Source organism: Jidongwangia harbinensis (genome assembly GCF_020216025.1).
Taxonomy (GTDB): domain Bacteria; phylum Actinomycetota; class Actinomycetes; order Mycobacteriales; family Micromonosporaceae; genus Actinoplanes; species Actinoplanes harbinensis.
On sequence record NZ_JAIWNC010000004.1, the window covers coordinates 286,660 to 343,275 of the forward strand.

The 56,616-nt window shown below is 72.1% G+C and carries 52 protein-coding genes (2 of these 52 cut by a window edge); 24 read left to right on the forward strand and 28 right to left on the reverse strand.

Annotated features, from left to right (window positions below):
• Both dcd and LDL48_RS08075 read left to right on the forward strand, forming a co-directional pair.
• Positions 1 to 530: the 3' portion of a dCTP deaminase gene (gene dcd, locus LDL48_RS08070; protein WP_225254383.1), read on the forward strand. It extends 49 nt beyond the left edge of the window; only the last 530 of its 579 coding nucleotides appear in the window; its start codon lies off the left edge, out of view; its stop codon occupies positions 528 to 530.
• Positions 531 to 698: 168 nt separating this feature from the next.
• On the forward strand, positions 699 to 1,418 hold the full coding sequence (locus LDL48_RS08075) for a hypothetical protein (protein ID WP_225254384.1): 720 nt from the start codon (positions 699 to 701) through the stop codon (positions 1,416 to 1,418).
• On the opposite strand, the gene LDL48_RS08080 is transcribed toward LDL48_RS08075, so the two are convergent.
• Entirely contained in the window at positions 1,403 to 1,813 is a 411-nt protein-coding gene (locus LDL48_RS08080) for a VOC family protein (RefSeq protein WP_225254385.1), read from the reverse strand. The two genes, LDL48_RS08075 and LDL48_RS08080, sit on opposite strands and share 16 nt — an antisense overlap.
• A gap of 101 nt (positions 1,814 to 1,914) precedes the next feature.
• Between LDL48_RS08080 and LDL48_RS08085 the strand changes: the two genes are divergently transcribed.
• Entirely contained in the window at positions 1,915 to 2,196 is a 282-nt protein-coding gene (locus tag LDL48_RS08085; protein WP_225254386.1) for a YciI family protein, read from the forward strand.
• Positions 2,197 to 2,241: 45 nt separating this feature from the next.
• Here the strand turns inward: LDL48_RS08085 and LDL48_RS08090 are convergent, their stop codons facing one another.
• Positions 2,242 to 2,673 carry an SCO4225 family membrane protein gene (locus LDL48_RS08090; protein WP_225254387.1) on the reverse strand — a complete coding sequence of 144 codons (432 nt, stop codon included), beginning with the start codon at positions 2,671 to 2,673 and terminating at the stop codon, positions 2,242 to 2,244.
• A gap of 35 nt (positions 2,674 to 2,708) precedes the next feature.
• Positions 2,709 to 3,266 carry a phosphoribosyltransferase family protein gene (locus LDL48_RS08095; protein WP_225254388.1) on the reverse strand — a complete coding sequence of 186 codons (558 nt, stop codon included), beginning with the start codon at positions 3,264 to 3,266 and terminating at the stop codon, positions 2,709 to 2,711.
• 124 nt (positions 3,267 to 3,390) lie between these two features.
• Here LDL48_RS08095 and LDL48_RS08100 point away from each other — a divergent pair, with 124 nt between their 5' ends.
• Positions 3,391 to 4,518 carry a PP2C family protein-serine/threonine phosphatase gene (locus LDL48_RS08100; protein WP_225254389.1) on the forward strand — a complete coding sequence of 376 codons (1,128 nt, stop codon included), beginning with the start codon at positions 3,391 to 3,393 and terminating at the stop codon, positions 4,516 to 4,518.
• On the opposite strand, the gene LDL48_RS08105 is transcribed toward LDL48_RS08100, so the two are convergent.
• The 3 genes from LDL48_RS08105 to LDL48_RS08115 all read right to left on the reverse strand — a co-directional run bounded on the left by LDL48_RS08105 (position 4,515) and on the right by LDL48_RS08115 (position 5,594).
• Positions 4,515 to 4,736, reverse strand: coding sequence for a hypothetical protein (locus tag LDL48_RS08105; RefSeq protein ID WP_225254390.1), 222 nt, complete (start codon positions 4,734 to 4,736; stop codon positions 4,515 to 4,517). The two genes, LDL48_RS08100 and LDL48_RS08105, sit on opposite strands and share 4 nt — an antisense overlap.
• A gap of 278 nt (positions 4,737 to 5,014) precedes the next feature.
• Complete coding sequence (locus tag LDL48_RS08110) at positions 5,015 to 5,380, reverse strand: hypothetical protein (protein WP_225254391.1); 366 nt, start codon at positions 5,378 to 5,380, stop codon at positions 5,015 to 5,017.
• 7 nt (positions 5,381 to 5,387) lie between these two features.
• Positions 5,388 to 5,594: a hypothetical protein gene (locus LDL48_RS08115; protein ID WP_225254392.1), complete on the reverse strand. Its 207-nt coding sequence runs from the start codon at positions 5,592 to 5,594 to the stop codon at positions 5,388 to 5,390.
• Positions 5,595 to 5,754: 160 nt separating this feature from the next.
• On the opposite strand from LDL48_RS08115, the gene LDL48_RS08120 reads away from it, so the two are divergent.
• Positions 5,755 to 7,611 (forward strand): acyl-CoA dehydrogenase, encoded by a 1,857-nt coding sequence (locus LDL48_RS08120; RefSeq protein WP_225254393.1) that lies wholly within the window; start codon positions 5,755 to 5,757, stop codon positions 7,609 to 7,611.
• Positions 7,612 to 7,639: 28 nt separating this feature from the next.
• Here LDL48_RS08120 and LDL48_RS08125 read toward each other — a convergent pair whose 3' ends face one another.
• On the reverse strand, positions 7,640 to 8,155 hold the full coding sequence (locus LDL48_RS08125; RefSeq protein WP_225254395.1) for a SixA phosphatase family protein: 516 nt from the start codon (positions 8,153 to 8,155) through the stop codon (positions 7,640 to 7,642).
• A 108-nt stretch (positions 8,156 to 8,263) separates the two neighbouring features.
• On the opposite strand from LDL48_RS08125, the gene LDL48_RS08130 reads away from it, so the two are divergent.
• Positions 8,264 to 8,539: a DUF6458 family protein gene (locus tag LDL48_RS08130; protein WP_225254396.1), complete on the forward strand. Its 276-nt coding sequence runs from the start codon at positions 8,264 to 8,266 to the stop codon at positions 8,537 to 8,539.
• 63 nt (positions 8,540 to 8,602) lie between these two features.
• Here the strand turns inward: LDL48_RS08130 and trhA are convergent, their stop codons facing one another.
• The 10 genes from trhA to LDL48_RS08180 form a co-directional block, all read right to left on the reverse strand.
• Positions 8,603 to 9,280 carry a PAQR family membrane homeostasis protein TrhA gene (gene trhA / locus LDL48_RS08135; RefSeq protein WP_225254397.1) on the reverse strand — a complete coding sequence of 226 codons (678 nt, stop codon included), beginning with the start codon at positions 9,278 to 9,280 and terminating at the stop codon, positions 8,603 to 8,605.
• Between the two features lie 58 nt (positions 9,281 to 9,338).
• Positions 9,339 to 11,153 carry an NHL domain-containing thioredoxin family protein gene (locus tag LDL48_RS08140; RefSeq protein ID WP_225254398.1) on the reverse strand — a complete coding sequence of 605 codons (1,815 nt, stop codon included), beginning with the start codon at positions 11,151 to 11,153 and terminating at the stop codon, positions 9,339 to 9,341.
• Positions 11,153 to 14,866 carry a hypothetical protein gene (locus LDL48_RS08145; RefSeq protein ID WP_225254399.1) on the reverse strand — a complete coding sequence of 1,238 codons (3,714 nt, stop codon included), beginning with the start codon at positions 14,864 to 14,866 and terminating at the stop codon, positions 11,153 to 11,155. Before LDL48_RS08145 ends, LDL48_RS08140 begins: the two co-directional genes overlap by 1 nt.
• Before the next feature lie 421 nt (positions 14,867 to 15,287).
• Positions 15,288 to 15,425: a hypothetical protein gene (locus LDL48_RS08150; protein WP_225254400.1), complete on the reverse strand. Its 138-nt coding sequence runs from the start codon at positions 15,423 to 15,425 to the stop codon at positions 15,288 to 15,290.
• Positions 15,426 to 15,601: 176 nt separating this feature from the next.
• Positions 15,602 to 17,089: a dihydrolipoamide acetyltransferase family protein gene (locus LDL48_RS08155; protein ID WP_225254401.1), complete on the reverse strand. Its 1,488-nt coding sequence runs from the start codon at positions 17,087 to 17,089 to the stop codon at positions 15,602 to 15,604.
• A 5-nt stretch (positions 17,090 to 17,094) separates the two neighbouring features.
• Positions 17,095 to 18,078 carry an alpha-ketoacid dehydrogenase subunit beta gene (locus LDL48_RS08160; protein WP_225254494.1) on the reverse strand — a complete coding sequence of 328 codons (984 nt, stop codon included), beginning with the start codon at positions 18,076 to 18,078 and terminating at the stop codon, positions 17,095 to 17,097.
• Positions 18,075 to 19,214: a pyruvate dehydrogenase (acetyl-transferring) E1 component subunit alpha gene (gene pdhA / locus LDL48_RS08165; protein ID WP_225254402.1), complete on the reverse strand. Its 1,140-nt coding sequence runs from the start codon at positions 19,212 to 19,214 to the stop codon at positions 18,075 to 18,077. The genes LDL48_RS08160 and pdhA overlap by 4 nt, the downstream gene beginning before the upstream one ends.
• A gap of 2,291 nt (positions 19,215 to 21,505) precedes the next feature.
• Positions 21,506 to 22,738 carry a hypothetical protein gene (locus tag LDL48_RS08170; protein ID WP_225254404.1) on the reverse strand — a complete coding sequence of 411 codons (1,233 nt, stop codon included), beginning with the start codon at positions 22,736 to 22,738 and terminating at the stop codon, positions 21,506 to 21,508.
• Positions 22,739 to 22,772: 34 nt separating this feature from the next.
• A complete protein-coding gene (locus tag LDL48_RS08175; protein ID WP_225254405.1) occupies positions 22,773 to 24,458 on the reverse strand; it encodes a GTPase family protein in 1,686 nt (561 codons plus the stop codon).
• On the reverse strand, positions 24,455 to 26,191 hold the full coding sequence (locus LDL48_RS08180; protein ID WP_372472074.1) for an ABC transporter: 1,737 nt from the start codon (positions 26,189 to 26,191) through the stop codon (positions 24,455 to 24,457). Before LDL48_RS08180 ends, LDL48_RS08175 begins: the two co-directional genes overlap by 4 nt.
• A gap of 1,074 nt (positions 26,192 to 27,265) precedes the next feature.
• On the opposite strand from LDL48_RS08180, the gene dnaK reads away from it, so the two are divergent.
• From dnaK to LDL48_RS08200, 4 genes are all read left to right on the forward strand, one after another.
• Positions 27,266 to 29,161, forward strand: a complete 1,896-nt coding sequence (gene dnaK / locus LDL48_RS08185; protein WP_225254406.1) for a molecular chaperone DnaK — start codon at positions 27,266 to 27,268, stop codon at positions 29,159 to 29,161.
• On the forward strand, positions 29,158 to 29,796 hold the full coding sequence (grpE, locus tag LDL48_RS08190) for a nucleotide exchange factor GrpE (RefSeq protein WP_225254407.1): 639 nt from the start codon (positions 29,158 to 29,160) through the stop codon (positions 29,794 to 29,796). Before dnaK ends, grpE begins: the two co-directional genes overlap by 4 nt.
• A gap of 67 nt (positions 29,797 to 29,863) precedes the next feature.
• Positions 29,864 to 31,057 (forward strand): molecular chaperone DnaJ, encoded by a 1,194-nt coding sequence (gene dnaJ, locus LDL48_RS08195; RefSeq protein ID WP_225254408.1) that lies wholly within the window; start codon positions 29,864 to 29,866, stop codon positions 31,055 to 31,057.
• A 22-nt stretch (positions 31,058 to 31,079) separates the two neighbouring features.
• Complete coding sequence (locus LDL48_RS08200; protein ID WP_225254409.1) at positions 31,080 to 31,520, forward strand: heat shock protein transcriptional repressor HspR; 441 nt, start codon at positions 31,080 to 31,082, stop codon at positions 31,518 to 31,520.
• A gap of 51 nt (positions 31,521 to 31,571) precedes the next feature.
• On the opposite strand, the gene LDL48_RS08205 is transcribed toward LDL48_RS08200, so the two are convergent.
• From LDL48_RS08205 to LDL48_RS08220, 4 genes are all read right to left on the reverse strand, one after another.
• Positions 31,572 to 32,018 (reverse strand): hypothetical protein, encoded by a 447-nt coding sequence (locus LDL48_RS08205; RefSeq protein ID WP_225254410.1) that lies wholly within the window; start codon positions 32,016 to 32,018, stop codon positions 31,572 to 31,574.
• Positions 32,019 to 32,151: 133 nt separating this feature from the next.
• On the reverse strand, positions 32,152 to 33,357 hold the full coding sequence (locus tag LDL48_RS08210; RefSeq protein WP_225254411.1) for a cation:proton antiporter: 1,206 nt from the start codon (positions 33,355 to 33,357) through the stop codon (positions 32,152 to 32,154).
• 16 nt (positions 33,358 to 33,373) lie between these two features.
• Positions 33,374 to 33,871 carry a cation:proton antiporter regulatory subunit gene (locus LDL48_RS08215; protein ID WP_225254412.1) on the reverse strand — a complete coding sequence of 166 codons (498 nt, stop codon included), beginning with the start codon at positions 33,869 to 33,871 and terminating at the stop codon, positions 33,374 to 33,376.
• 10 nt (positions 33,872 to 33,881) lie between these two features.
• Positions 33,882 to 35,093: an MFS transporter gene (locus LDL48_RS08220; RefSeq protein WP_225254413.1), complete on the reverse strand. Its 1,212-nt coding sequence runs from the start codon at positions 35,091 to 35,093 to the stop codon at positions 33,882 to 33,884.
• Positions 35,094 to 35,203: 110 nt separating this feature from the next.
• On the opposite strand from LDL48_RS08220, the gene clpB reads away from it, so the two are divergent.
• Positions 35,204 to 37,792: an ATP-dependent chaperone ClpB gene (gene clpB / locus LDL48_RS08225; RefSeq protein ID WP_225254414.1), complete on the forward strand. Its 2,589-nt coding sequence runs from the start codon at positions 35,204 to 35,206 to the stop codon at positions 37,790 to 37,792.
• A gap of 42 nt (positions 37,793 to 37,834) precedes the next feature.
• On the opposite strand, the gene LDL48_RS08230 is transcribed toward clpB, so the two are convergent.
• The gene (locus LDL48_RS08230) at positions 37,835 to 38,011 is read right to left on the reverse strand and encodes a hypothetical protein (protein WP_225254415.1); all 177 of its coding nucleotides are present in this window, start codon (positions 38,009 to 38,011) and stop codon (positions 37,835 to 37,837) included.
• A gap of 344 nt (positions 38,012 to 38,355) precedes the next feature.
• Between LDL48_RS08230 and LDL48_RS08235 the strand changes: the two genes are divergently transcribed.
• The 6 genes from LDL48_RS08235 (at position 38,356) to LDL48_RS08260 (ending at position 43,293) form a co-directional block, all read left to right on the forward strand.
• The gene (locus LDL48_RS08235) at positions 38,356 to 39,300 is read left to right on the forward strand and encodes a hypothetical protein (protein ID WP_225254416.1); all 945 of its coding nucleotides are present in this window, start codon (positions 38,356 to 38,358) and stop codon (positions 39,298 to 39,300) included.
• 141 nt (positions 39,301 to 39,441) lie between these two features.
• A complete protein-coding gene (locus LDL48_RS08240) occupies positions 39,442 to 40,419 on the forward strand; it encodes a hypothetical protein (RefSeq protein WP_225254418.1) in 978 nt (325 codons plus the stop codon).
• Positions 40,420 to 40,817: 398 nt separating this feature from the next.
• Positions 40,818 to 41,210: a hypothetical protein gene (locus LDL48_RS08245; RefSeq protein WP_225254419.1), complete on the forward strand. Its 393-nt coding sequence runs from the start codon at positions 40,818 to 40,820 to the stop codon at positions 41,208 to 41,210.
• Between the two features lie 57 nt (positions 41,211 to 41,267).
• Complete coding sequence (locus tag LDL48_RS08250; RefSeq protein ID WP_014440216.1) at positions 41,268 to 41,645, forward strand: ArsR/SmtB family transcription factor; 378 nt, start codon at positions 41,268 to 41,270, stop codon at positions 41,643 to 41,645.
• A gap of 96 nt (positions 41,646 to 41,741) precedes the next feature.
• Positions 41,742 to 42,416: a class II aldolase/adducin family protein gene (locus tag LDL48_RS08255; protein ID WP_225254420.1), complete on the forward strand. Its 675-nt coding sequence runs from the start codon at positions 41,742 to 41,744 to the stop codon at positions 42,414 to 42,416.
• 106 nt (positions 42,417 to 42,522) lie between these two features.
• On the forward strand, positions 42,523 to 43,293 hold the full coding sequence (locus LDL48_RS08260; RefSeq protein WP_225254421.1) for a DedA family protein: 771 nt from the start codon (positions 42,523 to 42,525) through the stop codon (positions 43,291 to 43,293).
• Positions 43,294 to 43,308: 15 nt separating this feature from the next.
• On the opposite strand, the gene LDL48_RS08265 is transcribed toward LDL48_RS08260, so the two are convergent.
• Positions 43,309 to 43,488, reverse strand: a complete 180-nt coding sequence (locus LDL48_RS08265; RefSeq protein WP_225254422.1) for an Rv3202a family protein — start codon at positions 43,486 to 43,488, stop codon at positions 43,309 to 43,311.
• A gap of 192 nt (positions 43,489 to 43,680) precedes the next feature.
• Here LDL48_RS08265 and fbaA point away from each other — a divergent pair, with 192 nt between their 5' ends.
• From fbaA to LDL48_RS08280, 3 genes are all read left to right on the forward strand, one after another.
• Positions 43,681 to 44,706, forward strand: a complete 1,026-nt coding sequence (gene fbaA / locus LDL48_RS08270) for a class II fructose-bisphosphate aldolase (protein WP_225254423.1) — start codon at positions 43,681 to 43,683, stop codon at positions 44,704 to 44,706.
• A 108-nt stretch (positions 44,707 to 44,814) separates the two neighbouring features.
• Positions 44,815 to 45,330: a hypothetical protein gene (locus tag LDL48_RS08275; protein WP_225254424.1), complete on the forward strand. Its 516-nt coding sequence runs from the start codon at positions 44,815 to 44,817 to the stop codon at positions 45,328 to 45,330.
• Positions 45,331 to 45,406: 76 nt separating this feature from the next.
• A complete protein-coding gene (locus LDL48_RS08280) occupies positions 45,407 to 46,612 on the forward strand; it encodes an alpha/beta hydrolase family protein (protein WP_225254425.1) in 1,206 nt (401 codons plus the stop codon).
• On the opposite strand, the gene LDL48_RS08285 is transcribed toward LDL48_RS08280, so the two are convergent.
• Positions 46,598 to 47,794 (reverse strand): LOG family protein, encoded by a 1,197-nt coding sequence (locus LDL48_RS08285; RefSeq protein WP_225254426.1) that lies wholly within the window; start codon positions 47,792 to 47,794, stop codon positions 46,598 to 46,600. The genes LDL48_RS08280 and LDL48_RS08285 overlap by 15 nt on opposite strands.
• 18 nt (positions 47,795 to 47,812) lie before the next feature.
• On the opposite strand from LDL48_RS08285, the gene LDL48_RS08290 reads away from it, so the two are divergent.
• Positions 47,813 to 48,802: an ADP-ribosylglycohydrolase family protein gene (locus LDL48_RS08290; protein WP_225254427.1), complete on the forward strand. Its 990-nt coding sequence runs from the start codon at positions 47,813 to 47,815 to the stop codon at positions 48,800 to 48,802.
• Positions 48,803 to 48,812: 10 nt separating this feature from the next.
• Positions 48,813 to 49,238: a DUF3151 domain-containing protein gene (locus tag LDL48_RS08295; protein WP_225254428.1), complete on the forward strand. Its 426-nt coding sequence runs from the start codon at positions 48,813 to 48,815 to the stop codon at positions 49,236 to 49,238.
• On the opposite strand, the gene LDL48_RS45370 is transcribed toward LDL48_RS08295, so the two are convergent.
• The 3 genes from LDL48_RS45370 to LDL48_RS08310 form a co-directional block, all read right to left on the reverse strand.
• Positions 49,235 to 51,283, reverse strand: a complete 2,049-nt coding sequence (locus tag LDL48_RS45370; RefSeq protein WP_225254429.1) for a MinD/ParA family ATP-binding protein — start codon at positions 51,281 to 51,283, stop codon at positions 49,235 to 49,237. The genes LDL48_RS08295 and LDL48_RS45370 overlap by 4 nt on opposite strands.
• A gap of 930 nt (positions 51,284 to 52,213) precedes the next feature.
• Positions 52,214 to 53,152 (reverse strand): diacylglycerol kinase family protein, encoded by a 939-nt coding sequence (locus LDL48_RS08305; RefSeq protein WP_372472067.1) that lies wholly within the window; start codon positions 53,150 to 53,152, stop codon positions 52,214 to 52,216.
• 4 nt (positions 53,153 to 53,156) lie between these two features.
• Positions 53,157 to 54,449, reverse strand: a complete 1,293-nt coding sequence (locus tag LDL48_RS08310) for an adenylosuccinate synthase (protein ID WP_225254430.1) — start codon at positions 54,447 to 54,449, stop codon at positions 53,157 to 53,159.
• 119 nt (positions 54,450 to 54,568) lie between these two features.
• Here LDL48_RS08310 and purD point away from each other — a divergent pair, with 119 nt between their 5' ends.
• Positions 54,569 to 55,810: a phosphoribosylamine--glycine ligase gene (purD, locus tag LDL48_RS08315; RefSeq protein WP_225254431.1), complete on the forward strand. Its 1,242-nt coding sequence runs from the start codon at positions 54,569 to 54,571 to the stop codon at positions 55,808 to 55,810.
• Between the two features lie 96 nt (positions 55,811 to 55,906).
• On the opposite strand, the gene LDL48_RS08320 is transcribed toward purD, so the two are convergent.
• Positions 55,907 to 56,359 carry an SCP2 sterol-binding domain-containing protein gene (locus tag LDL48_RS08320; RefSeq protein WP_225254433.1) on the reverse strand — a complete coding sequence of 151 codons (453 nt, stop codon included), beginning with the start codon at positions 56,357 to 56,359 and terminating at the stop codon, positions 55,907 to 55,909.
• Between the two features lie 129 nt (positions 56,360 to 56,488).
• Between LDL48_RS08320 and LDL48_RS08325 the strand changes: the two genes are divergently transcribed.
• Positions 56,489 to 56,616: the 5' portion of an ArsR/SmtB family transcription factor gene (locus tag LDL48_RS08325; protein ID WP_225254434.1), read on the forward strand. 409 nt of this gene lie beyond the right edge of the window; only the first 128 of its 537 coding nucleotides appear in the window; its start codon is at positions 56,489 to 56,491; its stop codon lies off the right edge, out of view.

The following is a 56,616-nucleotide window of genomic DNA, read 5'->3' on the forward strand; positions in this document are numbered from 1 at the left end:
TCGGGCTCGAGCCGTTCGAGCCGGAGCTGATGCAGCCGTCCAGCATCGACGTGCGGCTGGACCGCTTCTTCCGGGTGTTCAACAACCATCTGTACACCCACATCGACCCGGCCGCGCAGCAGGACGACCTGACCGCGATGGTCGAGGTCGCCGACGGGCAGCCGTTCGTCCTGCACCCGGGTGAGTTCGTGCTGGCCTCGACGCTCGAGGTGATCACGCTGGGCGACCAGCTGGCCGGCCGGCTGGAGGGCAAGAGCAGCCTCGGCCGTCTCGGTCTGCTGACCCACTCGACCGCGGGCTTCATCGACCCGGGCTTCTCCGGGCACGTCACGCTGGAGTTGTCCAACGTGGCGAACCTGCCGATCAAGCTGTGGCCCGGGATGAAGATCGGCCAGCTCTGCATCTTCCGGCTGTCCTCGCCGGCCGAGCATCCGTACGGCTCCGCGGTGTACGGCTCCCGGTACCAGGGCCAGCGCGGCCCGACGCCCAGTCGCTCGTCGCGCAACTGGCGTACCTGGCCGACCGCCTGACCCGGGGGCGCGACCACCGTCCGGTGTCAACCGTGCGCCGGAGTGGCGCTGGCTGAACGCACGACATGCACCGGCTGATCCGGCATTTCCTACATCAGGCCGCCGCTTCCCGTGTCCGTTTTGCGGTATGTATACCGTAAAGCGAACAAACGGGCAGTAAGGACATTGATGAAGCGCCTCCTCCAGCTGATGCTGATCCCTCTCGTCGCCGTGCTCGGCGCGACCACCCTGGCCGCGCCCGCGCAGGCCGCGCCGTGGACGTCGTCGATCAGCTTCAACGCGTCCCCCGAACCGCTCGCGGCCGGTGGCCAGGTCACCCTCTCCGGCAAGGCCGGGTACACGAAGAGCGGCAACGCCGGCATCGTGCGGTTCTACTTCCGCCGGACGAACGCCACCGCGTTCACCTACATCACCTGGGGCCGGACCTCGGCCTCCGGCGCCTTCCTGGTGCGGACGCGGCAGACCACTTCCGGCTACTGGAAGGCCGTCTACGGCGGCAACGCGATCCGCAAGCCGGCCACGTCCGGCGCCGACCACGTCGAGGCCAAGGCCTGGCGGTACGTGACCGCGGTGCGGTTCCGTCACACCGACACCGGCGACTACACCGGTCCCGTCGTGAACTGGTCCACCGACCGCTCGGCCACGGTGACCGCCCGGGTCAACTGCCCCGCCGGCTCGATCAACAACTTCTTCTACGTGTACTGGACCGGGAAGCCGGCCTGGGGCACCTCGTCGGTGGAACTGCCGTTCAAGGGCACGGTGGCGGCGGCCGGCACACGGTACCTGTATCCGGACGAGAAGACCGGCTACATCGAGATCGCCACCCAGGACAACTGCACCTGGACCGTCACGATCACCCAGCGGGTGCGCGCCTACGTCGCGGTCTGATCCGGCTCGACCGGCGGGGAGCCGACGCAGAACAGGTTGCCCTCCGGGTCGGCGAGCGTGGCCCAGTCCACCGTGGGCACTTCGCCGGTGATGTCGTACTGACGGGTGGCGCCGAGCGCGATCAGTCGCTGCACCTCGGCCTCGCGGGCGCCCACGGGCGTCCCGAGGTCGAGGTGCACGCTGTTGCGGGCTGGGCGTTCCTGCGGCACCCGCTGGAAATACAGCGTCACGCCGCCGGTCTGCGGGGGCGACACGATGACGAAGCCGCCCGCGTCATAGGTCACCTCGCCGCCGAGGGCGGCGGCCCAGAAGGACCCGAGGCGGGTCGGGTCGGCACAGTCGAAGTTCACGGCTTCCACCTTCAGCCGCGCGGTGGTGGTCGGAGCTGTGGTCATGGGGCGACGGTAGGGGCGGGGTACGACAGTTTCCGGCGGTGGCGACGGGACGGTGGGGTGACGGGCCGGGCGGTGCCTGCGAGGATCGTCTGGTGTATTTGATGATCTCCACTTACTCCGCCCCGCTGGAGCAGGTCGACGAGGCCCGCGCCGATCACCTGCGCTTCATCGACGGCCTGGACGAACGCGGTCTGGTCGTCTCCGCCGGCCGCCAGGAGCCACCGGCCGGCGGCGTGGTGCTGCTGGACGTGGACTCGGCGGCGGAGGCCCGTGCGCTGATGGCCGAGGACCCGTATGTGGTGCGGGGCCTCGCCGCCTACGAGGCGATCGGCTGGCAGCCCACCCGCGGCGTGCTCGCCGACTGGGCACGGGACCGAACCTAGCGAACCGATCCGTCGGCCAGGGACAGCCCCGGCCCTGCCCAGCGGTCAGCGGACGCCGGCGGGCACCCGGGCCTGCCGCTGCCACCGGGCGGACGGCTGGGCGCCCCCGGCCGGGGCGTGACGTGGCCCGGATCCGCCCGGTCCGCGGTGGTGCGGCACGCCGGCATGCGGCCCGGCGTCCCGTGCCCGGGACCGCGCGGCGATCGGCCGGGGTGCGGCCACGATCCAGTTGATCAGCACCAGGTTGAGCAGGTAGCCGGCCAGCACGCTGAGCACCAGCATCGGGGTGGTCATCCAGCCGTCGCCGAGGAGGAAGATCGGCGCGAAGATGATGGAGACCGGCGAGGTGAGGGCGATCAGCAGGATGATCGCGTACGACGGGCCCGACGCGGCCGTGCCGCCGGCTGCGGCGAGGACCGCGAGCAGGTAGAGGCGGGCGGCCCAGGTTCCGAAGAAGATGTTCACCATGCGGACCATCGTGGTCAGGATGGATCTCCGGCCCATGAGTAGCGCTACTCAGTACCCGCCGGTCCGGGACTCAGATCCGCACGGGTGAGCAGGCCCCGCACGTTCCCGGCGGGCGGGCCCTCGTGCACGATCACCGCGGTGCCGACCGGTTCGGCACCGAGCGTGCTGATCACGGTGTGCAGGGCACGCGCCTGTGCTCCGGTGCCGGCCCAGTCGTCCACCACCAGGACCCGGTCGCCGGGCCCGATCAGATGGGTACGCACCCCCAGGCGCTGTGGCTCACCGCGGTGGTCGGCGGGCACGTCGGCCCAGGTCATCGGCTCCGCGATGGGTCGCCGGGCACCGGCCCGGTACGCCTCCACGAAACCCACCCCGAGCGCTCGCGCCACCAGGGGCCCGAGCAGGAACCCGGTCACCTCGGGCGCGACCACCACGGTGGGCGACCGGTCGGTGAACAACCCGGCCAGGGCCGGGCCGATCGCGTCCAGGATGTACGGGTCCCGCCACCACCCGGAGCGGTCGCTGACCAGCACGTCGCTGTCCGGGCCGGGGTCGGTCCACCGGAACTGGGAGATCAGACGGTCACGCAGGTCGGATGCCACGTCGACATCCTGTCACCGGGGCTCGGGGGGTAGGCACGACGACTGAATGACGCCGATATGCCGGGTGGCCAGAACCTCATCAGACTAGGGGTCAAGGTGATGCCTTAGGCCGCGTGCATCAGGCATGCTGTTCGGCGTACCCATGCCTATTCTTCCGGCGGGCCGCGGCCCGCTCAGCACAGGATCCCGCGCCGGCCTCGGCGCGGCCCTCGTGCTGCTCGCGGTCGTGGCCGCGGTGGAACTGGCGGACGGCCGCCAGGCCAGCCACGTCGGGCTGCTGGCGGCGGTGCCGTTCCTGACCGCGGTGTTCGCGTTCTGGCGCACCGTGCTCGGGGTCGGCGCGCTGGCCACGGTGGTCGGCATCGTGTTCGCCTGGGTGGACGGCCGGATGACCATGTCCGAGCTGGTGAATGTGCTCGGCATCGTGCTGGCCACCGGGATCGCGGCGGCCGTGGCGACGATCCGGCAGCGTCAGGCCAGCCGGATCGCCGAACTGCTCAAGCTCGCGGCGGTGGCCCAGCAGGCGGTGCTGCGCCCGCTCGGCCCGCAGGTGGGGTCGCTGGCGGTGGCGGGACGGTACATCTCGGCGACCGCGGCGGCGGACATCGGCGGAGACCTCTACGAGGCCCTGGACACGCCGTACGGAGTACGGATCATCATCGGCGACGTCCGCGGCAAGGGCCTCGACGCGGTCCGCCTGGCCAGCATCGTGCTGGGTTCCTACCGGCACGTCGCCTATGAGCGGGCCGACCTGCGGGCGATCGTGGCCGACCTGGACCGGGCGGTGGCACGCAGCGTCGGCGACGAGGACTTCGTCACCGCGGCTCTGGTCGAGGAGCGCGGCGGCACGCTGACCATCGTCAACTGTGGACATCCGGCACCGCTGCTGCTGCGCCAGGGCGAGGTGATCGCGCTGGATCCGCCGTCGCCCGCGCCGCCGCTGGGTTTCATGCCGGTGGCCCAGCTCCGGGTGGAACGGCTGGAGCCGGGGGACCGCCTGCTGCTGTTCACCGACGGCCTCGGCGAAGCCCGGCGGGAGGGCGAGTTCTTCCCGACCGCCGACCGGGCCTGGCGGCTGCTCGGGCACGGCACGGTCGGCGACGGGCTGGCCTCGCTGGAGACCGCACTGGTCGACTGGGTGCACGGCCGCCTGGACGACGACATCGCGCTGGTCCTGCTGGAGTACGCCGGTCCGGGTGACGACGCGTCGGTGCCCATGCCGAGCTGGGAAGTCGGCGCGGCCGGCAGCTAGATCGCGGCCGGCTGGTTCTCCTCGGCGGTGGGCGCGGGCGGCGCCGGCTCGGGCATCGGTTCCGCCTGGCGATGCTTCCCGACGTACCGCCGGGGCTGCTCGGCCTGTCGCGGCTCCGGAATCAAGCTCTTGATCGTCGCGAACATGGTGACCTCCCGGGTCTTGCGTCCGCCGCCCTCAGGCGGATCCGGCGCGCTTGAAGGATGCGTCGCGTCCATTTCAAGCAACGAAGCAGGACGGTCCTCGATACGTGATCACGGCTCGGCGCCCGGCAAATGTCCGAACGGTTGTCCTGATTCCCACCCGATCGGGGCGTTTGGCGTGCGGATCGAGGTACGCCCACCGTGTACGGAGGACCGGTGCCCCCCAGTCGTGGTCCTCGGGCGTGGTTGCGGCGGCGGCGGCGGCGGCGGGTCAGTCCTCGGCGGCGATGTCGATGCGCAGGGCGACCGGGAGGCCGGCGGCATCGACGTCCAGATGCACGGGAAAGTGGCCGTCACCGACCTCCTCGTCGGAGGGCTCTCACCAGACCCATGACCTGCCAGTGATGCGAGTGTGGCCGGAAGTCGAACGCGAATTTCGGTCCGCCGGGTTCGTCGCGCCGCGCCTCGATGGCCAGCCCTCGCTGGTAGGCCTCCTTGGCCGGCAGATCCACCCACCCGTACTCGACGTCGGCGGAGTCACCGAGCCGGGGCGCGCCGAACTCCGCCGCGACCTGGTCCTGGTCGCGGCCCCAGAGGACCAGGTCGGCCAGCCCGTCGATCGGCTCGTCGTGTTCCCAGGAACTCAAGGCGTCCGCGTCGGCGAAGACGAACCGGGCGTTGTCGACACCGAGATGCCAGAAGACCCACGAGTCGGCCACCGGCGCGTCACTGAGCCCGCCGGGTGCCGGTCTGCCGGTCGAAGGACTCCGCTGCGGCCCGAGCGTCCGGTCCCACGATCGCGAGGTCGGTGACCGCGCGTTCCTCGTCGTGCGGGACCTCGTCGCCAGACCACAGATGCAGGTAGCCACCGTCCGTGATCACCAGATGTCCGGACGGGCAGGTCACCTCGCCGAGCATCGCTTCGATGGTCATGAGCAGAAAGTCTAGGGCCGGCGATCAGCGCCGGAGTCGACCTGTCGCGGCACGGCCGGAACGGCAAAGCTCGGCAGTCCGCTTGTCGATAGCTACCGACGGGTAATACAGTTACTGTTACTGACGGGTAACTCACGTCCTGGAGAGCGGGGCCAGCACCATGACTCACTACCAGAGCAACCTGCGCGACCTCGAGTTCAACCTGTTCGAGGTCTTCGGGGCCGATCGGGCGTTCGGTCAGGCGCCCTTCGACGAGATCGACATGGACACCGCACGCGACGTGCTGGCGGAGGTGAACCGGCTCGCGCGGGAGGACCTGGCGGCCAGCTACACGGATGCGGACCGCAACCCGCCCCGCTTCGACCCGGCCACGCACACCGCGCCGCTGCCCGAGTCGTTCAAGAAGTCGTACCAGGCGTTCATGGATTCCGAGTTCTGGCGCCTGGACCTGCCGCCGGAGCTGGGCGGCACCCCGGCGCCGCGGGCGCTCTGGTGGGCCATCGCCGAGCAGATCCTCGGCGCCAACGCCCCGATCTGGATGTACTCGTCCGGTCCGTCCTTCGCGCACGTGGTGCACGTCGAGGGCAACGCCGAGCAGAAGCGGTGGGCGAAGATCTTCGTCGACAAGCAGTGGGGCTCGACGATGGTGCTCACCGAGCCGGACGCGGGCTCGGACGTCGGCGCCGGCCGTACCCGGGCCGTTCCCCAGCCGGACGGGTCCTGGCACATCGAGGGCGTCAAGCGCTTCATCACCTCGGGTGAGCACGACCTGAGCGACAACATCATCCACTACGTGCTGGCCCGCCCGGTCGGCGTCGAGGGCGTCGGCGGGCCGGGCACCAAGGGCCTGTCGCTGTTCATCGTGCCGAAGTACCACTTCGACCCGGAAAGCGGCGAACTCGGCGAGCGCAACGGCGTCTACGCCACCAATGTCGAGCACAAGATGGGGCTCAAGGTCTCCAACACCTGCGAGATGACCTTCGGTGAGCACGGTACGCCGGCCAAGGGCTGGCTGCTGGGCGACGTCCACCAGGGCATCCGGCAGATGTTCAAGATCATTGAGTACGCCCGGATGATGGTCGGCACCAAGGCCATCGCGACGCTCTCCACCGGCTACCTGAACGCGCTGGAGTACGCGAAGAACCGGGTGCAGGGCGCCGATCTGCTGCAGAACGACGACAAGGCGGCGCCGCGCGTCACGATCACCCACCACCCCGACGTACGCCGCTCGCTGATGACGCAGAAGGCGTACGCCGAGGGTCTCCGCGCCCTGGTCATCTACACCGCCACCTGGCAGGACCGGGTGCTGATCGCGGAGGCGGCCGGCGACCAGGCCGCGGCGAAGGCCGCGGCGCGGGTCAACGACCTGCTGCTGCCGCTGGTCAAGGGCGTCGGCTCGGAGCGGGCGTACGAGATGCTCGGTGCCGAGTCGCTGCAGACGTTCGGCGGTTCCGGCTTCCTCCAGGACTACCCGCTGGAGCAGTACGTCCGGGACTCGAAGATCGACACCCTGTACGAGGGCACCACCGCGATCCAGAGCCTCGACCTCATCTTCCGCAAGATCGTGCGGGATCAGGGCAAGGCGCTGGCCACCGTGGCCAACGAGATGCAGACGTTCATCGCGACCGAGGCCGGCAACGGGCGGCTCAAGGAGGAGCGGCTGGCACTCGGCAAGGCGCTCACCGAGCTGCAGGCCATCCTGGGCACCCAGACGAGCTGGCTGACCGCGGCCCAGGGCGGCGACACCCGGGAGCTGTACAAGGTGGGCCTGACGTCCCGCCGGGTGCTGCTGGCGCTCGGCGACGTGATCGTCTCGTGGCTGCTGCTGCGCCAGGCCGAGGTGGCACTGAAGGCCCTCGGAAATGAGCAGTCCACCGCCGACAGCGCGTTCTACGAGGGCAAGGTGGCCGCGGCCCGGTTCTTCGCCCGCGAGATCCTGCCCCGGATCGGCGCCGACCGGCGGATCATCGAGAACACCACGCTCGACCTGATGGACCTCCCGGAGGAGGCGTTCTGACCGGATAGTCCGCTGCCACCGTCCGCGTTCAGGCGCGGGCGGTGTGCAGGGTGACCAGCGGAAGCGCCCCCGGCTCGGTCTCCGACCAGGCCCGCTCCGCTCGGTGTACGGCGATGCCGCACGTCTTCAGGCCCTCCAGCGCCGCGTCCTCCTGGAACGGGCGGAGCAGCAGGGACACGTCCGTCATGGTGGGATTGTGGCCGATGACCAGCACCGTGCGGACCGACTCCGGCACCGCGCGCAGCAGGTCCACAACCTCGGTGCGGCCGCCGAAGTACAACCCGTTCTCGTACCGGACGTCGGGGGCCGCCACCGCCGGGTCGGACTCGGCGAGCCCGATCGCGACCCCGTGCCAGGTCTGCCGGGTGCGGGTGGCCGGCGAGGAGAGCACCACCTGCGGCCGCAGGCCCTGAGCGGCCAGCCAGACGCCCGCCGCCTGGGCGTCGGCCCGTCCCCGCTCGGCCAGTGCGCGTTCGATGTCGAGCTGCTCACCGGGCGTCTCCGCCTTGGCGTGCCGGAGTAGTACCAGGGTCCGTGCGGTCATCCGGCCAGCTTGCCTGATTGAGAATTCGGACGCCCGGGTAACACGCACATCGACGCATCACCGTGTTTCGAGTCGCCCTTCCGGTGGCGGCATCACAAGGAGGGCCCGATGGGCATCGGCGGAAGCATCTTCCTTCTCGCGTTGGGCGCGATTCTCGCGTTCGCGGTCAACGCGCAGATCAGTGGTCTTGACATCAACGTGGTCGGCTGGGTGCTGATGGCCGCCGGGCTGGTCGGTCTGATCCTCACCGTCTGGTACTGGAACAGCCGCCGGCGCACCGTCGTCGCGGAGCGGCCGGTGGCGGTCCGCCGCGACACCGAGGTGGTCGACGAGTACCGCACCGTGCGGCGGCAGGACCCGCCGCCGCCCACCTACGGCAGCTGAGCCGTTCTCAGCGCTGGTGTTCCACTGGAGCGCTCCAGTGGAACACCAGCGCTGGGTGGCACCTCAGGCGTACAGCGCGAAGTACAGCGCGACGTGGTGGCAGATCGCGGCCACCAGCGTGCAGGCGTGGAAGAACTCGTGGTGGCCGAAGACGGTCGGCCACGGGTTCGGACGGCGCAGGGCGTAGAACACCGCACCCACGCTGTACGCCACCCCGCCGGCGGCCAGCAGCACCAGCGTGGTGACGCCGCCGCGGTGCAGCACCTCGGGCAGGATCGCCACGGCACCCCAGCCCAGCGCCAGATACAGCGGCGCACCCACCCAGCGTGGCACGTGTGGCCAGATGGTCTTGAGGGCCACCCCGCCGACCGCGCCGGCCCAGATGAAGCTGAGCACCAGCGTGGCCTTGCCGGGGTCGAGCAGCAGCACGCAGAACGGCGTGTAGGTGCCCGCGATGAAGATGAAGATCATCGAGTGGTCCAGCCGGCGCATGATCTGGTAGCCGCGCTCGGTCCAGACCCGCCGGTGGTAGAGCGCGCTGATGCCGAACAGGCCCAGTACCGTCAGGCTGTAGATCAGGCAGCTGACGAACGGCGCGATGCCCGGACGGCTGGCGGCGATCGAACACAACACCGCCCCGCAGGCCAGGGCGACGTAGAACGCGTACTGGTGCAACCGGCCGCGCAGCCTCGGCTTGCCGAGATCCGCCGGTTGCATCTGGAACGGTGCGCTGGGGGTCACCGGTCTAGGTTACGACACCGTAGGTTACCTACAGGTAGCTTCTGGGTGGTGAATACGCTCACCCGTCCAGACCACGCAGGATCAGGGGCAGACGGTCCCCGGCGACCGGGTCCACCACCACCGGCACACCCCAGTCCTGGCGGGTCAGGTGGCACGCGGCGTGCTCGACGTCCGCGTCGCACGTCGCCGCCTGCGCCACCACCTGCAGGATGCCCTTCGACACCGCCGGGTTGACCGCCAGCCGCCGGGACAGGTCGGTGCCGGTCCCGGCGCCGTCGAGCAGCAACTCCGGCGGTGCGGCCGAGACCTCCAGCCGGGTCGACGGCCCGTACGTCTCGTCCAGCTTCTGGCCCGGGGCGGGCGTGAAGATCACGTCCAGCGTGACCTCGCCCGGGGCGATCGCGGACGGCGGCCGCTCGGTGCGGTGCCGCTCGCCTAGCACGGTCCGCACGGCACCGGGCGCCAGGCGGGTCAGCCGATGCGCACCGGACTCCACCACGATCACCTCGCCGCCGCCGGTGACCAGGATGTCGCTCGGCTCGGACAGGCCCGAGTCGACGGTCGACACGGTGCCGGTGGCCGGGTCGTACCGGCGTACCGCGCCGTTGTAGGTGTCCGCGACCAGGACGCCGCCGTCGGGCAGCGCGGCGAGACCCAGCGGGTGCTGCAGCAACGCCTCCGCGGCCGGGCCGTCGGCGTGCCCGAAGTCGAACAGGCCCTGACCCACCGCGGTGTGCAGTACGCCGCCGGCGATCCAGCGCAGTGCGGACGTCTCGCTGTCTGCGATCCACAGCCGGTCCCCGCCTACGGACAGACCGGACGGCTGCGCCATCCACACGTCCGGCAGCGGGCCGTCACGCAGCGACTCGACCGTGGTGCCGGCGTACACCCCCACGGTCCGTTTCACCGGGTCGAACCACCACAGCTGGTGGATTCCGGCCATGGCGACGACGATCTGGTCTTCGTACCAGGCCACGTCCCAGGGCGAGGAGAGGTCGGCGGCGAGCGCGTCGTGCGGGCGGTCGTCCACGGTGGACCGCCACGGCCGCCCGCTGCCCGCCACCGTGGTGACCGCGCCGGTGTCCAGCTTCAGGCCCCGGATCAGGTGGTTCACGGTGTCGGCGACCACCACGTCGTACCCGGTGAGCGCGGCCACCCGCTCCGGCAGCAGGCACAGGCCCTGCGGCTCGGAGAAACGCGGCGGATCGTCGGTACGGCCCCGCTCGCCGGTGCCGATGCGGCGTACCACGGTCTCGCCGTCCGCGGCCAGCTCGACCAGCGAATGCCGGGCGGAGTCGGACACCAGCAGCGTGCCGCCCGGCAGCTCGATCGCCTTGCCCGGGAAACGCAACGCGGTGCCCGGCTCGGCGGGCGGCACGTACGGGCCGTCGCCGCGATGCAACGTGCCGTTCGCCTCGTGCTCCGCCACCAGTTCGTCGAGCAGACGCGCCAGCCCCTCGGCGTGCCCCTCGCCGGCCATCGACGCCACCAGGTAGCCGGTCGGGTCGACCACCGACAGCGTCGGCCAGGCCTTGGCCGCGTACTGCTGCCACATCACCATGTCGGCGTCGTCGAGGACCGGGTGGTGCACGCCGTAGCGTTCCACCGCCGCGGCCAGCGCCGCCGGGTCCCGCTCGTGCTCGAACTTCGGCGAGTGCACGCCGATCACCACCAGCACGTCGCCGTACTTCTCCTCGAGCGGCCGCAGCTCGTCGAGCACGTGCAGGCAGTTGATGCAGCAGAACGTCCAGAAGTCGAGCAGCAGGATCTTGCCGCGCAGGTCGGCCAGGCTGAGTGCCCGGCCGCCGGTGTTCAACCAGCCGCGCCCCCGCAACTCCGGGGCGCGCACCCGCGCGCCACGCGGCTCGGCCATCAGCTGCGAGGCTTCAGGCAGAGCACCTGGGTACGGCCGTCGGTGGTCGGGTTCAGCACGTACGGCTGCCCGGGATCGGCGCACTGCTCCTTGGTGTCCGCGACGGACACCACCTCGAACGCGCCCGCATCGCCACAGCTCGCCTTGACCGCCTCGTCACCGTCCCGCTTGACGCACTCGCCGGCGCTGACGCTGAACCCGCTCTCCGAGTCGCCACCGGAGATCAGGTACACCAGGCCGAACGCGAGCCCCACCAGCAACGCGGCACCGATGATCACACCGAGCAGCACCGGCAGCATCCGGACGTGCGGAGTCTCCGGCTTGTTACCCGGCGCGACCTCGACGATCTCCGCCTTGAACTGGTCGAACCGTCCCTGGGAATCGTCCGGATCGGACTCGTCCGCGGCGGGCCAACTGGTCGTCTCACTCGGGCCGGGCGGCGTCACGGTGGCGCGGTTGGGCGGTCCCGGGAACGCACCGCCCATCCGGGGGTCGTCCTCCGTCTGCGGCTGACCGGCCGGCGGGAAGCCGTCGATCCGCGGCGGAGCGGCGTGCATGGACGGCAGCGCCGGCGCCGGCACGTACGGCTGGTCCGAGCGACCGCGGCCGGAGATGTCGGTCGTGTGCTCGCTGTACGGCTCCGGGGGCCGGCTGCGACCGGCGACGTCCGTGGTGAATTCGCTGTACGGCGTTCCACCGTGCCCCCCGCCCGGTCCGTCCGGCGCGGGCGGGCTGACCCGGGCGCTGGCACTGGCCCGGCCGGAGACGCGGGCCGGGGACTGCGGTGCCGGTCCGGGCGGTATCGCGCCACCCGGCTCGTCGGAGCGACCGGGGAACGGGGAACCCTCGGCGCCGCGTTCCGATCCGGGCGGCGCCCAGGCACCGGGACGCGAATCGGGCCCGCCCGGGTCCGAGCCGGGCGACCAGGCGCCCGCGGCACGCTGGCCGTCACTGTCGTTGTCGGGCGACCAGGCGCCCGCGGCGCGCTGGCCGTCACCGTCGTTGTCGGGCGACCAGGCGCCCGCCGCGGGCGGGTTCGGCTTCCGGGCGAGTCCCCAGTCACCGGCAGCGGGTTGTGCGGGCGGCGCCGCGGCCGCCCAGGAGCCGGCCGGACGCCCGTCCTGCTCGCCGGCCGGTGACCAGGCACCGGGGCGCTGCTCAGCCCGGTTGTCGTCGGTGCCGGGGGACCAGGGGCCGGAGGGCTGCTCAGCCCGGTTGTCGTCGGTGCCGGGAGTCCAGGGGCCGGAGGGTCGCTCCGCCCGGTTGTCGTTCGCGGCGGGGGACCAGGCGTCGGCGGGACGCTGCTCCGACTCACCCGTGGGTGACCAGCGGCCGGGGCGTGGTTCCGGCCGGGTCTCGTCCGCGTTGGGCGACCAGGCTTCGGGCTGCTGACCGGGTTCGTCCTGCGCACTCGACTCACGCTGGCGCTTGACGTCCCACGGCCAGGCGCCGGACACGTCCTCGATCTTCCGCTCGGCAGGCTGTTCCTCGTCGGCCTGCGGCTGGGCGGCGCGGCCGTAGACCCGGGCCTGCGGCGCCGGAGTGGGCGGCGCGGCGTCCTCTCCGTCGGCGGGCGGGGCTACCCGGCTTGCTGCCGGCACCGAGGCGCTGGCCGTGACGGGCCGGGCGGTGCCGGTGGCCGGGGCGGGTCGCTCGGCCGGGTCCCGGGGGCCCGGTACCGCGTCGTTGCGCGCCTCGGCCACGGCCGGCGGGTCATCGGTCGGCGAGCCGAACGGGGCATCTGTGGCAAATGACGCACCTCCCCCCGAGCCGGGCCGGCCGAATTCGGCCTGGTCGGAGGCGGGGCGGCCGAATTCGGGTTGGTCCGGGGCGGAGCGGCCGAATTCGGGTTGGTCCGGGGCGGAGCGGCCGAATTCGGGTTGGTCCGGGGCAGGACGGCCGAACTCAGGCTGGTCTGCCGCGCTGCGGCCGAACGGCGACTGGTTGGCGTCCGCTCCCTGGCCGGGCCGGTCGAAGGGCCCGGCGGAGTTGGATGTGCCGAACGGCGGCTGGTCGGCGTCCGCTCCGGAGCCGGACCGGTCGAAGTCCCCGGCCGAACCGAACGGGCTCCCCGCAGATCCCTCCGCGGGACCGGACTGCCGGAACGGCGACGCGCCGCCCGATCCACCGAAGAAGTCGTCACCGGACCGCGCGCCCGAGGTCGGCGACGCGTCAGAGCCCGTCCGCGCATCGGCGGCCGGCTGGCCGAACGTGGCGGAGGAGGGCCGTGGTCCGAACGGCCCGACCGACGGCTGACCGCTGCCGGGCATGCCGCCGGACTCAGAATCGGATGCCGGCGCGCCGAAGGCCGACGGACCGGAGTCGGCGCCGGAGGCCGGGGCGCTGAAGGGCGTCGCGGGTGGGCGCTGCGCGGGTGACCGCCGGCCGAACGCGTTCTGCACCGCCGAGCGTTCGCGGGCCGCTTCCTGGTTGACCGGTGGCTCGCCGAAGGCCGCGGCCGCCGGGAACGGCGTCACCGAGCCCGGCCCGCCGTCCGGTGCCTGGCCGGCGTTGTCCGGGGTGCGGCGGGGCAGCGCGTCGCCGTTGCCGGCCGGTGCGGTGTCGGGCAGGCCGGTGAGGGTGGCGCCGGGGACGCGGACGCGCTGGTCGCCGAAGGCCGAGACGCCGGGCGGCCGGTCGGCCGGGGTGCCGGGGCGGTCCTGCGGGTCGTCGCCGGCGGAGCCGCGGGTGGGCGAGCCGGGCGCGAAGCCGTGGTAGTCGCCGGCCGGCACGTCGGCCGCACGGTGGGGCTGGGATTCGTCACCGCCGCGGTACGGGTGCGATTCGCCGGAGCGGCCGAACGGGTCGTCTCCGGCGGCGGGCGGTGGCGGGGGCGGCGCCCAGGCCGACGGCGGCGCGTTCCGCTCGGGTGGCGGTACCTGGTCGAACGGCGATGCGGCTCCGAACGCGGCGTTGCGCTGGGGGAGCGGGTTGCCGCGCCGGGGCAGCGTGCCGTCGGCGGCGTCGGAACCGCCGGCCGGGTGGGCTTCGGGGGTCGACGCGGCCGGTGGAGTCTGGCGGTCCCGGTGGGCGTCCGCGGTGGGCAGGCCGTACCGGTTGGGCGGAGCCTCGGCGAACGGCCGTCCGTCGGGTCCGGGGCGGTCGGGTGCCTGGCCGAACACGGGCACGGCGGGGACCACGAACGGCGATCCACCGTTCGGGGTGGCGTGTGGTGGCGGCGCGTACGAGTTCGGCTCCGACGCCGAGGCGCCCGGGTAGTCGCTCCCGGCGGGCGGCTGCGGCGGGGGGTACCCCGAGGCGGGCGGCGGCTGCGGCGGGGAGTAGCCGGCGGCGGGCGGCTGCGCGGGGGAGTACCCCGAGACGGGCGGCTGCGCCGGGGGGAATCCGGCCGCCCCGGGCTGCGCCGGGGGATAGCCGGACGCGGGCGGCTGCGCCGGAGGGAAGCTGGCGGTCGGCGGCTGCGCCGGAGGGAAGCTGGCGGTCGGCGGCTGCGCCGGAGGGAAGGCGGAGACCGGCGGCTGCGCCGGAGGGAAGCTGGCGGCCGGCCGCTGCGCCGGAGGAGGGTACGCCGCCGGAGGTGCTGCCGGTGGGACCGTGGAACCGGTCGCCGGCGGGCGGCCGGTGCCGGGCGGTCCGCCGGGCTGGTCGCCATCCGGGTCCGGCGGGAATCCGTCGGTGCCGAACTGCTCGGCTCCGCCGCCCGACGTGGCCTCGGCCGGCTGTCGGCCGGCGTGCTGCCCCTCGGACGTCATACGCGCCTCCTCTATCACTGTCGGCCGTGCCAGCTGTCGACCCGGCCGGAGAGCCCGTCGCCTCGGGGGAAAGAGGCGTGGCTCCCTGTCGCCGTCCGGCCGGGCCGGGCCGGGTGGCGACCGTGCCAACCGTACCGGGCGTCGGGTACCGCCGGAATCCCGGTGTACGCCCGAAGAGGGCGTCCGGCAACGCACTCGGAGCGGCTCCGGCGACCCCGATATGGGCTCCGACCTGCGGTGGAACGCGGATGGGACGGTTTGGCGGGGATCGTGGCCGGTGGGCGAAGATCCCGACCTGGCTCGATGACCGAGGTCACGTGACGGAACCGGACCGGGGCGGCGGCGGAGACGAGAACGGCCCGCCCGGGGTGACCGGGCGGGCCGTCGTGCTGCGAGTGCAGCGAGGGGAGGGTGCGGTGGCTCAGAAGGGGCGACGCTGCGCGAACAGGGCGATCTCGTCGCGCATCGACTGCGTCGGCGCTGACTGCCACGCGCGCTCGATGGCGCGGGTGTGGCGGGTGATCATCCGGCGGCGGCGGATCCGGTCCAGCATGCTCATGGCGGTGCTCACTTCCCGTGGGCCGTGGTCGGCCCGTCTTTGCTGCTCGTCTCTCTTGGTCTGACACAAGTGTCTCTCGCCGAGAGCCGTACACCAAACGATTATGGGGTGACGCCGCGCACGTGCCTAAGGATCGTAAGTTGAGAAATCCACTTGCCGAACATCCGCCGGTAACCCTACGTCCAGGCGAGGAGCGCCCCCTCCGGATCCGCGAGGAACGCGCCGACGTCGCGGAGGAACTTCGAGCCCAGTTCGCCGTCGACGATCCGGTGATCGAAGGAGAGCGCGAGCGTCGTCACCTGGCGCACCTTGATCTTGTCCTTGTGCACCCACGGGGTGGGCCGGATCGCCCCGAATGCCAGGATCGCCGACTCGCCCGGAGGCAGGATCGGCGTGCCGGTGTCCACGCCGAACACACCCACGTTGGTGATCGAGAACGTCCCGGCGGCCATGTCCGACGGCGGGGTCCGGCCCGACTTGGCGGTCTGGACCAGCGCGTTCAACGCCTCGGCCAGCTCCCGCAGGGTCAACCGGCCGGCGTCCTTGACGTTCGGCACGATCAACCCGCGCTCGGTGGCCGCGGCGATGCCGAGGTTGACGTAATCCTTCACCACGATCTCGTTGGTCGCGCCCAACCAGGTCGAGTTGATCATGGGATGCCGCTTGATCGCGAGCAGGACCGCCTTGGCCACCAGCAGCAGTGGCGAGATCCGCAGGTCCCGGAACTCCGGCCGGCCCTTGAGCCGCTCCAGCGCCTTCATCGTGCGGGTCACGTCGACGGTCAGGAACTCCGTGACGTGCGGCGCGCTGAACGCCGAGGCGACCATGTTCTCCGCCGTGAGCTTGCGGACCCCCTTGACCGGAATCCGCTGCTCGCGCGCCGCGTCGAAGGCCGCCGGCGCGGCGGTGGGTGGCGCCACGACCACCGCTTCGGTACGGGCGGCCGCCCGCTGCACGTCGTCGCGGGTGACCGAACCGAGCGGCCCGGTCCCGGTCAGCGTCCCGAGGTCGACACCCAGATCCCGGGCCAGCTTCCGCACCGGCGGCTTGGCCAGCGCCCGACCCGCGGTGGGCGGTGCGGACACGGCCGGCGGCGCGGACACGGACGCGGTGGGCGGTGCGGACACGGCCGGCGGCGCGGACACGGGCGCGGTGGGCGGTGCGGACGCGGCCGGCGGCGCGGACACGGGCGCGGTGGGGGACGGGGCCGGGGTTGTTGCGGTTGGGGACCCGGCCGGCGTACCCATGCGGGGTCGTCTCTTGGCGCTTGTGGTCTTCGGGCCGTAACCGACCAGCACCGCGGTGCGGCCGCCCGGCGCCGGACCACCGATCATGCCGGGTTCGACCGCACCCTCGGCCGGAGCCACCTCGACTGCGGCCAGCGAATCCGCGGACGGTTCCGGCAGCGCGCCGGCCGACGGATCGGTGTCGATCGCCACGATCGGCGCGCCCACCTCGACGGTCGTGCCGGCCTCGGCGAAGATCCGGGTGACCACGCCGGCCCACTTCGCCGGGATCTCGACCGCGGCCTTCGCGGTCTCCACCTCGACGATGGGCTGGTTCAGCTCGATCGTGTCACCGACCTTGACCAGCCAGGACAGGATCTCGCCCTCGGTCAGACCCTCGCCGAGGTCGGGCAGGTTGAATTCCTTGATCCGGGACATCGGCGTCACCAGCCGAACGAACGGTCGACGGCGTCCAGCACCCGGTCCAGATCGGGGAGGTACTCCTCCTCGACGCGGGCGGCCGGATAGGGCACGTCGAAGCCGGTCACCCGGAGCACCGGCGCCTCCAGGGAGTAGAAGCACTCCTCGGTGACCCGCGCCGCGACCTCGGCGCCGAGGCCGAGGTTTCCGGGGGCCTCGTGCACGACCACGCAGCGACCGGTCTTGCGTACCGACTCGTGGACCGGGCCGAGATCAAGAGGCGAGAGGGTACGCAGGTCGATCACCTCGATCCGGCGCCCGTCCTCCGCGGCGGCCTGCGCGGCCTCCAGCGCCGTGCGGACCATCGGGCCGTACGCCACCACGGTCGCGTCCGTGCCCTCCTGGACCACCCGCGCGGTGTGCAACGGAAGATCCGGGGTGCCGGCCAGGTCGACCGGGCCCTTCTCCCAGTAGCGGCGCTTCGGCTCGAAGAACACCACCGGGTCGTCGGAGACGATCGACTGCTGGATCATGTGGTACGCGTCCGACGGGTTCGAGCAGCTCACGACCTTGAGGCCGGGGGTGTGCGAGAAGTACGCCTCGGGTGACTCGGAGTGGTGCTCGACCGCGCCGATGCCGCCGCCGAACGGGATCCGGATGACGATCGGCAGCCGGACCTTGCCCAGCGACCGGTAGTGCATCTTGGACACCTGCGACACGATCTGGTCGAACGCCGGGAAGACGAACCCGTCGAACTGGATCTCGCAGACCGGTCGGTACCCGCGGATGGCCAGGCCGATCGCGGTGCCGATGATGCCGGACTCGGCGAGCGGGGTGTCGATGACGCGGTTCTCGCCGAAGTCCTTCTGCAGTCCGTCGGTGATCCGGAAGACGCCGCCGAGCTTGCCGACGTCCTCTCCCATGATCAGCACCTTGGGGTCGTTCTCGAGGGCGCGGCGCAGGCCGTGGTTGAGGGCCTTGCCGAGCGTCACGGTCTCGGTCATCAGTGCGCACTCCCCTCGAACGAGGCCTGGTAGCGGGCGAACGCCGCACGCTGCGCGTCGAGTTCCGGCGAACCCTCGGGGTACACGTTGTCGAACATCGTGACCGGCTGGGGGTCCGGCATGGCCAGGACACGTTCGCGCAGGTCGAGGGCCACCGTCCGGGCGGTCTCGTCCACCTCGGCGAAGAACGTGTCGTCGGCGAGCTGCTGCTTGGCGAGGAAGGTGCGCAGCCGGCTGATCGGGTCCTTGGCCTTCCAGGACTCGACCTCGCTGGCGATCCGGTACCGGGTCGGGTCGTCCGAGCTGGTGTGCGCGCCCATCCGGTAGGTGTACGCCTCGATCAGCGTCGGACCCTCGCCGTTGCGGGCGTGGTCCAGCGCGGCCCGGGTCACGGCGTACGAGGCCAGCACGTCGTTGCCGTCGATCCGGACGCCGGGGAAGCCGTAGCCGTCGGCGCGGCGGTACAGCGGGATGCGGGTCTGCCGTTCCAGCGGCTCGGAGATCGCATACTGGTTGTTCTGGCAGAAGAAGACGATCGGGGCGTTGAACACGCCGGACCAGACGAACGCCTCGTTCACGTCACCCTGGCTGGTGGCGCCGTCACCGAAGTACGCGATCACCGCCTCGCCGTCCGGGTTGCCGGTCTTGCCGTCCATGGTGACGCCCATGGCGTACCCGGTGGCGTGCAGCGTCTGCGCGCCGATCACGATCGTGTACGTGTTGAACTTGAACTCGTTCGGGTCCCAGCCGCCCTGGTCGACGCCGCGAAACAGGCCGAACGGCATGATCGGGTCGATCCCGCGGGTGTAGAGGACACCGTGTTCCCGGTACGTCGGGAACGCCATGTCCTGGGGCCGCAGGGCGCGGCCGGAGCCCACCTGCGCCGCCTCCTGGCCCAGCAGGCTGGCCCAGATGCCCAGCTCGCCCTGCCGCTGCAGCGCCGTGGCCTCGGCGTCCAGCCGCCGAACCGTGACCAGGTCCCGGTACAGCTCGCGGTACTCGTCGTCGGTGAAGTCGACCGAATACGTCACGCCGCCGTCGGTGGTGACGCTGTCGACGCGCTCGCCGTCGGGGGTGAGTAGTTGGACGAAGCCACCGGCCGGGGCGTCGGCCCCGACTTCGCTCTCGCCGTTCGCCATCCGTGTCTCCCTGTTCATCTTTGCGCCCACGGCGGGGGTTACCCGTCCGCGCGGCGGACCGCTGTGGCGCCGCGCCTGGCCTGGGTGAGGTTGCCGCGCGGCAGTTCGGCGCGGGCCGAGACCCCGCCGGGGAGTGACGGTCCCCACCGCCGCGCCCCGCTGATCGCGAAGACGACGGCAGCGGTGCCGTCGCACCCATCCTGACAGAGAACGTGAGGCGGGTTACAGGTCGGATGGATCACAGTCGGGAAATTCTCCCGACACATAGCTGCCTGTATTTGTCCGCATAAGAGACTTTCGTACGGTCACTTCCGCACGAACGCCGTCCCGACGCCGCTGCCGATATGAGTGCCCGTCGTTCACCCACATGCCAGACCATCCAGGTTGATCATTGCGGGGGTGTCGCGAGTGCGGGAGCCGGACGACGAACGGCTGATACCGCCGGTCAAGGTGCTACGCAAGCGCCTCGACGGCGTCTACCGCGCCGACGGCCTCTCCGGACCGACCCGCCGATACGTCCTGATCGTCGCGATGCTCGTCGGCCTGGCGTCGCTGCCCACGCTCGCCGCCATCATGGCCGGCTCCAACGAACTCGACGACGGCACCAGCGGCGCGATGGACGTGCCGTTCCTGCCGCTGCCGTCGGGTGGGCCGGTACTGCCCCGGCCGTCCGGGTCGCCGCCACCCCAGGCCGAGCCGGAGCGGCCGGCGGAGGACCCCGGAGCAGGGGTACGCGGACAGGCCGGGCGGCGCACCGTCAAGGTCCCGCCGTCCGAAGGGGACGCCGGCGCCGGGAGGCGGGAGGCCAGGGGATCCGGGTACGTCGGCCGGCGGCCGGGCGGGTCGGGTTCCGGGGCAGCGCGGCCGGTGGGGTGGGGGTCGCCTGGGGGCGGTGGGGCTCCTGGTTCGCCCGATCTGCCGGGTAAGCCTGGGTCGCCGGGCTCTCCTCTCGCGCCTGGGACCCCTCTCGTGCCGGGGTGGCCTCTTCTGCCTGGCTCCCCTCTTCTGCCTGGCTCCCCTCTTCTGCCTGGCTCCCCTCTGTTGCCGGGGTCGCCTCTGTTGCCGGGGTCGCCTCTGTTGCCGGGGTCGCCTCAGCTGCCGGGGTCGCCTTCTGTGCCTGGCACGCCTGAGGTGCCGGGGTCGCCTGCGGTGCCGGGCTCGCCGGGTTGGCCGGTGGAGCCGGAGTGGCCGGTGGAGCCGGAGTGGCCGTCTCGTCCTGGCGAGCCGGGCGGCTGGGCCGGGCCGTCCTGGCCGGAGTGGCCGCGGGAGCCGTCCACCCCGGGCTGGGAGGACAATCCCGACAACCCAGACGACCCGGATTCGCCACATCCCGGGGAGATGGGCGGCGAGTGGCATCATCCTGGCGGTTCCCAGCAGCCCGATGGTCCCGCGCATCCCGGCCACGCCGCCTGCCACGATCGCGGGAAGTGCGGTTCGCGGCCGCCGCACCACCATCGGCCCGGCTGGTCCGGGCGCTGGCGGTGCGAAGACGCCGGACACCACGCGTACCGGTTCCCTGGCCAGGCCGGCCGGAAGCGCACCGCGGCGGTCCACATCGACTCGGCCGGCCACGGCGAACCGCAGGCTCCGGACGACGCGAGCCCCGATCGTGCCGACTCGGCGGTCACGGATGAAGCACCCGTCAACCACGCCGCCGAGCCGGTGGCCGAGCCGGATGAGCCATCCGAGCCGGATGAGCCATCCGAGCCGGAACCGGACGGCGACGGTGATCGGGCGGGAGCGCATGGCGACGGTTACGGGGTGGACGAGAGTCGCGAGGTCCCAGCGGAGGAGTCGCCCGACCCCGGTCAGCCCGAGAGGTCCACGCGGTCCGACGACGAGCCTGGCCATGCCCCCGCACCTGACCGGACCGCCGAGCCCGACCGCACGGACGAACCGAACGGAACCACCTCGCACACCGACGACCAGCCGTCGCGTCCTCAGATCATTCCGTCCACCGCCCGGGACCGGTCCGTCGACCGGTCCCCGCACAGCCGGAGGTCACCAGTGGCCGATCGCCCGCACAACGTCCGCTCCACCGGGGGTGCCGACCGCACCCACAACAGCCGGCGTCATCACACGAACGGCAGGCCGGAGCGGGGCGAGTACCGCGGCTCCCACCGCACCGACGACATCGCCGCCCACCACCGCCTCTCTCGGGTGGGCCGGCACCACGCCGAGCGCACCCCAGGCTGAGCGCCGGCCGGGCAGGGAACGACCGCGCAGGGCAACGACCGCGCAGGGCAACGACCGCGCAGGGCAACGACCGCGCAGGGCAACGACCGCGCAGGTCAGGAGGGGTCGTCGCGCAGGCGGTGGCGGTTGTTGTCGATCCAGGCGTCGATGGCCTCGGCGTCGTTGGGGTCCACGCCTTCGGAGATCAGCTGGGCCACCGCGGCCGTGGCGGGGCTGCGGCGTTCGCCGGTGGCGTACAGGCGGGCGAACTCGGGGATCATGTCCTCGAGCACGCTGTCGGTCTGCTGGGCCGCGGCGGTGGGCAGGCCGCGGCGGCGGGTGGCGTACGCCGACCAGGCCCGGGTCACCCGGGGAAGCATGGCGGCGTCGTCCATGTCCAGGACCGCGCGCCGGTGCACCCAGTCGAGCAGGAACAGGCCCGCCACCGCGGGACTCCAGCGCAGCGGGTCCGGGTCGGGCAGGCCGGCCGCGTGGTCGGTGATCAGGCTCAGGCAGAAGTGCAGCGACGCCAGTTCGTCGTCGGCGTGCACCGCGTCCAGCCCGAAACGGACCGCCTCGGGGGAGGCCAGGAAGTCGCGGATCAGCCGTTCCCGTTCCGCGGCGGACAGCTCCGGGCCGGCCGGCTCGTGCAGCGGCGGGGTGTTGGGCGCGGGCAGCAGCGCCAGCCGGGAGGCGGCCAGCGCGCGGTCGGTGGACAGCGAGCCGTCGGCGGGCAGCTCGCTCAGCTGGTCGGTGATCTCCAGGTGGCGGCCGACCTCGTGGCGCAGCCGGCCCGGGTCCTCCTCCCGGAACCAGGTGAGGTCGTCGCCGCCGCACATCTCCCGGACCTGCCCCAGGATGCGTTCGGCCGAGCTGCCCACGTACAGATCCTTGGTGATGCCGATGTTGTGGTCGACCAGCGCGACCACCGCGTGGTCCGGCCCGCCGGCGGTGGTGTCCTCATAGGCGAAGGTGACCAGGTAGGACGTCTGGTCGCCGTACACGTCGCCGTAGGCGTAGCAGCCGGTCGGATGTACCCGGCCGAGCTGCTCGGTCCAGGGCGGAGCGGTGGTGCCGTGGCGGACCGTGGCCGCGCCGTCGGCGTCCGGTACCAGCCGGGCGAACACCTCGCGGATGGTGGTGGCCGCGGCGGTGCGGCGGCGGGTGGTGGCGCCGAGGAACTGGCCCACGAAGTCGCGGACCGCGGTGGCGCGATCGGTCTCGGCCACCGCGTACACACTTCCGAGGAGTGCGGTGCCCAGCATCTCGGCGTCCAGGGCGCAGTCGAGCTTCGCCACGTCGCGGGCCGCGTGGAGGACCGCTTCGTACGGAGTCTGAGGTGCCGGCATGCCGCGAGCCTACCCGCCACGGAAGCCGCTGAACCTACTCCGAACGCACGGCGGTGAGCGCCTCTCGGGCCTGGGCGTACGCGTGCAGGACCTCGCGTACCGGCGCCACCACGTACTCCCGGGCGACATCCGTGACCGCGGAGCGCAACCGCTGGTCGGCGCGGTGCCGGGCGCGTCGGGCGCCCCACGCCACGATCGGCTTCATCAGCAGCCACATCAGCAGGCCCGCCAGCAGGCCGCCGAGCAGCAGCAGGGTGGGCAGCGGCACGTCCCCCACCTGGGGATGCTCGAGTTTGGGCAGGCCGAGGGCGCGGACCGCGTACCCGGCGACCAACCAACCCAGCCCGGCCACCGCGGCCAGCGTGAACAGCCACTGCAGCGCACCGACGACGCGCCACCAGACGGGGGTGCGGGACATGCCGAGGTCGGTGGTGGCGACCGCGCGGTCCAGCGCGTCGGGCAGGTCGGCGGTGCGCGAGCGGGCCGCGTTGTTCAGCGCGGGCGCCCAGACCGCCGGGATCGGTGCGGCCGCGCGCGCCGCGACGGCGCGCACGCTCAGGCCGACCGCGGACTTCTGTGCCGCGTCCGCCTCCGGCAGGGAGGTACGCGGTACGACCTCGGTGGAGACCGGGTCCGCGGCGGCCGGCTCGGTGGACAGGTGCAGGCGCTTCAGCGGGTCCGGTCGCAGCCGGCGCAGCCCGCGGACCACCGGCCATCCGGTGTTGGCCGCGGCCCGGTGCCGGTACGCGTGCGCGGTCGCCTCGGCCACCGCGGGCACTCCGGCGGACGCGGCGAGGGTGTCGGCGAGCTGGCGTACCGTCGCGCGGTCCACCTCGTCCTCGGCGGCCGGCGGGCCGATCATGTCGGCGAGCTGCTCACTCACCGTGTCCAGGTCGCCGGCGAGGCGGCGCAGCGCGGCCTGCCGCTCGGCGACCGTCTTCTCCAGCGACTCGCGCAGCTCGGTGAGCATGCCGGGCTGCTTGGCCGAGGTGGCCAGCGCCGGTGCGCCCTCCAGCCCGTCCTCCACCAGCAGCCGCTTCAGATCGGTGAGGACGAGTTCGGTGTCCGACGCGGACAGCCGGTCGGCCTGGTTCAGCACCACCACGGTGATGTCCGCGTGCTGCCGGAACTGCTGCAGGTAGGCGTTGTGCAGGATGCGGTCGCCGTACTTCTGCGGGTCCACCACCCAGACGATCTGGTCGACCAGTCCGAGCAGCCGGTCCACCTCGAGCCGGTGCCCGCGTTCCACCGAGTCGAAGTCCGGCAGGTCGAGCAGCACCAGGCCGCGCAGCGCCGCCTCGTCGTCGCCGTCCAGCGCGCTCTCCCGGATGAAACGCTGGCGCGGGAGTACGCCGATCCAGTCGAGCAGCCGGTTCGCCGGTTCCAGCGGACCCCACACGCAGGCGTGGGCCACGCCGGTGGTGGGCCGGCGCACCCCGACCGGCGACAGTTTGAGCCGGGCCAGCGCGTTGAACAGGCTGGACTTGCCGCTGCCGGTGCTGCCGGCCAGCGCCACCACGGTGTGGTCCTGGGACAGCGCGAGCCGGCTGCCCGCGCGTTCCACCATGGTGTGCGCCGCGACCAGGTCACTGTCCGGAAGGTACGGGTCGACCACGCGCAGGAACCGGGACAGCGCGCTCAGCCGCTCGACCAGGTGCTCGGCGTCCACCCGGCGGTCGTCGCCGGACAACGCGCCGCGCACCTTCTCCACCAGACTCATGTCGCGCCACCGGTGGGCAGCGGCGTCGCGGTTACCGCAGCGGTCAACGCAAGCTCCCCCCTGGCGCGTTCCACATCGGCGGCGGCCCGGCGCAGTGCCGCTCCCGGCTCCGGGTCCAGTCCGGCCGCCGCGGTGCGTTCCGAGTATCGGGCCGCCTCCGCCTCGAGCAGCACGTTAACCCGGGACAGCAGGTCCTCGCGCGCCCGGGTGGCGAGGGCGCGGATCGCCTGGTCTCCGAAGACCGCCTCGAGCACCTTCTGCGCGGCGACCGTGGTGCCGGCGCCGACGGCCAGCTCGGCGCCGGTGGGGATGAACGCGGTCGAGGTGAAGACGGCGATCATCACGGCCAGGCCGAGGCCGTTCACCGCGTACGCCGCACCGCGGGCCACCAGCCGCTTGTCGGCGGCCTCCCGGCGCACCAGGTCGAGCACCCACTGTTGCCAGTCGCGGACCAGCCGGTCGGCCCGTTCCGGCAGGTCCTTGCTGGGCTGTTGCAGCGACGGCTCCAGCAGGGCGGCACCGGCCGGGTGCGCCTGCCAGGCCAGGTACGCCTGTTCGGCGGCGTCCGCCGCGACCCCGCGCAGCAGCGTGACCATCTGCGACTCCAGGGCCACCTGCAGGTTGCGCCCGGGTGCCGGCCGCCCGGTGACCGCGGCGACGAACCGGTCGCGCAGGTGCCCCACCCGGGACTCCAGCGTGCGCAGGAACTCGCCGGTGCCGACGAACTCCTGCCAGCGGGCCAGCACCTCGCCGCGTAGCAGCCGGCCGTCGCGCAGGCCGTCGTCGACGGTCCGCCCGGCGTGCCGGTACGCCGCGGTGACCCGCTCCTCCAGCGCCTGGGCGGCCCGGGCCTGGTCGTCCGCGGCCTCGGCGAGTCCTTCGGCGGCCGGGCCGAGCGCGGCGAGTGCACCGTCGAGCGTCTGGCGTACCACCGCGGTCCGTGCGCCGACGTCCTGCGCCAGCTGGGCGAACCAGTCGTGCAGCGGCCGGGTCACGTCCTCGGGTAGCAGTCCCTGCCGGTCCAGCGTGGTCTCCGGCAGCACGAACAGCGGCGCCGCGGCCATGTCGTGCGCGGCCAGCATCTCGCCGAGGTGTGCGGAGATCTCACCGGCCGCTTCCGGCGGCACCCGGTCCAGCACCAGGGCGATCACGGTGCCGCGCAGGCGGGCGGTGGTGAGCAGCTCCCACGGCACGGCGTCGGCGTAGCGGGCCGCGGTGGTCACGAACAGCCACAGGTCGGCGGCGGCCAGCAGCTGGGCGGCCAGGGCCCGGTTGCGGTCCACCACCGAGTCGATGTCGGGGGCGTCCAGGAAGGCCAGGCCGGGGCCGAGCGCGGGCGCCGCGACCAGCTGCAGCGTGCGCGGACTCGAGCTGGAGTCCGCGGTACGGGTGAGGCCGGGCAGCAGTTCGCCCTTGCGGAACCAGGGCAGGTCCGACGGGTGGCTCACCAGCACCGGGGAGCGGGTGGTCGGGCGCAGCACGCCGGCGGTGCTGACCGGCGCCCGGACCAGGCTGTTGACCAACGTGGACTTGCCCGCGCCGGTGGATCCGCCGACCACCACGAGCAGCGGCGCGTCGAGCCGCGCGAGGCGCGGCAGGAGATAGTCGTCGAGCTGCGCGACGAGCGCGGCGCCGACCCGGCGCGCGTCCTCGGCGGACGGCATGACCAGGGGGTACGACGTGCCGCCGATGGTCGCCCGCAACGCGCTCAGGGCGGTGGCCAGCGCACCCACGGCCGCCGGCGGCTCGACCAGGGTGTCCTGGCCGGTCGGGGTGCCGGCCGGGGCGTCGTCGATGGCCACGGTGTCCCGGATGGCCGCGGTGTCCCGGATGGCCGCGGTGTCCTGGATGGCCGCGGTGTCCTGGCCGGCCGCGGTGTCCTGGCCGGCCGCGGTGTCCTGGCCGGCCGGTGTGGCGCGCTCGGTGTCGGCAAGGGTCTCAGGCCGCCGCCCGGCACCCGCCGCCGCGGCGACATCCTCGGTGGGTTCCTCGGCCGGCTCCCCGCCACCGTCCGGCTCGGCGGCGGCAGTGGCCCCGGGCTCGGCGGTGGCAGTGACGTCGAGATCAGCGGTGGCGGGCTCGTCGGTTGCGGTCTCGGCCGTAGCAGGCTCGTTGGTTGCGGGCTCGGCGGCGACGGGCTCGTTGGTTGCGGTCTCGGCCGCTGCAGGCTCGTCCGTAGCGGGCTCGTCCGCGACGGCCTCTTCGGTGGCGGTCGCGTCCGAATTGGCGACTGGCTCGGATTCCGTGGCGGCCGTGGACCCCGCAGCCGGCGCGGATTCCGCGTCGGGTTCGGACTTCTCGGCCGGTGCCGACTCGCCGGCGGGCGCCACCTCAGGCTCGACAACCGCGGCCGGCGCCTCCTCGGCGGGCGCAGGCCGGTCCTTCCCGGACGGTGCGCGTTCGGCCGCCGTCTGTTCGACCGTGGCGTCCTGACCTGCGTTTTCCGCATCGTCGGGGGTGGTCTCGGCGGCCTTCTCGGACGCCACGGCCAGGGCGGCGTCGTTGTCCTTCTTCAATGTTCGCGCGGATGCGGCGGCGGAGGCCGGACCGACCGCGTCACCGTGCGTCGTCACGGGTAAAGCGTGCCCGATCTATGCATCGCAGACAACAGGTACCGGTGTGCCGTGACCGGACAGGTATCTCGCCCGTGCATCGGCACCGACTTGCGCCTAGTTCGCTCAACTTCGACTTGACGACTTGATCCGGCGTGGCATCATTGAGTCCGGTCCACTCAACTTGTGGAAGCGAGCCCGGCGCCCGACGGCGCCACGGGCCGGACATGGTCGGCAAGAAGCGAGGAAGCGAACATGGCACGTGCGGTCGGCATCGACCTCGGAACCACGAACTCCTGCGTCAGCGTTCTGGAAGGCGGCGAGCCCACCGTTGTCGCCAACGCGGAGGGATCCCGGACGACCCCGTCCATCGTCGCCTTCGCGCGCAACGGCGAAGTGCTCGTCGGCGAGGTCGGGAAGCGCCAGGCGGTGACCAACCCGGACCGGACCATCCGTTCGGTCAAGCGGGAGGTCGGCACCAACTGGTCCGTCGATATCGACGGCAAGAAGTACACCCCGCAGGAGATCTCCGCGCGGGTGCTGATGAAGCTCAAGCGGGACTCCGAGGCCTACCTCGGCGAGCAGGTGACCGACGCGGTCATCACGGTCCCGGCGTACTTCAACGACGCGCAGCGCCAGGCCACCAAGGAGGCCGGCGAGATCGCGGGCTTCAACGTCCTGCGGATCGTCAACGAGCCCACCGCGGCCGCGCTGGCGTACGGGCTGGACAAGGGCTCCAAGGAGCAGACCGTCCTGGTCTTCGACCTCGGCGGCGGCACCTTCGACGTCTCGCTGCTGGAGCTGGGCGAGGGCGTCATCGAGGTGAAGTCCACCTCGGGTGACAACCACCTCGGCGGCGACGACTGGGACCAGCGGGTCATCGACCACCTGGTCAAGACGTTCCGCGGCCAGAACGGCATCGACCTGAGCGCCGACAAGATGGCCCTGCAGCGTCTGCGCGAGGCCGCCGAGAAGGCCAAGATCGAGCTGTCCGCGGCCACCACCACCAGCATCAACCTGCCGTACATCACGGCCGGCCCGGACGGGCCGCTGCACCTGGACATGACCCTGAGCCGGGCCGAGTTCCAGCGCATGACGCAGGACCTGCTGGACCGGTGCAAGGCCCCGTTCGAGCAGGCCATCAAGGACGCCGGCGTCAAGGTCGCGGACGTCGACCACGTCATCCTGGTCGGCGGCTCGACCCGCATGCCGGCCGTCTCCGAGCTGGTCAAGAGCCTGACCGGCCGGGAGCCGAACAAGGGCGTGAACCCGGACGAGGTGGTCGCGGTCGGCGCGGCGCTGCAGGCCGGTGTGCTCAAGGGTGAGGTCAAGGACGTCCTGCTGCTCGACGTGACCCCGCTCTCGCTGGGCATCGAGACCAAGGGCGGCATCTTCACCAAGCTGATCGAGCGCAACACCACCATCCCGACCAAGCGCTCCGAGGTCTTCACCACGGCCGAGGACAACCAGCCGTCGGTGCTGATCCAGGTGTTCCAGGGCGAGCGCGAGATCGCCGCGTACAACAAGAAGCTCGGCACCTTCGAGCTGACCGGCCTGCCCCCGGCGCCGCGCAACGTGCCGCAGATCGAGGTCACCTTCGACATCGACGCGAACGGCATCGTGCACGTGGCCGCCAAGGACATGGGCACCGGCAAGGAGCAGAAGATGACGATCACCGGTGGCTCCGCGCTGCCGAAGGACGACATCGAGCGGATGATGCGCGACGCTCAGGACCACGCCGACGACGACAAGAAGCGCAAGGAGGATGCGGAGACCCGCAACCTGGCCGAGCAGCTTCAGTGGCAGACGGAGAAGTTCCTGGCGGAGAGCGGTGACAAGCTGCCCGAGGAGAACCGCACCAAGATCTCCGAGGCCCTCGGCGACCTGCGCGGCGCGCTCGGCGGCAACGACATCGAGAAGATCAAGTCGTCGCACGAGAACCTCGCCAAGGTCTCCCAGGAGGCCGGTTCCCTGCTGTACGCGCAGCAGGGCGCCGAGGGTGCGCCGGGTCCGGACGGTGCGCAGGCTCCGGGCGCGGACGCGGGTCCGGGCGCGGGTCCGGGCGCGGGCGCGGGTCCGGCCGGCGCTGGTCCGGCCGGCGGTGCGGACGACGTGGTGGACGCGGAAATCGTCGAGGACGACAAGAAGTGAGCCGCGCGGACGACGAGAACGACGGTCAGGCGACCGAGCGGGTCGTCATCCGCGATCGGCGCAAGATCAACCCGAACGGCACAGCAACAGGGGAACCCGTGAGCGATAAAAAGCCCAACGGCGGCGGCGCACACCGCGCCGCCGAACCGGAGGAGGGTACGGGTAACGCCACCGAGGCGCCGGCCCCGCAGCCCGGCCTCGGGGCCGAGTTGGAGGCGCTGCGTACCGAGCTCGACGAGCGGACGCGCGACCTGCAGCGGGTGACGGCGGAGTACGCCAACTACCGCAAACGGGTCGACCGGGACCGGGGCGCGGCGGCGGAGCAGACCACCGGTGCGGTGCTGTCCGCTCTGCTGCCGGTGCTCGACGACATCGACCGGGCCCGGGAGCACGGCGACCTGGTCGGTCCGTTCGCCACGGTGGCCGAGTCGCTCACCGCGGCGACCGGCAAGTTCGGACTCGTCGCGTTCGGCGAGAAGGGTGATCCCTTCGACCCGACCCGGCACGAGGCGGTCGCGCACCAGACGTCCGCGGACGTCTCGGAGCCGACCTGTGTCGAGGTCATGCGTCGCGGCTACACGCTCGGCGAGCGGCTGCTGCGGCCTGCACTGGTCGCGGTCGCCGAGCCGGAGTGATCCACGTGGAGGTCCCGCCCGCCGGCATCGGCGGGCGGGACGTGTCACCGGGCGGAGGTGAATCAGTTTGAGCTCGAAGGACTGGCTCGAGAAGGACTTCTACGCCGTCCTCGGCGTGAGCAAGTCCGCCTCTGCCGACGAGATCAAGAAGGCGTATCGCAAGCTCGCCCGCGAGCTGCACCCGGACCGCAATCCGGGGAACGCGGACGCGGAGGAGAAGTTCAAGGCCGCGTCCGAGGCCTACGACGTGCTCTCGGACGACAAGAAGCGCAAAGAGTACGACGAGATGCGCTCGCTGTTCGGTTCGGGCGCGTTCCGGCGCGGTGCCCGTACCGGAGGCGGCGGCGGTTTCGACCCGTCGGACCTGTTCGGCGGGTTCTCCGGGGCCGGGGCGGGTGGCGGTCCCGGCGACCGCCGGTTCGGCGGCGCCGGCTTCTCCGACATCTTCAGCACGATCTTCTCCGGTGGTTCCGGCCCGGGCGGCGCGCGTCGCGGCGGGCCGCAACGTGGCCGGGACGTCGAGGCCGAGGTGACGCTCGACTTCACCCACGCCGTGCAGGGCACCACGTTGCCGCTGACGTTGCGGTCACCGGGAGTGTGCGACACCTGCCACGGCAACGGCGCGAAACCGGGCACCGTGCCGCGGACCTGTCCGCAGTGCTCCGGCTCCGGGCTGATCTCCCGCAATCAGGGGTCGTTCAGCTTCTCCGAGCCGTGCCGGGAATGCCAGGGCGCGGGCACCATCGTGGACCAGAAGTGCCCGGAGTGCCGGGGGACCGGCGGGGTCACCAAGAACCGCACGATCAACGTCCGCTTCCCGGCCGGTGTCGCCGACGGTCAGCGGATCCGGCTCAGCGGCCGGGGTGAGCCGGGCGAGCGCGGCGGTCCGGCCGGCGACCTGTACGTGCAGGTCAAGGTGCGTCCTGACGATCTGTTCGGGCGCAGCGGTGACGACCTGACGCTGACCGTACCGATCAGCTTCGCGGAGGCCGTGCTCGGCACGGACCTGCGCGTTCCCACCCTCGACACCCCGGTGACGCTGCGGGTGCCGCCGGGCACGCCGAGCGGCCGAAAGCTCCGGGCCCGGGGCAAGGGTGTGGTGCGCCGGGACGGTCAGGCCGGCGATCTCATCGTCACGGTCGAGGTCCAGGTGCCGTCCTCGGTGACCGACGAGGCCCGGGACGCCCTGGAGAAGTTCGCCAAGCTGACCCCGCAGCCGGGCCGCGACCGCATCGACGCGCGGCTGCGTCGCTTCGGGTAATCAGGACCACGGGAGGTGGCACATGCATGAGGACATCAGCATCTCGGTGGAGCAGACCTCCGATGCGAAGGTCCTGATCATCTCCGTTGCGGCCCGGCTGGCCGGGATGCACCCGCAGACGCTGCGTCAGTACGACCGGCTGGGGCTGGTGCAGCCCGGCCGGACCGGCGGCGGTGGCCGGCGGTACAGCGAGCGCGACGTGGCGCTGCTGCGTGAGGTGCAGAAGCTGAGCCAGGAGGAGGGCGTCAACCTGGCCGGGATCAAGCGCATCATCGGGCTGGAGCAGCTGCTCGGCGACCTGCAGCAGCGGGTGGCCGAGCTGGAGCAGCAGCTCGACCACGCGTACCACCGGATCGCCGAGCTGGAGTCGATGGGTGCGTACCCGCGCCGCGATCTGGTCCGGCCGGACCGGACCTCGACGGCGCTCGTGGTGTGGCGCCCGCGGCGGTCCACCGAGAAGTAGCGGTACGGGCAAGCGGCTCCCGCGGGAGCCGCTTCGCTCGTCCGAACCGCGTCAGCGGCGGCCGAACAGTCCCAGTCGCCGGGGGTGGCGCACCAGGCCGCCCTCGATCCATTCCTCGTACTCGAAGAGTTCGGGCCGGTTCATCAGCACCCGGCAGTTGTGCGCCCAGATGGCCATCGGCTCGTCGCCGACCTCCTCGGCGCGCTCCACATACTTCTTGAGCCGCCGCCGGCGCTGGGAGCTGGCGTTGGGCCGGACCCCGTCGGCGGCGTAGATGTACATGCAGTGCTGCGCGAACCGGCGGGCCGGGCATTGGCGGTCCATGGCCAGCTCGAACAGCGTCGGAGCGAGCACGTCACCGGCGATCAACAGGTCCCAGTCGGGCGGCATCGCGTCCAGTGGAACGGCTTCGGGGTGATAGGCCCATGCTTGAAGCTCCTCCGGTCGAGGATCGACCGGGTTCGCGAATCCGAAAAAGGTTGATTCACGCACGCTCACGTCGCCACCTAGGGCTCCTACACATGACTCTGTCGAGCCGACACGCTAGCGCGCAGTAAGTATTCGGCGGAAGAAGTACGGGATCACAATCTGGTACTGGCTAGTAGCTTTGAGCTGTCTGCCCGTACCCAGGTCAGTCGTTCAACGGGAGCGGGGTGGCCGCACGGGCGAGGGCCATCCGTCGGCGTACCCGGAACTTGAACCACGCGTAGTCCGGCACCCGCGCCAGCAGTGGGCCGCTGACCACGGTGATCAGCACGTACGCGGTGGCCAGCGGGGCGAGTTCCGGTTCGACGCCGGAGGCCACGGCGAGGCCGGCGATCACCACGGAGAACTCGCCCCGGGGCATCAGCGCGAGCCCGGCGCGGATCTGACCGGGCAGCGCGATGCCGACCCGTTTCGCGGCGAACACGCCGGTCAGCGCCTTGGTGGTCATGGTCAGCACGGCCAGTCCGAGCGCCGGCAGCAGCACCGGCGGCATGTCGGCCGGGTCGGTGGAGAGCCCGAAGAACACGAAGAAGACCGCGGCGAACAGATCCCGCAGCGGCGACAGCATCTGGGTCGCGTGGTGGGCCACCGGCCCGGACAGCGCGATGCCGACCAGGAACGCGCCGACCGCGGCGGACACCTTGAGTTCGGCGGCCACACCGGCCACGAACAGGGTCAGGCCGAGCACGCTGAGCAGCAGCGCCTCGGGATCCTTCACCGACATGAAGCTGGAGATCGCGCCGCCGTACCGGATCGCCACCACCAGCACCGCGACCACCGTGACCACCGCGACCGCGAGCGCCTGCAGTCCGCCCAGCAGGCCCACGCCGGCCAGTACGGCGGTGATCAGCGGCAGGTAGAACGCCATCGCCAGGTCCTCGATGACCAGCACGGACAGGATGACCGGCGTCTCCCGGTTGCCGAGCCGGCCGAGGTCACCGAGCACCTTGGCGATCACGCCGGACGAGGACACCCAGGTGATGCCGGCCAGCACCAGGGCGGCCTCCCACCCCCAGCCGAGCAGCATCGCGAACGCGGCGCCGGGCAACGCGTTGAACAGCACGTCCAGCAGGCCGGCCGGGGCGGACGCGCGCAGGTTGGTGACGAGTTCGCCGGCCGAGTACTCCAGGCCCAGCATCACCAGCAGCAGAATGACGCCGATCTCCGCGCCGACCTCGATGAACTCCTCGCTGGCCGAGAGCGGGATGAGCCCGCCGTGCCCGAACGCCAGTCCGGCCAGCAGGTAGAGCGGGATGGGGGAGAGCCCGATGCGGCGACCGATTCGACCGAGCATGCCGAGCGCGAAGAGCAGCGCACCGACCTCGATCAGGAGGATCGTCGTACTGTGCACTATGTCGGTCGCCGGTTCAGTCGGCGGTCTCGCCGGCCAGGATGGCGGTGACACCGTCCAGGCCCTGCCGGGTGCCGACGACCACGACCACGTCGTTCGCCTGGAAGACGAAGGACGGGCCGGGAGACGCGATCACCTCACGGTCGCGCAGCACCGCGACGATGGAGGCGCTGGTGCGGGTGCGGGCGCGGGTGTCGCCGAGGCGGCGGCCCACGAACGGTGACCCGGCGGAGATCGCCAGCTGCTCGGTGAGCAGGCCGGCCGCCTGCTGGCGCAGACCGGCCAGCTGGCCGAGCATCAGTGACGCGCCCAGCACGTCGGCGAGCGCCTCCGCCTCGTCGTCGGTCAGCGGGATGGAGGCCAGGCACGAGTCGGGGTCGTCCACGTCGTAGAGGACGAGGTCGCGGCGGCCGTTGCGGTGCGAGACCACCCCGACGGTGCGACCGGACGCGGTGACCAGGTCATGGCGAACCCCGATGCCCGGCAGAGGAGTCTGTTCTACCCGTACACGCACGATCTCTACGCTAGCCGACCTGGTGATCCGGCCGGGGCGGGCGGGCCGCCACGAGCAGGATCAGTCCGGCGACGCACAGGGCGGTGCCCATGGCGTAGGCGAGCCGGTAACCGAACAGCTGGGCGACTCCCAGCAGCGGCCCGGCCAGCATGGCGCCGATCGGGAACGTGTTGGTGAACAGCGTGGTCGCGCGTCCGGGCTGGCGGGGCAGCATCTCCTGGACGTACGAGATGCCCAGCCCGGACACCGCGGCGATGAACAGCGCGTGGAGCAGCTGCCCCACCAGCAGCACCCAGACCGCCCCGGCCGCCGTGGCCAGGGCGTAGTAGGCCGCTCCGACGGCGGCGCCGCCGAGGATCAGCGACCGCAGCTTCAGGCGGGTGGAGAGCCAGCCGAGGCCGAGCATCAACGGGATCTCCAGGGCGGCGCACAGGCCGAGGATCAGGCCGGCGTCGCTGACGTCACCGCCGAGGTCGTTGCTGGTGTACAGCGAGAGCGCCTGGGCACCCAGCGTCAGCGGGCACTGCAGCAGCGTGAACCCGGCCGCGGCCAGCAGCAGCGTGGCCCGGGACGCGTCCGGCCCGGCCGGGACCGGCGCCGGGGTGGTGCCCTCGACCGGCGCGGCGCCGATCGCCGGCGGCTCCACGAGCCGGAAGGTGGCCACGGCGGCCGCCGCCAGATACATCAGCGCGGCGGCGCCGTAGACGTACCGGAAGCCGCCGGTCTGCAGCAGCACCGCGGCCAGCGGCGGGCCGCCCACCCAGGCCACCGAGAACACCGTGCGCAGCGAGCTGATCGCCATCGCCGCGCCGCCCGGATTGTCCCGCAGCAGCACCTGGCGGGCGAAGGCGAAGGTCTGTGGATAGAGCGCGCCGGCCACGGCCAGCCCGGTCACCGCCAGGCCGAGCAGGATCCAGTAGTCCCGGACGAACGCGGTGGCCAGGCAGCCGGCGAAGCCGGCGAGCGCGGCGCCGATCAGCAGCCGGCGGCGGATCGCCCGGCGGTCGGACAGCCGCGCGACCAGCGACGAGGCCACCACGCCGGACAGCGGCGCGGCGATCAGGAACACGGTCACCCGGACCGGTCCGGCGCCGACCTCGGTGCTGAGGAACAGCGCCAGGAACGGCAGCATCAGAGCGCTGGAGATGCCGACCGCGAGGAACATCAGGCCGAGCGGAAGCAGCGTGCGGCCGGTGCCTCTGCCGACCGTCCGCACCACCATGCCGGGCACGCTACGGCCGGGGTACGACCTTTTCTCGACCGGGTAAGGTTGAGTGGAATACGCTCAAGTCTGAGCTTCGAAACTCCGTGGAGTCTCGATCAGGGGAGCACATGAACGCCGAACGTTTGACCACCAAGAGCCGCGACGTCATCACCGGAGCCGTGGCCGATGCCGGCCGGCGCGGCCACGCCACGGTCGAGCCGTGGCATCTGCTGCTTTCGCTGCTGGACACCGGCGGGTCCACCGCCCCGGTGCTGTTGCGCGCGGTCGGCGCGAACCCGGCCGAGGTACGCCGGATCGCCGCCCGCGCGATCGAACAGTTGCCGTCCGCCCGGGGCGCCAGCATGGCCGAGCCCAGCCTGTCCCGGGAGTTCGTCAACGCCATCGGTGAGGCCGAGCTGATCGCCAAGCCGCTCGCCGACGAGTACGTCTCCACCGAACACCTGCTGGCCGGTCTGGCCCGGGTCGGCGGGGCGGTGGGCGCGGCGCTGCGGGGCGCCGGCGCCACCGAGGAGGCGCTGGTCGCCGCGTTCCCGCAGGTTCGTGGCGGGGACCGGCGGGTCACCACGACCGAGCCCGAGCAGACCTATCAGGCGCTGGAGAAGTACAGCGTCGACCTGACCGCACTGGCCCGCGACGGCAAGATCGACCCGGTGATCGGCCGGGACGCCGAGATCCGCCGCGTCGTCCAGGTGCTCTCCCGTCGTACCAAGAACAATCCGGTTTTGATCGGTGAGCCCGGCGTCGGCAAGACCGCGATCGTCGAGGGACTCGCGCAGCGCATCATCGCCGGTGACGTGCCCGAGACGCTGCGCGACAAGCGGCTCGTCTCCCTGGACCTGGGCGCCATGGTGGCCGGCGCGCAGTACCGCGGCCAGTTCGAGGAGCGGCTCAAGTCGGTCCTGGAGGAGATCCGCAACTCCAACGGTCAGGTCGTCACGTTCCTGGACGAACTGCACACCGTCGTCGGCGCCGGCAAGGGCGAGGGCTCGATGGACGCCGGCAACATGCTCAAGCCGATGCTGGCCCGCGGTGAGCTGCGCATGGTCGGCGCCACCACGCTGGACGAGTACCGCGAGCACATCGAGAAGGACCCGGCCCTGGAGCGCCGGTTCCAGCCGGTGGTGGTGGGCGAGCCGACGGTCGAGGACACCATCGGCATCCTGCGCGGGCTCAAGGGCCGGTACGAGGCGCATCACCGGGTGCAGATCACCGACGCCGCCCTGGTCGCCGCGGCGGCGCTCTCCGACCGCTACATCAGTGACCGGTTCCTGCCGGACAAGGCCATCGACCTGATCGACGAGGCCGCGTCCCGGCTGCGTATGGAGATCGACTCCCGGCCGGTCGAGCTGGACCAGTTGCAGCGCCAGGTGGACCGGATGCGGGTCGAACGACTGGCCCTGCAGAAGGAGACCGACCCGGCCTCGGTGGCCCGGCTGGAGCGGCTGGAACGTGACCTGGCCGACCGCGAGGAGGAGCTGACCGCGCTGAACGCCCGCTGGGAACGCGAGCGCGGCGGCCTGAACCGGGTCGGTGAGCTGAAGAAGAAGCTCGACGAGGTGCAGGCCGAGCTGGAACGCGCCCAGCGGGACGCGGAGTGGGAGAAGGCGTCCCGGCTGCAGTACCAGGAGATCCCGGCCCTGGAGCAGGAGATCGCCAGCGCCTCGGCGGCCGAGCAGGAGAATGCCGAACCGCCGATGGTCAAGGAGGAGGTCGGCGCGGACGACATCGCCGAGGTGATCGCCTCCTGGACCGGCATCCCGGCCGGCCGGATGCTCGAGGGCGAGACCGCCAAGCTGCTCCGGATGGAGGAGTCGCTTCAGGCCAAGGTGGTCGGCCAGGCCGAGGCGGTGGCCGCGGTCGCCGGTGCGGTCCGCCGCGCCCGGGCCGGTGTCGCCGACCCGGACCGCCCCACCGGCAGCTTCCTGTTCCTCGGCCCCACCGGCGTCGGCAAGACCGAGCTGGCCAAGGCGCTGGCCGGGTTCCTGTTCGACGACGAGCGGGCGATGGTCCGGATCGACATGACCGAGTACGGCGAGAAGCACTCCGTCGCCCGCCTGCTCGGCGCACCGCCCGGGTACGTCGGCTACGAGGAGGGCGGCCAGCTCACCGAGGCGGTCCGCCGCCGGCCGTACTCGGTGGTGCTGCTCGACGAGGTGGAGAAGGCCCACCCGGACGTCTTCGACGTGCTGCTGCAGGTCCTCGACGACGGACGGCTCACCGACGGCCAGGGCCGTACGGTCGACTTCCGCAACGCCATCCTGGTGCTCACGTCCAACCTGGGCTCGTCCGTCATCTCCGACTTCACGCTCGGCGACGAGGAACGCCGGGAGGAGGTCATGGCGGTGGTGCGGTCGCACTTCAAGCCGGAGTTCCTGAACCGGCTGGACGACATCGTGGTGTTCCACTCGCTCACCCCGCGCGACCTGGCCGCGATCGTGGACATCCAGCTCGGCCGGCTGCGGACCCGCCTGGCCGACCGGCGCCTGGTGCTGGACGTCTCCGACGCCGCCGTGCAGTGGCTGAGCGAGCACGGGTACGACCCGGTCTACGGCGCCCGGCCGCTGCGCCGGCTGGTCCAGTCGGCGATCGGGGACTCGCTGGCGAAGGCGCTGCTGGCCGGCGAGATCAGCGACGGCGACACGGTGGTGGTGGATCTCGGCGACACGAAGGACACGCTGACCGTCAGCCGCGCCTGAGACACGAAAAGAGGGCCCCGGTCTCCCGGGGCCCTCTCTCGTCTACTCCGTCGCCTCCCGCTGCCGGTAGGCGTGGGTCATGAGGATGTCGGTGAGGGCGTGTTCCCCCTCGTCCGACCAGATCCGGATGCCGTCGCGAACCAGTTGGTAGCGAACGTCGGTATACCGGGTCCGGGTGTCGTCATGGTGAACGACGGTCAGGGTGTCGGCGTGGGGCATGGGACTCACCGGTCCTTGTCAGGTCTGGGGCGGCCGCGGTGTGGTCACGCGGCCGGCGCAATCGGGAAGGTGCCCTGATCCGGTCTGCCTCGGCCCCGGCAGGTAGTGAGCGGGGGCGGCGACTCGGTCGGGCAGGGGGCGTCGCTGGAGGTCTCTGCTGCCAGCGGGGCGCCACGGGATGGAAGTCTATGGTGCCGGGTCCAGTCATGTCGCCCCCTGATCGGGCGACCCGTTTCGGGCGTTTTGCTCCGTCGTCGCCCGATGTTGCCACATAGGCGCCTTCTGCGTACTGAGGTCGCGCATCTCGCGCGCGCCCGATACCGTGATTCGATCAAGGAGGCATCGTGACTTTTCCGTCTAACCAGGCCGCGGCGGAATCACGCCCCCGGCCCACCACCGTTTCCGTCTCGTCGTATCTGCTCTGGGCGACCGCCGCGCTCTCCGCCCTCGGCGGCATCCTCGAGGTCAGCGTCATCGGTGACACCTCGGAGGTCTACCGGTCCGCGACCCAGGGCACCGACGCCGAGGGCACCGAGGCGATCGTCGTGGGTATCACGGTGGTCGGTGTGGTCATCGGCGTGGTGTTCGCCGCCGCTCTCGCCATTCTCGCCATCTTCAACAACCGGGGCCGCAACGCCGCCCGCATCACCACCTGGGTGCTCGGCGGGATCTCGATCTGCTGCACCGGCGTCGGGCTGGCCGGCAGCGCGGTGTCCGGCTCGATCAACATGGATACCGGCAACGGGCCGACCCAGCGGGAGATCGAGCAGCAGCTCTCCGACACCCTCCCGTCGTGGTACACGCCGGTCACCGTGGCGCTCGGCGTGATCACCATGCTCACCCTCCTCGGGGCGGTCATCCTGCTGGCGTTGCCGGCGTCGAACGCGTTCTTCCGCGCGCCGCAGCAGACCTGGGACCCCTCGATGGCGTACCCGTACCCCGGCCAGCCGCAGACCGGCCAGCCGCCGTACCCGCAGCCGGGCTACCCCGGACAGCCGGGTCACCCGGGGCAGCCCTACCCGGGGCAGCCGGGATACCCGCCGCATCCGGGGCAGCAGCCGGCGGATGCGCCCGGTGGTCAGCCGGCTCCGGACGGGCCTCCGTCCGCTCCGCCGGCTTCGGACGGGCCTCCCCCCGCTCCGCCGGCTTCCGACGGGCCCTCGTCGGCGCCGCCGCCGGCCGGTCCCGCTGATGGTGGTCCCTCCGGCAGCGGTCCCTCCGACACCGGACCGGCCGCGCCGCCGTCCGCTCCCGACGCGGACCGCAAGCCACCCTCGGATCCGGCCTAGCCGACTCCCCTCGCCGATCTCCGTGGGCCGCGTGCCGGCCCGCGGAGATCGGCACGAACGGCCCCGGGCACCGGGGAATCCGGAATCCGCCGCACCGTCCGGGTAGGTTCGGCGCAACCGAATAACGCGCGGGAGTCGCCCATGTCGTACCCAGCCCAGCCGCCACCCCCGGCACCCACCCCGGCGCCGCGGCGGCCGGTCACCGTCGAGCTGGCGGCCGGTCTGCTGGCGTTCATGGGGCTGGCCGGGCTGGTGTACGCCATCGTCACGATGGCCGTGGTGCCCGGCACGCTGGACCGGTTCCGGGATTCGGCGCGCGGTGCGGACGCGACGGACGTCGACGGGTACGTGACCGTCGTCTGGATGTTCGCCGCGCTGGCCGCGGTGCTCGCCGTGCTCCTGTTCGCGCTCTTCGCCGCGCTGGCGTTCACGCTGCGGCGCGGCAGCAACGCGGCCCGGATCGGCAGCTGGGTGGCCAGCGGGCTGGGTCTGGCCTTCGGCTGCGGCTCCACCGCGGCGGTGGCGGGCCAGCGCAGCGGCGACGGCGATCCCGCCGCGCTGGGCGTGCTGTTGTCCGAGTCGTACCCGGAGAACTGGATCAGCGTCAACCTGGGGCTCGCCATCGCGCAGATGGTGGGCTATCTGGTGATCGCGGGCCTGCTGATCGCCGCACCGGGGGCGTTCTTCGACAAGTCCCGCGCTGCCGCCGCACCCGGGGCGTCCGCCTTCAGTCGGCTGCCCACCCTGGGCGGGCAGCCCGCGCAGCCCTCCACCGGGGCGCCGCATGCCTACGCCGGGCCTCCACATGCCTACCCGCCACCGCACGCCGGGCCACCACATGCCTACCCGCCGCCGCACGCCGGGGCGCCGCATGCCTACGCCGGTCCGCCGCACGCTTACGCCCCGCCTACGGGCGGCCCCTACCCGCCGTACCCGGGCGCGGCCGGCGGTCACCCCCCGTACCCGCCCGGTCCCTTTCCGCCGGGTGCGGCCGGGCCGGCGGCGTGGCCGCAGACCGCCGGATCGCCGCCGGAAGCCGTCCCGGGATCACCGACAGCCACCGGAAACCGCCCGCCGGCGGGCCCGGACGACGAGTTCTGGGCCCGTCCGTCCAGCTGACCGGGTCGCCGGTCCGGCTTGTGATGCTCAAGACATCGATGGTCGTCCCTCCTCCGAACGGGTAACTTTCCGGGTAGAAAGACGCATCGTGGGGCACCGACCGGCCGGTTTGGTCCGGAACTTCTCGGTGCGTGTTTCCGACGTACGGGCAAAGGTGCTATGCGGCCCTGGGCACAGTTCGCGGAAGCGCTCTCACGGTGACCGCCCCTCCGGGGGCCCGCCGAAGCCCCTCGAGGGCGCTTTGAGCTGCGTCTATGTACCCTGCACCCGCCGAAACCGGACGCCGCACTGTAAATATTCTTTCTAGTCCGGTGAGGTAGAGCGATGGGTCAATAGTTCCTTTCCTTCCCGGCGGGGCGGAAGGTTCCGGTTTTCCTTCAGCCAGTACTCTCGATGTCATGGAAGACGACCGCGACCTGCGTAAATTCATCACTGAAAGAGGAGTTGCGCAGAGTTGTGACGTGCTTTCATCGGGTCGTGATGCAAGGGGGGTCGGGCACCACCACCGGGTGACGACGCAGCGTCCGGTTGGGGAAACGGGTTGGCAGGGCCGCACCGCCGACGGTACGGATCGAGAAATCGACAATGTGAAGCGTCTCACTCCCGGGGTGGGGATCGGGAGCTTGATGCGCTTCGGCAGCGACCAGACGGCGGCTGAGGCGTTGCAGGTGGCAGAGACCGAAGTCGGTGTCCGACGAATGGTCGAACGAGGTGGGAGCACTGCCGTGCGGGCTGCCGGTGAGTGGTCTCGTTCGACCGACAAGGCGATCGATGTCGGCCTTACGGCCTGAAAGTCAGCCGGTTCGTTCCTGCGTACATGCAGGAGAATCGATGCAGTAGGTGGAAGGATGGAGATCGTGGGAACTGCGTTGGCGGAAATGACAATGCCTCAGATCTCGCCGCTTGCCGGCGAGCCAATTGAACGTGCCGACGCCGAGCGTCTTGCGGGTGTGCTGAAGGCCCTCGCAGACCCGGCTCGGCTGCGGCTGCTCAGCCTTATCCAGTCCGCTACGGACGGCGAGGCGTGCGTCTGCGACCTCACCGCCCCGCTCGGGCTGTCCCAGCCGACGGTGAGCCACCACCTGCGGATCCTGACCGAGGCAGGGCTGCTCGAGCGGGAGAAGCGTGGGGTGTGGGCGTACTACCGGCTGGTGCCGACCGCGATCGCAACCATCGCGGATCTGCTCACCCCGCCTCGCAAGCGGGCCACCAAGAAGGCGCGCTGACCGTTCACGGATGCCTGGCGTCACCGCGACAGCCGTGACGCCAGGCCCGGAGACCTCCATCAGAGTCCACCCCATGAGGACCCGAGGAGACAACGGGTGAACTACGTCCCCGGCGACTTGCGCGACCAGCTCGCGCATGTGGGATACGACGTGGTCCAGGCCGGTCTGGTCTGCGGATCGGGCGGAAACCTTTCCGCCCGGATTCCGGGCGAGGACATCTGCTGGGTCACCGCTAGCGGTGCCTGGTTGGATCGGCTCAGTCGCACCACCTTTGCATCGGTACGGATCTCCGACGGCTCGCCCGCAGCCGTCGGAGCCGTCCCGACCACACACCTGGAACCGACCAGCGAGTTGGCCCTGCACCTGGCGCTGTACCGCGCCCGGGAAGACGTCAACGCGGTGGTCCATCTGCACCCGCAGACGGCGTTGCTGCTCGACGCCCTGGGGGAGCACGTCCGGATCGTCACCACGGATCACGCGTTCTACCTGCGTCGCGTGTCCACGGTGCCGTTCCGGTCGCCCGGCGGCACCGAACTGGCGGCTCTCACCGCCGCGATAGCCGCCGACGGCACGAACTGCCTGATCCTGAGCCATCACGGCTGCGTGGTGATGGCGGACACCGTCGAGCTGGCGCACAAGCGCGCCCGCAATCTGGACGAGGCGGCGGCGCTGACCTACCGTGCGCTCGCCGCCGGCCGACTGGACGGTCTTCGCGACTGCCCCGAGGGTTTCCTCGACCGCCTCCACTCGGCGGCCGGCCTCACGGTCTGACAGACCCGTTGCTCCAGGCGGGCGTGCAACCGGTGGGTCGTACCCTGGTGCGCACTAGCGGCTCCTCTGCGGGCCGGCCGGCGGTGACGAGGAGACGGACGCGAGTATGGGAAGCATCACCGAGTGGATCAGCGACTGGGTGTTCCGCCTCGTCGACGCGCTCGGCGCGATCGGTGTCGGGCTCCTGCTCTTCATCGAGACGGTCGTCCCGCCGATTCCGTCCGAGCTGATTCTTCCGCTGGCGGGATTCCGGTCCCGCGACGGCGAGCTCAACGTGCTCGCCGTCTGGACCTCCGCCACGCTGGGTGCCTTGGCCGGTGCCCTGGTCCTCTACTACCTCGGTGCCTGGCTGGGCTACGACCGCCTGCACGCCCTGGCCGGGAAGCGCTGGTTCATCCTCGCCACCCGCGCCGACGTGGAGCGCGGCTACGCGCTCTTCGACCGGCACGGCACCTGGTTGGTGCTGGTCGCCCGGTGCATCCCGATCATCCGGAGCCTGATCTCCCTGCCCGCCGGCGTGGCCCGGATGTCGGTGGTGAAGTTCCTGACGTTCACGGCGATCGGCAGCGGCATCTGGAACGCCGCCCTGATCGGCGCCGGCTGGCTGCTCGCCGACAACTGGGAGCGCGTCGAGGGATACCTCAGCCCGGTCAGCAAGATCGTCCTCGCCCTCGGAGTCGCGTTCGTCGCCTTCCTCGTCACCCGGCGCTTTCTCGCCCGCCGCCGGGCGCTGGCGGCCGGCGTCGATCCCGCGGTGGCGGACGTCGACGGCTCGCCCGCGCCCGACCTCGACGGCTTGGGCGACCCGAACGTCTACCCGACCGACGGCGGACGGCACTCGGCCCGCGGAGTGGCCCGGGTCCCCGGGCGTGACTGACCCGCCGGTCCGGGCTCAGCGGTAGTCGTCATCCAGCGGGACCTCGAGCGACTGCTCCTGGGCGTCCCACTCCGGGGCCTCGATGCTCGACGACGCGGAGCCGGACCGGGAGTTGTCGGCGGGATCCGCGTTGACGGCCTGCTCGGCGGCGTCGGCCTCGGGGGCCTCGGTGTCGAGATTCTGCGGCTCAGTCATCGTCGCTCCCTCTATGGTCGGGTTGACCCTCTTCACGGTACGGCCGCGGGGCCCCGAACGGTCCCTGATCCCCGCTGATCTGCTCCGGCAAACGGGCCGATTTCCGTAGCGGTCACCCGCTGCGGAATACTGCCTGCTGGAGGACAGCGCGGTCCTGCCCTCTGAAGGACGGAAGATCAAGGAGCCCTTTCGATGCCCATCGCTTCCCCTGAGGTCTACCGCGAGATGCTCGACCGCGCCAAGGCCGGCGCGTTCGCGTACCCCGCGATCAACGTGACCTCCTCGCAGACCCTGAATGCCGCCCTGCAGGGCTTCGCGGAGGCCGGTAGCGACGGCATCATCCAGATCTCCACCGGCGGCGCGGAGTACGTGTCCGGCCCCACGGTGAAGAACATGGTGACCGGTGCGGTCGCGCTCGCTGAGTTCGCCACCGAGGTGGCCAAGAACTACCCGATCACGGTCGCCCTGCACACCGACCACTGCCCGAAGAACAAGCTCGACGGCTTCGTCCGCCCGCTGCTGGCGGTCTCCGCCGAGCGCGTCGCGGCCGGCAAGGCGCCGCTGTTCCAGTCGCACATGTGGGACGGCTCGGCCGTACCGCTGGACGAGAACCTGCAGATCGCCGAGGAGCTGCTCGCCCAGGCCGCGGCCGCGCAGATCATCCTGGAGATCGAGGTCGGCGTCGTGGGCGGCGAGGAGGACGGCGTCGTCGGCGCGATCGACGATAAGCTGTACTCGACCGTCGAGGACGGCCTGGCCACCGCCGCGGCGCTCGGCACCGGCGAGAAGGGCCGCTACATGACGGCGCTGACCTTCGGCAACGTGCACGGCGTGTACAAGCCCGGCAACGTCAAGCTGCGCCCGGAGATCCTCAAGGACATCCAGGAGCAGGTCGGCGCGAAGGTCGGCAAGGAGAAGCCGTTCGACCTGGTCTTCCACGGCGGCTCCGGTTCGCTGCTGGAGGAGATCCGGTCGGCGCTCGACTACGGCGTGGTGAAGATGAACATCGACACCGACACGCAGTACGCGTTCACCCGGCCGGTCGTGGACCACATGCTGAAGAACTACGACGGCGTGCTGAAGATCGACGGCGAGGTTGGCAACAAGAAGGCGTACGACCCGCGGGCCTGGGGCAAGCTGGCCGAGAACGGGCTGGCGAAGCGCGTCGTCGAGGCGTGCGAGCACCTGCGCTCGACGGGCACCACACTCTCCAAGTAATCGACCGGGCGCGGCCGGTCCCCATCGAGGGGGCCGGCCGCGCTCGTGTTGCCGGGTCGCGCCGATGCGTGGGTACGATCGTCCGGTTCCGGACGAAGGTGGGTGATCGTGCTCGGCATCGAGGGTTATGACCCTGAATGGCATCACGACGCCGAGGCCCTCGCCGCCGTGCACCGCCTCCGGTTCGCCCGGCTGATCGGCCGGAAGCTGCGCTGCGGCTGGCTCATGTGGGACATGGCCGAACGCGGCTGGTTCGCCGACGGTCCGGTCATCCTCGACTTCGGCAAGCACCGGGTCGAGATCACCCACCGCAAGTTCGACGAGTGCGCGATCACCTGGAACACGGTCGACCTCAGCCTGCCCGTCGACTGGTACACCCACCTCGACTGGCGTCCGGACCCGCACTCGGCGCTGCGCAACGCCCGCGGCCGCCCGCTGCGCGCGGTGAACATCATCGAGCTGGTCACCACCGCCGAGTGGCGGCCCCGGATCCTGCACGCGGTCGAGTTCCTCTTCGAGGGGGCCCGGCTCGCGATCTACAACGCGATGGACGAGAACGGGCTGGCCGACGTACCCGAGGTCGACCTGCCGGTGCACAACTGGCGCCGGGTGCACGTGGCCTGAGGGTCAGGCTGTCCCCACCGCGAAGGCGCCGGGTAGCAGGATGTCCCGCGCGGCCGGCCGTTCCTAGCGTCGAACCATGCGAATCCCTCTGCTCCGGGTCGCGATCGCCGCGGCCGTCCTCCTCACCGCCGTCGCGGCGCCCGTCGCCGCGAACGGAGAGCGCACGTCCGCACGCGGCCGCCTGCTGACCGCCGAGCCGCTGCGCACCCTGCGCACCGCGGCGGACGTGTCGCGGGCGCTCACCGCCGCCGGCTTCGACGCCACCGCCACCCGGTACGGCGTCGACACCTACCGGCTCACCTACTCCACCGTGGACCCGGCCGGCCGGGCCGCCGTCGCGAGCGGCCTGCTCGCGGTGCCCCGGACGACGACCCGGGAACTACCCACCGTCTCGTACGCGCACGGCACCGAAATCCACCGCGCCGACGCGCCGTCGACGAGCCCGGACGGCTGGTCGCCCGCACCGGCGCTGACCTTCGGGTCCGCCGGGTTCGTCACGGTCGCGCCGGACTACCTGGGTCTGGGACTCGGGTCCGGTACGCACCCGTACCTGCACGTGCCGTCGGAGACCACGGCCGGCGTGGACCTGCTGCGCGCCGCCCGTGCCTACCTGCCGGCCACCGGGCACCGGATGACCGGCGACGTCTGGGTGACCGGGTTCTCGCAGGGCGCCACCGCGGCCATCGGGCTGGCCCGGGCGTTGCGGTCCGGCGCCGACCGGGACCTGCGGTTGCGAGCGCTGGCGCCGATCGCCGGCGCGTACGACCTGGCCGGCGTGGAACTGCCCGCCCTGCGGGACGGCGTCGTGCCGCCGCCGTGGAACGTCGGCTACCTCGCGTACCTCATGGTCGCCTGGGACCGGCTGCACAACCTGTCCGACGGTCCACTGTTCACCGCGGACTACGCAGGCCGGGCCGAGGCGTTGTTCGACAGCCTGCACACCGGCGCGGACCTGGCCGGCACGCTGCCGGACCGCATCGACGAGCTGTTCAGCCCGGCGGCCCGCGCGCTGCTGGACCGGCCCGCCGGACGGTTCGCGGCGGCGCTCCGGGCACACGACGGCACGTGCGCCGGGGAGTTGCCGGACGTACCCGTGCGCCTGATCTTCTCGGCCGGTGACGAGCAGGTGCCGGCGGCGAACACCGAGCACTGCGCCGCCGCCCTGCACGCGCCCGCCGTGGACGTCGGCGACCTGGCCCACGACGGGTCGACGCACCTCGGCAGCAACGTCCGCGGTGTCGCCTGGGCGGCCCGCTGGTTCGGCTCGCTAGCGCGGGCCTGACAGGGCCGCGACCGCCTCGTCCAGCGAATCGGTGACCAGCAGCAGCCCCGACTGGTCACCGTGCGGCGAGCGGGCCAGCAACGGCCGCAGCAGCGACTCCACCGGGAGCGCACGCCAGTGCGCCACGCCCAGGAACACGAACGCGCCGGACGGCCCGTCGGTCCGGTAGAACGTCTTGGTCGCCGCCTGGAACACCTCCTGCACCGTGCCGGCCCAGCCGGGAGCGAACACGATGCCACCGCGGGACAGGCGCAGGATCGAGTCCTCCCGGACCGCGTTCGAGAAGTACTTGCCGATCTGGCCGGCGAACAGGTTGGCCGGCTCGTGACCGTACAGCCAGGTGGGCAACGCCAGCCCGCCGTGGGTCAGCCGGGCGACCAGATCGTCCGCGGGCGCGGGATAGGCGTCCCGGACGTCCAGCGCCGCGGCGGTGTAGGGGTCGTGGTCCAGAAAGTCCGGCGCGACCGCCAGCCGGTCGATCGCCGCGGACAGTTCGCCGGCGGGCCGGCCGGCGAAGTAGGCGCCGAGATTCGCCGCCTCCATCACCCCGGGCCCGCCGCCGGTCACGATCAGCCGCCCGGCGCCGGCCAGTCGCCAGGCCAGGTCCGCCGCCATCCGGTACGCCGCCGAGCCCCGCGGTTCCGCATGCCCGCCCATGATCCCCACCGCACCCTCGGTGCCGTGCACGTCGACCCAGGCGGCCAGCGCCTTGCCCAGCGCGTTGTCGATGCCGGCGTCGTGCAGCCGCTGCGCGATCGCCTCCCGGATGTCCGGTCCGGCGCCGCCGTGCGCGCGGAAATGCTCGTACACCAGGGTGTCGTACATGCCGGCGAACCCGCGCTCGGCGAACCCGGACGACAGATCCTCCGGCGTGTACAACAGGGCCGGGTGCGTCGGGTACGGCAGGGCACCGAACGGCGGCACCAGATGCGCGCCGCGGCGGATCAGATCGATCTCGACCTCGGCGGACGCCAGCCGGCAGCCGACGAACAGCGCCCCCCGCACGTCCACCTCGGCGAAGTCCGGCGCATCGGCATCCAGGTCCAGGCCAAGCAGGACCAGGTCGGCGAGGGACCGCTTCGTCACGTGGGTGTCGAATTCGGCGCGCGACTCGATCTCGAACGCGGTCGCATCGAAGGGTGCGTCGCCGCCGAACACGGGCTGCAGAGGATCACCGGGCATGACCGTAGGGTAGTCAGCGTGCGAAACGCGTCGGGATCAGTGTTCGGGTTGGCGTACGGGGACGCGCTGGGCGCGCCGACCGAGTTCCAGGACTACGAGACGATCCTGGCCACGTACGGACCGGGCGGACCGCGCCGGCTCGACGGGAATCCGGCCCGGGTCACCGACGACACCCAGATGATGCTTTCCGTCGGCGAGGCGCTCCGGGAGGCGGACACGGTCACGCCCGAGGCGTTCGAGCCACCGCTTCGCCGGGCGTTCCTGGCCTGGGCGGTCAGCCCCGACAACAACCGGGCGCCGGGCGCCACCTGCCTGCGGGCCTGCGCCGACCTGGAGGACGGGCGGCCGTGGCAACAGGCGAGCCAGGTCCAGTCCAAGGGCTGCGGCGCGAACATGCGGGTCACGCCGGTCGGGCTGCTGCCCGGGCTGACCGACGAACAGCGCTCCGGCGCCGCGCAACTCCAGGCCGGACTCACCCACGGTCACGCCACCGGGCTGGCGGCGAGCGAACTGACCGCGTACGCGGTGCACTGGCTCGGCCGTGGCCTCGACCCGGCCGACCTGCTCGGCGCACTCCGCCGGCGCTGCATCGACCAGCGGTCCACCTACCACGAACGGTGGCTGGGCGACCTGTGGAAGGTGGCCGGCGCCGGGTCCCCGGCCGAGTTCATCGCGGTCGGATGGGACGAGTGCGGCGCCGCGCTGGACCGGGTGGCGGAGGCGCTGGCGCGCGGTGCGCATCACGGCGATCCGTGTCTGGCCACCGGCGCCGGCTGGATCGCCGAGGAGGCCCTGGCGACCGCGCTGTACTGCTATCTGATCTCCCCCGACGACCCGGTCGCGGTGCTCGGCCGCGGCGCGGCCACCTCCGGCGACTCCGACTCGATCGCCTGCCTGGCCGGGGCTTTCGCGGGGGCGGCGCACGGCCTGGCGGCCTGGCCGGAGACCTGGCAGACCCGCATCGAGTACGCCGACCGCATCGCTCGGCTCGGCGCGGCCTGGGACTAGGCTCGGGGGCATGCAGAACCTCCTTCCCCAGCCGCCGGCCACCCTGCTCCCGGCCGACGACGAGGCCGACCGGGCACTCGCCGAGGCCGCGCAGGCCGGCACCGACGAGGCGCACGCCAACGCCGCCGCCCGGTTCCCCGCCTACAGCGCCGTGTGGGCACCGCTCGCCACCCGTGCGCTCGACGCGAACCAGCCGGTCATGGCGTACGCGTACGCCCGCACCGGCTACCACCGCGGCCTGGACGCACTGCGCCGCAACGGCTGGAAGGGCCACGGCCCGATCCCGTGGTCGCACGCGCCCAACCGGGGCTTCCTGAGCTGCCTCTACACGCTGTCCCGGGCGGCCGACGCGATCGGCGAGGCGGACGAGGCGGCCCGGTGCGCGCAGTTCCTCTCCGACAGCGACCCGGCCGCCGCCGACGCGCTGAGAGGCTAGAGGCCCTCGGCCACCGCGGCGGCGATCTTCAGCCAGGCGTCCCGGGTGTTGTTGGACAACTGGCCGTAGCGGATCGGCTCACCCGAGTCGATCAGCTTCTCGTACGGCGCCAGCAACACCGCCCGGGTCCGCGCGGCGAAGTGCCGCTCGATCGCCGGCAGGTCGATGTCCTTGCGGGTCGGCGGCATCGACACCACGCTCACCGCCTGCCGGACCAGCCGCTGCCGGCCGCTCTGCTCCAGGTGGTCCAGCATCCGCGCGGCCGTCTCCGCCGAGTCGTTCCGGGCCGACATCGTGATCACCAACTGGTCGGTGGCATCCATCGCCGCCTGCCAGTTCTGCGCGCGCACGTTGTTGCCGGTGTCCACGAAGATCAGCTTGTAGAACCGGCTGACGATCTCCCGGATCTCCGCGAACGCGCTCGCCGTCAGCATCTCGCCGGCCGTGGCGGACTCGTCCGACGCCAGCACGTCGAACATGCCCTCACCCTGGGCGCGCACATACTGCGACAGGTCGCCGACCCGCCCGTGCGAGCCACGGAACAGATGCAGGTCGCGCATCATGTCGCGCACCGTACGGGCGTGGAAGTCCTGCTGCGCCCGCATGCCCAGAGTGCCCTGGGTCTCGTTGTTGTCCCAGGCCAGCACGTACCCGCCGCGCTTCTGCCCGAACGTCATGGCGAGCAGCAGCACCGCCACCGTCTTGCCGGCGCCGCCCTTCGGGTTGACCACGGTGACCTGGCGCAGCCCACCGAAGTTCCGGCGGACCATCTCGACGTCCTGTTTGTACTCCTGCTCCCGCTTACCCGGCGCCAGCCGGACCAGGCCCATGGTGCCCTTGGTGAGCAGGGCGCGCGGGCCCATGGTCGCCACCGGCTCGGCCGGCTTCGCCAGCCGGCGCCGGGCGAACTCCTCCGCGGTCGGCGTGCCGTCGGAGACCCAGGGCACCTGCTGGTACGGGTCCACCGGGGCGGGCTGGCCGGGGTCGGGCTGGTGCAGCTGCGGGTGTGGCGGGACGGCCCTCGGGTCGACGGTTGGGGGGTAGGGACCGGGCGGGGCCTGGGGCGCGGCCGGATCGTGTGGTCCGGGTGCGCCGTGCGGTCCGTGCGGCGTGTGGGTTCCGGGTCCGCCGTGTGGTCCCTGCGGCGTGTGGGGTCCGGGCGCGCCGTGCGGTCCCTGCGGCGTGTGGGTTCCGGGTGCGCCGTGTGGTCCGGGTGCGCCGTGTGGTCCGGGTCCGGCTGCGCCGTGGGAGCCGGGGGTCGCTCGGGGTTGGGATGCATCCTGCGGGCCGGCTGTGGGGCCTGGCGCGGGATGGGGCGGCGTGGCCTGTGGTCCCGGCGTGGGTGGGAACGGTCCGCGGGGTGTGTCGGGGGTCACCGGTCCGGGCCGGTAGACCGCTGCTGACTGCGGCGCGGCGCCGTTGGATGACGGCGTCGAGTCGGCCTGCGGGTAGTACACCGGCGGCCCGGATGGGTCCGGCGCCGCGTCCTGCGACGGCGTGACCCTGCCCGGGTCACCCAGTGGCCGGATGTCCACACCCGCCGGTCCGAACCCGCCCGGGGAACCGGTGTCCGGGGACCTTCCCGTCTGGCTCGGACGGGTCTGGCTCGGGTGGGGGTGGGCGGCCTGGGCCTGGGCGGCCTGGGCCTGGGCGGCGGCTTCGGGCTGGCGTGAGCGCGCCGGGGGCGGTGAGGACTGGCTTGGCGAGGCTTGGCTTCGCGAGGGCTGGCCGGGCCCCGGCTGGCCGGGCGAGTGCTGGCCGGCGGGTCCGGGTGCCGGCTGGCCGGGCGAGTGCTGGCCGGGCGAGTGCTGGCCGGCGGGTCCGGGCGAGGGCTGGCCGGGCGAGTGCTGGCTGGTGGGTGACGCGCCCGTGGCGGACCGGCCGGTGGGCGACGGACCGGTGACCGGCGTGCCGTGGAGCGATGTTTCCGCGGGGCGCCGCCCGGCGGGAAACGCAGCCGCGGCGGACTGGCCGGCCGCCGAGGTGTTCCGCTGGGACGGGGCGGTGGGGCGCTGCGGTGGTTGGGCCCAGGGCGAATCCGGCACACCGGAAGCCGGCCCGGCCGCCGGACCCTCGGACGTCGATCCGAGCGATCCATTTCGGACCGCGTTCCCGCCGAAGTCACCGGTGACGACCGGTCGACCGGGACCAGCTGACCCACCGCTCGCGGCCGGCCCGGGCGGAGCGGAAGATCCACCGCTCGCGGCCGGCCCGGGCGGAGCGGAAGATCCACCGCTCGCGGCCGGCCCGGGCGGAGCGGAAGATCCACCGCTCGCGGCCGGCCCGCTCGGAGCGGGAGGTCCGCCAGCCGCAGCCGATCCACCCAGGGCTGGCGGCCCGCCTGCCGCCGCCGAACTACTCGAGGCGGGAGGCCCACCGACCGCGGGCGGTCCACCCGGGTCGGGCGGTCCACCGGCCGCGGTCGGTCCGTCAGGGATCGGACGCACGCCGAGGGGCGGGGGTGCGGGGGTCGCAGGTGCGCCGGGAATCGGAGACGTGCCGGGGGTCGCAGATGCGCCGGGAATCGGAGACGTGCCGGGGGTCGGAGAAGCGCCGGGATTCGGGAAAGCGCCGGGAATCGCCGGATCCGCTGGGGGCGCCGACCGCGGTCCGATGTTGGGCCAGGCCTGCGTCGGCGGATCACCGGCCGCCGGGACCGGACCGCGCGGCGCGGGTGTCCGGGGCGCCGGTACCGGTGGCGGCGCGGGTGGCGGCAGTACGGTCCGGTCGGCCGGCCGGTAGACGTCCGGTGGCCGGGGCAGGGGTAGTGCGGGCGGGGCATCGTGCGGTACGGGACGGCCGCCGTGCACCGGAGCCTCCAGCTCCTCCGGCGGCCAGAACGGTTCCACGTCTCGGGCGGGTGGCGTGGGATTCGTGCCCGGGACGTAGACGCGGTCGGCGTTCTCGTCCTCCACGGATGCTTCCTCCCCGTAGGCCGATCGGACCTGAGTGCTGGTTCAGCCTCGCACAAACGGTCAGCCCGCGTACACCGCCCAGGCGCCGGGCTCGGTCCACCAGGAACGCTTGCGGTTCAGCGTGCCGGGGACGCCGTCGTCCAGGAAGGGCAGTTCGCCGTCGCGGGGCAGCACGGACGCGGCCCGGCCGCGGGCGCGGCGCACCTCTACCCGTACCCGTGCCTTGCGGAAGGGTGTGCGGGTGACCACCGGGACCGCCACCGCCACCTCGACCCGGCCGTCCGCCGGATTGCCCTCGGTCAGCAGCGGCAGGCCGTCGAAGGTGGCGTAGCCGCCGGCGTTGCCGATCGCGCAGGCCAGGATGGGGTCGGTGCCGTCGGACAGCACCGCATCGTCCACTTCGATCCGGCCGCGCCACGGCACCGCCCGGCCGCTGTCGTCGGCGCCGCCGATCAGCGCGCCGTCCAGGGTGACCGATCCGCCGTCGTTGCGCAGCAGGTCGAGTCGCCGCACCGAGCCGCCGAGCACGGCCGCCGCCACCTCGGCCGGGGACCGTGGCAGTCCGAGCTGTCCGGCCAGGTCGGTGGTCGCCCCGGGATCGAGCGGCAGGACGGCCAGCGCCGGCAGGTCCGGCACGGTGCGGTCGGCGGCCAGGTCGGCGGGCCGTTTGCTGGGCGGCGGAGCGTACCGCCGGACCAGCCGGCGCACCACGGCGCGCAACTGGCCGTCGGTGGCCGCGGCGACGACCAGCCGCAGCTTGCTGTCGGCGTCGGGCCAGGTCAATCCATCGGTACGCGGGTCCGCGTCGAACCGCGCGATCACGGCGTCGATCTCCGCGTCCGAGCCGGCGACCACCGTCTCCACCCGGGCGCCCGCGTCGCGCAGCGCATCGGCGCAGGCCAGCACCGGGGTGCGGGGCGTGCAGGCGGTCTCGCAGCCGCCACAGGCGGAACCGCAACCGCCGCCTTCGGCGAGGCTCAGGAGTACGACGTCGTACACGTGATCAGCTTTCGCTCAGCACCGAGTGGCGCTCGATGACCTCGGCCCGGCCGGGACCCACGCCGACCACCGAGATCCGGGCGCCGATCCGGGCCTCGACGAACTCCACGAACCGTTGCGCGTCTTTCGGCAGGTCCTCGAAGCTGCGGCAGCCGGAGATGTCCGTCTTCCATCCGGGCAGCGTCTCGAAGATCGGCGTGGCGTGGTGGAAGTCGGACTGGCTGATCGGCATCTCGTCGTGCCGGACGCCGTTGACCTCGTACGCCACGCAGACCGGGATCTCGTCCAGGCCGTCGTAATTGTCCAGTTTGGTGAGGACGAAGTCGGTCACCCCGTTGATCCGTTGCGCGTACCGGGCCATCACCAGGTCGAGCCAGCCGATCCGGCGCGGGCGGCCGGTGGTGGTGCCGTACTCATGGCCGACGTCGCGCAGGTAGTCGCCGAACTTGTCGTGCAGTTCGGTGGGGAACGGGCCCTCGCCGACCCGGCTGGTGAACGCCTTCAGCACCGCCACCACCCGGTCGATCCGGGTGGGCGGGATGCCGGCACCGGTGCAGGCGCCCCCGGCGGTCGCGTTCGAGCTGGTCACGAACGGATAGGTGCCGTGGTCGACGTCGAGCAGCGTGGCCTGGCCGGCCTCGCAGAGCACCACCTTGCCGGCATCGAGTGCCTGGGCCAGCTCCAGCGCGGTGTCGGCGACCATCGGCCGCAGCCGTTCGACGTAGGACAGCAGCTCCGTGATCACGTCGTCCGGCTTGATCGCGCTGCGGTTGTAGATCTTCGACAGCACCTGGTTCTTGAACGAGAGCGCGGCCTCGACCTTCTGCCGCAGGATGGACTCGTCGAACAGGTCCTGGATGCGGACGCCGACCCGGTTCATCTTGTCCGCGTAGGTGGGACCGATGCCGCGACCGGTGGTGCCGATCCGCCGCGCGCCCAGGTAGCGCTCGCTGACCTTGTCGAGCGAGCGGTTGTACGACGCGATGACGTGCGCGTTCGCGCTGATCCGCAGCCGCGAGGTGTCGATGCCCCGGGCCTGCAACCCGTCGATCTCCTGGAACAGCACGGCCAGGTCGACGACCACGCCGTTGCCGATCACCGGCGTGACGCCGGGGGTCAGGATGCCGCTGGGCAGCAGGTGCAGTGCGTACTTCTCGCCCTCGATCACGACGGTGTGACCGGCGTTGTTACCGCCGTTGAACTTGACCACGTAGTCAATGCGGTCGCCCAGCAGGTCGGTGGCCTTGCCCTTGCCTTCGTCGCCCCACTGGGCGCCGACCAACACGATCACTGGCACTTCTCTTGACGCCTTCCGTCGATCGCAGTCGTACACGGAGAGGCCCGGGTACTGCCGAAGTTTACTGGACGACACACTGTGCGACGTGGGGGAACGGAGCGTCGGTAGGATCGGCGACCGTGCGCGTACTTCTGATCGGGTCCGGCGGGCGCGAGCACGCCCTCGCCGTCGGCCTCGCCGCTGACCCCTCCGTCGACCATCTCGTCGCCGCTCCCGGCAATCCGGGCATCGCCGGAGTCGCGGAGTTGCGTGCGGTCACCGCCACCGATCCGGCCGCGGTCGCCGCGCTCGCCGTCGAGGTGGCCGCCGACCTGGTGATCGTGGGCCCGGAGGCGCCGCTGGTCGCGGGCGTGGCCGACGCGGTGCGCGCGAAGGGCATTGCCTGTTTCGGCCCGTCCGCCGCGGCGGCCCGGCTGGAGGGCTCCAAGGAGTTCGCCAAGGACGTGATGGCGGCGGCCGGCGTGCCCACCGCCGGTTACTACGCATGCTCGAGTCCGGACGAGGTGCAGCGCGCGCTGGACGAGTTCGGTCCGCCCTATGTGGTCAAGAACGACGGGCTCGCCGCCGGCAAGGGCGTGGTCGTGACGTCGTCGCCGGAGGAGGCGCTGGCGCACGCCCGGGAGTGCGGCCGGGTGGTGGTCGAGCAGTACCTGTCCGGTCCCGAGGTGTCGCTCTTCGTGGTCACCGACGGCACCGCGGCGATGCCGCTGATGCCGGCCCAGGACTTCAAGCGGGTACGCGACGCCGACGAGGGCCCGAACACCGGCGGCATGGGTGCCTACGCCCCGCTGCCCTGGGCTCCGGCCGACCTGGTCGAGCGGGTGATGACCGAGACGGTGGAGCCGACGCTGGCCGAGATGCGCGGGCGGGGTACGCCGTTCGCCGGCCTGCTGTACGTCGGTCTGGCCCTCACGCCGGCCGGCCCGAAGGTGATCGAGTTCAACGCCCGGTTCGGTGACCCGGAGACCCAGGTGGTGCTCGCCCTGCTGGCCACGCCGCTGGGCGGGCTGCTGCACGCCGCGGCGACCGGCACGCTGGGGTCGCACCCGCCGCTGGAATGGCACCCGGGCGCGGCGGTCACGGTCGTGGTGGCGGCGCACCGGTACCCGGGCACCCCGCGCACCGGTGACGTCATCACCGGAGCCGAGCGCCCCGGTGTGATCCACGCCGGGACCGCCCGGAACGCCGAGGGTGCGCTGGTGTCGGCGGGCGGGCGGGTGCTGGCCGCCACCGCCACCGGTGCCGACCTGGCCGCCGCCCGCGCAGCGGCGTACGCCCTGGTGGACGGCATCAGCCTGGCCGGCTCGCACCACCGCACGGACATCGCGCTCCGCGCGGTCGAGGGCACGATCACGGCCTGACCGGCGCGAGGTCCGTCAATCTTGGAGTCGTGGTGCCGGATCTGCCGGTGAGATGCGGCTTTCGTCCCACCACAACTCCAAGATCGAGCGGTGGGGTCAGGCCTTGGGGATGTCGAAGAGCTTCGCCACCTGAGCCGCCAGGCCCAGGTCGCCCTTGGCCTTGATCTTGCCGGTCATGAACATCATCATCGGGTTGCCGTCGCCGGAGACCACCTTGAGGAAGGTGACCGGGTCCATGGTCATGGCCAGCTTGGGGTCGCGTACCGGCTGGTTGGTCACCGTGCAGGCGCCGTTCTCGATCACCGTCTCGTAGGTGTCGGTGCTGCCGCCGGGGCCGCCGGTGATGTTCCAGTGGATGACGGCCTGGGTGGCGCCGGCCCGGTCCGCGCGGAACAGCGTGGGCATCCGGCCGAACACCTCGTCGAGGATCTTTCCGCGTGCGTCGGACGACATGACCTCGGCGATCTTCGCGTCCGGAGTGGACTTGACCAGCTGTGCGAAGTCCTTCGGGCCGATCGAGGCGAGCGACTCGGCGTTGAAATCTGTCATCGGTGGACCTTTCGGGATGAGCGCCAGACCTACTGGTGAGTAACCCTAGCGACAACGTGGTCTTCGCGCAGTGTGCCACTCCCAAAGAACTGTTGGACAGTCGGGAGTGCCGGTCCTAGACTCCCCAACATGTCTTTGGGAGAGAGCCGGCAGGCGGCGCTGCGGGCCATGGCACACCCGCTCCGGCTCCGGATCATGTCGCTGCTCACCGGCGCGCCAATGACCGCGGCTGAGGTCGCCCGCGAACTCGGCATCAC

Excerpts from the sequence above, each read along its gene's own strand:
- LDL48_RS08280 (WP_225254425.1), top strand. The coding sequence starts at position 45,407 with ATGCGAATCCCTCTGCTCCGGGTCGCGATCGCCGCGGCCGTCCTCCTC.
- LDL48_RS08145 (WP_225254399.1), bottom strand. The coding sequence starts at position 14,866 with ATGACGTCCGAGGGGCAGCACGCCGGCCGACAGCCGGCCGAGGCCACG.
- LDL48_RS08140 (WP_225254398.1), bottom strand. The coding sequence starts at position 11,153 with ATGGCCGAGCCGCGTGGCGCGCGGGTGCGCGCCCCGGAGTTGCGGGGG.
- LDL48_RS08090 (WP_225254387.1), bottom strand. The coding sequence starts at position 2,673 with ATGGTCCGCATGGTGAACATCTTCTTCGGAACCTGGGCCGCCCGCCTC.
- LDL48_RS08220 (WP_225254413.1), bottom strand. The coding sequence starts at position 35,093 with ATGGTGGTGCGGACGGTCGGCAGAGGCACCGGCCGCACGCTGCTTCCG.
- LDL48_RS08150 (WP_225254400.1), bottom strand. The coding sequence starts at position 15,425 with ATGAGCATGCTGGACCGGATCCGCCGCCGCCGGATGATCACCCGCCAC.
- pdhA (WP_225254402.1), bottom strand. The coding sequence starts at position 19,214 with ATGGCGAACGGCGAGAGCGAAGTCGGGGCCGACGCCCCGGCCGGTGGC.
- LDL48_RS08250 (WP_014440216.1), top strand. The coding sequence starts at position 41,268 with ATGGAGATCGTGGGAACTGCGTTGGCGGAAATGACAATGCCTCAGATC.
- LDL48_RS08285 (WP_225254426.1), bottom strand. The coding sequence starts at position 47,794 with ATGCCCGGTGATCCTCTGCAGCCCGTGTTCGGCGGCGACGCACCCTTC.
- LDL48_RS08080 (WP_225254385.1), bottom strand. The coding sequence starts at position 1,813 with ATGACCACAGCTCCGACCACCACCGCGCGGCTGAAGGTGGAAGCCGTG.
- LDL48_RS08295 (WP_225254428.1), top strand. The coding sequence starts at position 48,813 with ATGCAGAACCTCCTTCCCCAGCCGCCGGCCACCCTGCTCCCGGCCGAC.
- LDL48_RS08125 (WP_225254395.1), bottom strand. The coding sequence starts at position 8,155 with ATGACCGCACGGACCCTGGTACTACTCCGGCACGCCAAGGCGGAGACG.
- LDL48_RS08200 (WP_225254409.1), top strand. The coding sequence starts at position 31,080 with ATGCATGAGGACATCAGCATCTCGGTGGAGCAGACCTCCGATGCGAAG.
- LDL48_RS08120 (WP_225254393.1), top strand. The coding sequence starts at position 5,755 with ATGACTCACTACCAGAGCAACCTGCGCGACCTCGAGTTCAACCTGTTC.
- LDL48_RS08320 (WP_225254433.1), bottom strand. The coding sequence starts at position 56,359 with ATGACAGATTTCAACGCCGAGTCGCTCGCCTCGATCGGCCCGAAGGAC.
- LDL48_RS08130 (WP_225254396.1), top strand. The coding sequence starts at position 8,264 with ATGGGCATCGGCGGAAGCATCTTCCTTCTCGCGTTGGGCGCGATTCTC.
- LDL48_RS08105 (WP_225254390.1), bottom strand. The coding sequence starts at position 4,736 with ATGGACGCGACGCATCCTTCAAGCGCGCCGGATCCGCCTGAGGGCGGC.
- LDL48_RS08075 (WP_225254384.1), top strand. The coding sequence starts at position 699 with ATGAAGCGCCTCCTCCAGCTGATGCTGATCCCTCTCGTCGCCGTGCTC.
- LDL48_RS08265 (WP_225254422.1), bottom strand. The coding sequence starts at position 43,488 with ATGACTGAGCCGCAGAATCTCGACACCGAGGCCCCCGAGGCCGACGCC.
- LDL48_RS08260 (WP_225254421.1), top strand. The coding sequence starts at position 42,523 with ATGGGAAGCATCACCGAGTGGATCAGCGACTGGGTGTTCCGCCTCGTC.
- fbaA (WP_225254423.1), top strand. The coding sequence starts at position 43,681 with ATGCCCATCGCTTCCCCTGAGGTCTACCGCGAGATGCTCGACCGCGCC.
- dnaK (WP_225254406.1), top strand. The coding sequence starts at position 27,266 with ATGGCACGTGCGGTCGGCATCGACCTCGGAACCACGAACTCCTGCGTC.
- LDL48_RS08085 (WP_225254386.1), top strand. The coding sequence starts at position 1,915 with ATGATCTCCACTTACTCCGCCCCGCTGGAGCAGGTCGACGAGGCCCGC.
- LDL48_RS08230 (WP_225254415.1), bottom strand. The coding sequence starts at position 38,011 with ATGCCCCACGCCGACACCCTGACCGTCGTTCACCATGACGACACCCGG.
- LDL48_RS08100 (WP_225254389.1), top strand. The coding sequence starts at position 3,391 with ATGCTGTTCGGCGTACCCATGCCTATTCTTCCGGCGGGCCGCGGCCCG.
- LDL48_RS08170 (WP_225254404.1), bottom strand. The coding sequence starts at position 22,738 with ATGCCGGCACCTCAGACTCCGTACGAAGCGGTCCTCCACGCGGCCCGC.
- LDL48_RS08175 (WP_225254405.1), bottom strand. The coding sequence starts at position 24,458 with ATGAGTCTGGTGGAGAAGGTGCGCGGCGCGTTGTCCGGCGACGACCGC.
- LDL48_RS08155 (WP_225254401.1), bottom strand. The coding sequence starts at position 17,089 with ATGTCCCGGATCAAGGAATTCAACCTGCCCGACCTCGGCGAGGGTCTG.
- clpB (WP_225254414.1), top strand. The coding sequence starts at position 35,204 with ATGAACGCCGAACGTTTGACCACCAAGAGCCGCGACGTCATCACCGGA.
- LDL48_RS08245 (WP_225254419.1), top strand. The coding sequence starts at position 40,818 with ATGGAAGACGACCGCGACCTGCGTAAATTCATCACTGAAAGAGGAGTT.
- LDL48_RS08240 (WP_225254418.1), top strand. The coding sequence starts at position 39,442 with ATGTCGTACCCAGCCCAGCCGCCACCCCCGGCACCCACCCCGGCGCCG.
- LDL48_RS08115 (WP_225254392.1), bottom strand. The coding sequence starts at position 5,594 with ATGACCATCGAAGCGATGCTCGGCGAGGTGACCTGCCCGTCCGGACAT.